At 67.8% G+C, this 53,704-nt stretch carries 59 protein-coding genes (1 of these 59 cut by a window edge); 24 read left to right on the top strand and 35 right to left on the bottom strand.

Features of this window, described 5'->3' with window-relative positions; translation table 11 throughout:
* From ppdK to CAP40_RS18530, 4 genes are all read right to left on the bottom strand, one after another.
* Window positions 1-2,461, bottom strand: the 5' portion of a protein-coding gene (ppdK, locus tag CAP40_RS18545) for a pyruvate, phosphate dikinase (protein ID WP_086131048.1). Its footprint begins 203 nt before the window's first position; the window shows 2,461 of its 2,664 coding nt (coding positions 1-2,461); the start codon lies at window positions 2,459-2,461; the stop codon falls past the left edge of the window.
* A gap of 140 nt (window positions 2,462-2,601) precedes the next feature.
* Window positions 2,602-3,081: a hypothetical protein gene (locus CAP40_RS18540; protein ID WP_086131047.1), complete on the bottom strand. Its 480-nt coding sequence runs from the start codon at window positions 3,079-3,081 to the stop codon at window positions 2,602-2,604.
* Window positions 3,078-5,117 (bottom strand): glycine--tRNA ligase subunit beta, encoded by a 2,040-nt coding sequence (gene glyS / locus CAP40_RS18535; protein ID WP_086131046.1) that lies wholly within the window; start codon window positions 5,115-5,117, stop codon window positions 3,078-3,080. Before glyS ends, CAP40_RS18540 begins: the two co-directional genes overlap by 4 nt.
* A complete protein-coding gene (locus CAP40_RS18530; RefSeq protein WP_086131182.1) occupies window positions 5,114-5,980 on the bottom strand; it encodes a glycine--tRNA ligase subunit alpha in 867 nt (288 codons plus the stop codon). Before CAP40_RS18530 ends, glyS begins: the two co-directional genes overlap by 4 nt.
* Before the next feature lie 38 nt (window positions 5,981-6,018).
* Here CAP40_RS18530 and CAP40_RS18525 point away from each other — a divergent pair, with 38 nt between their 5' ends.
* The 5 genes from CAP40_RS18525 to pth all read left to right on the top strand — a co-directional run bounded on the left by CAP40_RS18525 (window position 6,019) and on the right by pth (window position 9,330).
* Window positions 6,019-7,008 (top strand): TraB/GumN family protein, encoded by a 990-nt coding sequence (locus tag CAP40_RS18525; protein ID WP_256924366.1) that lies wholly within the window; start codon window positions 6,019-6,021, stop codon window positions 7,006-7,008.
* Between the two features lie 88 nt (window positions 7,009-7,096).
* Window positions 7,097-7,429 (top strand): helix-turn-helix transcriptional regulator, encoded by a 333-nt coding sequence (locus tag CAP40_RS18520; protein WP_086131045.1) that lies wholly within the window; start codon window positions 7,097-7,099, stop codon window positions 7,427-7,429.
* A complete protein-coding gene (locus tag CAP40_RS18515) occupies window positions 7,426-7,908 on the top strand; it encodes an SRPBCC domain-containing protein (RefSeq protein ID WP_086131044.1) in 483 nt (160 codons plus the stop codon). Before CAP40_RS18520 ends, CAP40_RS18515 begins: the two co-directional genes overlap by 4 nt.
* A gap of 153 nt (window positions 7,909-8,061) precedes the next feature.
* The gene (locus CAP40_RS18510; RefSeq protein WP_086131043.1) at window positions 8,062-8,679 is read left to right on the top strand and encodes a 50S ribosomal protein L25/general stress protein Ctc; all 618 of its coding nucleotides are present in this window, start codon (window positions 8,062-8,064) and stop codon (window positions 8,677-8,679) included.
* A gap of 81 nt (window positions 8,680-8,760) precedes the next feature.
* Complete coding sequence (pth, locus tag CAP40_RS18505; RefSeq protein WP_086131042.1) at window positions 8,761-9,330, top strand: aminoacyl-tRNA hydrolase; 570 nt, start codon at window positions 8,761-8,763, stop codon at window positions 9,328-9,330.
* Between the two features lie 54 nt (window positions 9,331-9,384).
* Here pth and CAP40_RS18500 read toward each other — a convergent pair whose 3' ends face one another.
* The 3 genes from CAP40_RS18500 to CAP40_RS18490 form a co-directional block, all read right to left on the bottom strand.
* A complete protein-coding gene (locus CAP40_RS18500; protein WP_086131041.1) occupies window positions 9,385-10,374 on the bottom strand; it encodes an AraC family transcriptional regulator in 990 nt (329 codons plus the stop codon).
* A 23-nt stretch (window positions 10,375-10,397) separates the two neighbouring features.
* A complete protein-coding gene (locus CAP40_RS18495; protein WP_086131040.1) occupies window positions 10,398-11,216 on the bottom strand; it encodes an SDR family oxidoreductase in 819 nt (272 codons plus the stop codon).
* Between the two features lie 129 nt (window positions 11,217-11,345).
* On the bottom strand, window positions 11,346-11,993 hold the full coding sequence (locus tag CAP40_RS18490; RefSeq protein ID WP_218822176.1) for a DUF2306 domain-containing protein: 648 nt from the start codon (window positions 11,991-11,993) through the stop codon (window positions 11,346-11,348).
* Window positions 11,994-12,098: 105 nt separating this feature from the next.
* On the opposite strand from CAP40_RS18490, the gene CAP40_RS18485 reads away from it, so the two are divergent.
* Window positions 12,099-12,872, top strand: a complete 774-nt coding sequence (locus tag CAP40_RS18485; protein WP_086131038.1) for a LytTR family DNA-binding domain-containing protein — start codon at window positions 12,099-12,101, stop codon at window positions 12,870-12,872.
* Between the two features lie 49 nt (window positions 12,873-12,921).
* Here CAP40_RS18485 and CAP40_RS18480 read toward each other — a convergent pair whose 3' ends face one another.
* From CAP40_RS18480 to CAP40_RS18470, 3 genes are all read right to left on the bottom strand, one after another.
* On the bottom strand, window positions 12,922-14,109 hold the full coding sequence (locus CAP40_RS18480) for a JmjC domain-containing protein (protein WP_086131037.1): 1,188 nt from the start codon (window positions 14,107-14,109) through the stop codon (window positions 12,922-12,924).
* A 110-nt stretch (window positions 14,110-14,219) separates the two neighbouring features.
* The gene (locus tag CAP40_RS18475) at window positions 14,220-15,224 is read right to left on the bottom strand and encodes a transferrin-binding protein-like solute binding protein (protein ID WP_086131036.1); all 1,005 of its coding nucleotides are present in this window, start codon (window positions 15,222-15,224) and stop codon (window positions 14,220-14,222) included.
* Between the two features lie 235 nt (window positions 15,225-15,459).
* On the bottom strand, window positions 15,460-16,032 hold the full coding sequence (locus CAP40_RS18470) for a hypothetical protein (RefSeq protein ID WP_086131035.1): 573 nt from the start codon (window positions 16,030-16,032) through the stop codon (window positions 15,460-15,462).
* Window positions 16,033-16,155: 123 nt separating this feature from the next.
* Between CAP40_RS18470 and ychF the strand changes: the two genes are divergently transcribed.
* The gene (gene ychF, locus CAP40_RS18465; RefSeq protein WP_086131034.1) at window positions 16,156-17,253 is read left to right on the top strand and encodes a redox-regulated ATPase YchF; all 1,098 of its coding nucleotides are present in this window, start codon (window positions 16,156-16,158) and stop codon (window positions 17,251-17,253) included.
* Window positions 17,254-17,266: 13 nt separating this feature from the next.
* On the opposite strand, the gene CAP40_RS18460 is transcribed toward ychF, so the two are convergent.
* The 3 genes from CAP40_RS18460 to CAP40_RS18450 form a co-directional block, all read right to left on the bottom strand.
* Complete coding sequence (locus tag CAP40_RS18460; RefSeq protein ID WP_086131033.1) at window positions 17,267-18,592, bottom strand: acetamidase/formamidase family protein; 1,326 nt, start codon at window positions 18,590-18,592, stop codon at window positions 17,267-17,269.
* Between the two features lie 124 nt (window positions 18,593-18,716).
* Window positions 18,717-20,174 (bottom strand): alpha/beta hydrolase, encoded by a 1,458-nt coding sequence (locus tag CAP40_RS18455; protein WP_086131032.1) that lies wholly within the window; start codon window positions 20,172-20,174, stop codon window positions 18,717-18,719.
* Window positions 20,175-20,227: 53 nt separating this feature from the next.
* Window positions 20,228-20,614, bottom strand: coding sequence for a MerR family transcriptional regulator (locus CAP40_RS18450; protein WP_086131031.1), 387 nt, complete (start codon window positions 20,612-20,614; stop codon window positions 20,228-20,230).
* Between the two features lie 44 nt (window positions 20,615-20,658).
* Between CAP40_RS18450 and CAP40_RS18445 the strand changes: the two genes are divergently transcribed.
* From CAP40_RS18445 to CAP40_RS18435, 3 genes are all read left to right on the top strand, one after another.
* Window positions 20,659-21,417: a glutaredoxin family protein gene (locus tag CAP40_RS18445; RefSeq protein WP_086131180.1), complete on the top strand. Its 759-nt coding sequence runs from the start codon at window positions 20,659-20,661 to the stop codon at window positions 21,415-21,417.
* A gap of 118 nt (window positions 21,418-21,535) precedes the next feature.
* Window positions 21,536-22,816 (top strand): ectonucleotide pyrophosphatase/phosphodiesterase, encoded by a 1,281-nt coding sequence (locus CAP40_RS18440; protein WP_086131030.1) that lies wholly within the window; start codon window positions 21,536-21,538, stop codon window positions 22,814-22,816.
* Between the two features lie 159 nt (window positions 22,817-22,975).
* Window positions 22,976-23,422 carry a MaoC family dehydratase gene (locus CAP40_RS18435; RefSeq protein ID WP_086131029.1) on the top strand — a complete coding sequence of 149 codons (447 nt, stop codon included), beginning with the start codon at window positions 22,976-22,978 and terminating at the stop codon, window positions 23,420-23,422.
* Between the two features lie 119 nt (window positions 23,423-23,541).
* On the opposite strand, the gene CAP40_RS18430 is transcribed toward CAP40_RS18435, so the two are convergent.
* The 5 genes from CAP40_RS18430 to petA form a co-directional block, all read right to left on the bottom strand.
* Window positions 23,542-23,871, bottom strand: a complete 330-nt coding sequence (locus CAP40_RS18430; protein WP_256924364.1) for a hypothetical protein — start codon at window positions 23,869-23,871, stop codon at window positions 23,542-23,544.
* Window positions 23,872-23,982: 111 nt separating this feature from the next.
* Complete coding sequence (locus tag CAP40_RS18425) at window positions 23,983-24,519, bottom strand: adenine phosphoribosyltransferase (RefSeq protein WP_086131028.1); 537 nt, start codon at window positions 24,517-24,519, stop codon at window positions 23,983-23,985.
* Window positions 24,520-24,598: 79 nt separating this feature from the next.
* Window positions 24,599-25,435 carry a cytochrome c1 gene (locus CAP40_RS18420; protein ID WP_086131027.1) on the bottom strand — a complete coding sequence of 279 codons (837 nt, stop codon included), beginning with the start codon at window positions 25,433-25,435 and terminating at the stop codon, window positions 24,599-24,601.
* A gap of 15 nt (window positions 25,436-25,450) precedes the next feature.
* Window positions 25,451-26,710 carry a cytochrome b N-terminal domain-containing protein gene (locus CAP40_RS18415; RefSeq protein ID WP_086131026.1) on the bottom strand — a complete coding sequence of 420 codons (1,260 nt, stop codon included), beginning with the start codon at window positions 26,708-26,710 and terminating at the stop codon, window positions 25,451-25,453.
* 12 nt (window positions 26,711-26,722) lie between these two features.
* The gene (petA, locus tag CAP40_RS18410; RefSeq protein WP_086131025.1) at window positions 26,723-27,274 is read right to left on the bottom strand and encodes a ubiquinol-cytochrome c reductase iron-sulfur subunit; all 552 of its coding nucleotides are present in this window, start codon (window positions 27,272-27,274) and stop codon (window positions 26,723-26,725) included.
* Between the two features lie 201 nt (window positions 27,275-27,475).
* On the opposite strand from petA, the gene CAP40_RS18405 reads away from it, so the two are divergent.
* From CAP40_RS18405 to CAP40_RS18395, 3 genes are read left to right on the top strand one after another with little or no spacing between them, the layout of a single operon-like run.
* A complete protein-coding gene (locus tag CAP40_RS18405; protein WP_086131024.1) occupies window positions 27,476-27,925 on the top strand; it encodes a tRNA (cytidine(34)-2'-O)-methyltransferase in 450 nt (149 codons plus the stop codon).
* A complete protein-coding gene (gene hemF, locus CAP40_RS18400) occupies window positions 27,922-28,764 on the top strand; it encodes an oxygen-dependent coproporphyrinogen oxidase (protein WP_086131023.1) in 843 nt (280 codons plus the stop codon). The genes CAP40_RS18405 and hemF overlap by 4 nt, the downstream gene beginning before the upstream one ends.
* Before the next feature lie 2 nt (window positions 28,765-28,766).
* Entirely contained in the window at window positions 28,767-29,366 is a 600-nt protein-coding gene (locus tag CAP40_RS18395) for a GNAT family N-acetyltransferase (RefSeq protein WP_086131022.1), read from the top strand.
* On the opposite strand, the gene CAP40_RS18390 is transcribed toward CAP40_RS18395, so the two are convergent.
* Both CAP40_RS18390 and CAP40_RS18385 read right to left on the bottom strand, forming a co-directional pair.
* Window positions 29,330-30,070, bottom strand: coding sequence for a hypothetical protein (locus tag CAP40_RS18390; protein WP_086131021.1), 741 nt, complete (start codon window positions 30,068-30,070; stop codon window positions 29,330-29,332). The two genes, CAP40_RS18395 and CAP40_RS18390, sit on opposite strands and share 37 nt — an antisense overlap.
* A complete protein-coding gene (locus tag CAP40_RS18385) occupies window positions 30,067-30,900 on the bottom strand; it encodes a glycerophosphoryl diester phosphodiesterase membrane domain-containing protein (protein WP_086131020.1) in 834 nt (277 codons plus the stop codon). The genes CAP40_RS18390 and CAP40_RS18385 overlap by 4 nt, the downstream gene beginning before the upstream one ends.
* 88 nt (window positions 30,901-30,988) lie before the next feature.
* Here CAP40_RS18385 and lipB point away from each other — a divergent pair, with 88 nt between their 5' ends.
* The 3 genes from lipB (at window position 30,989) to CAP40_RS18370 (ending at window position 32,850) form a co-directional block, all read left to right on the top strand.
* On the top strand, window positions 30,989-31,636 hold the full coding sequence (lipB, locus tag CAP40_RS18380) for a lipoyl(octanoyl) transferase LipB (RefSeq protein WP_373384956.1): 648 nt from the start codon (window positions 30,989-30,991) through the stop codon (window positions 31,634-31,636).
* 114 nt (window positions 31,637-31,750) lie between these two features.
* Window positions 31,751-31,987: a hypothetical protein gene (locus tag CAP40_RS18375; protein WP_086131019.1), complete on the top strand. Its 237-nt coding sequence runs from the start codon at window positions 31,751-31,753 to the stop codon at window positions 31,985-31,987.
* Window positions 31,988-32,169: 182 nt separating this feature from the next.
* Complete coding sequence (locus CAP40_RS18370; protein ID WP_086131018.1) at window positions 32,170-32,850, top strand: hypothetical protein; 681 nt, start codon at window positions 32,170-32,172, stop codon at window positions 32,848-32,850.
* Window positions 32,851-32,974: 124 nt separating this feature from the next.
* Here CAP40_RS18370 and queE read toward each other — a convergent pair whose 3' ends face one another.
* The 9 genes from queE to CAP40_RS18325 all read right to left on the bottom strand — a co-directional run bounded on the left by queE (window position 32,975) and on the right by CAP40_RS18325 (window position 39,754).
* Window positions 32,975-33,607 (bottom strand): 7-carboxy-7-deazaguanine synthase, encoded by a 633-nt coding sequence (gene queE, locus CAP40_RS18365; protein ID WP_086131017.1) that lies wholly within the window; start codon window positions 33,605-33,607, stop codon window positions 32,975-32,977.
* 13 nt (window positions 33,608-33,620) lie between these two features.
* Window positions 33,621-34,304, bottom strand: coding sequence for a 7-cyano-7-deazaguanine synthase QueC (queC, locus tag CAP40_RS18360; RefSeq protein WP_086131016.1), 684 nt, complete (start codon window positions 34,302-34,304; stop codon window positions 33,621-33,623).
* Window positions 34,305-34,486: 182 nt separating this feature from the next.
* On the bottom strand, window positions 34,487-34,894 hold the full coding sequence (locus tag CAP40_RS18355; protein WP_086131015.1) for a hypothetical protein: 408 nt from the start codon (window positions 34,892-34,894) through the stop codon (window positions 34,487-34,489).
* A 71-nt stretch (window positions 34,895-34,965) separates the two neighbouring features.
* Window positions 34,966-35,892 carry an Hsp33 family molecular chaperone HslO gene (locus CAP40_RS18350; RefSeq protein WP_256924361.1) on the bottom strand — a complete coding sequence of 309 codons (927 nt, stop codon included), beginning with the start codon at window positions 35,890-35,892 and terminating at the stop codon, window positions 34,966-34,968.
* 98 nt (window positions 35,893-35,990) lie between these two features.
* Window positions 35,991-36,413: a hypothetical protein gene (locus CAP40_RS18345; protein WP_144034430.1), complete on the bottom strand. Its 423-nt coding sequence runs from the start codon at window positions 36,411-36,413 to the stop codon at window positions 35,991-35,993.
* A 10-nt stretch (window positions 36,414-36,423) separates the two neighbouring features.
* Window positions 36,424-37,341: an ornithine carbamoyltransferase gene (gene argF / locus CAP40_RS18340; RefSeq protein WP_179188364.1), complete on the bottom strand. Its 918-nt coding sequence runs from the start codon at window positions 37,339-37,341 to the stop codon at window positions 36,424-36,426.
* Window positions 37,338-37,523: a hypothetical protein gene (locus tag CAP40_RS18335; RefSeq protein WP_179188363.1), complete on the bottom strand. Its 186-nt coding sequence runs from the start codon at window positions 37,521-37,523 to the stop codon at window positions 37,338-37,340. The genes argF and CAP40_RS18335 overlap by 4 nt, the downstream gene beginning before the upstream one ends.
* 31 nt (window positions 37,524-37,554) lie before the next feature.
* Window positions 37,555-38,751, bottom strand: a complete 1,197-nt coding sequence (locus CAP40_RS18330) for an aspartate aminotransferase family protein (RefSeq protein ID WP_086131010.1) — start codon at window positions 38,749-38,751, stop codon at window positions 37,555-37,557.
* Between the two features lie 163 nt (window positions 38,752-38,914).
* Entirely contained in the window at window positions 38,915-39,754 is an 840-nt protein-coding gene (locus CAP40_RS18325) for an ABC transporter permease (RefSeq protein WP_086131009.1), read from the bottom strand.
* A gap of 55 nt (window positions 39,755-39,809) precedes the next feature.
* Here CAP40_RS18325 and CAP40_RS18320 point away from each other — a divergent pair, with 55 nt between their 5' ends.
* From CAP40_RS18320 to CAP40_RS18295, 6 genes are all read left to right on the top strand, one after another.
* Window positions 39,810-40,460: a GcrA family cell cycle regulator gene (locus CAP40_RS18320; protein WP_086131008.1), complete on the top strand. Its 651-nt coding sequence runs from the start codon at window positions 39,810-39,812 to the stop codon at window positions 40,458-40,460.
* A gap of 6 nt (window positions 40,461-40,466) precedes the next feature.
* Window positions 40,467-41,048: a demethoxyubiquinone hydroxylase family protein gene (locus CAP40_RS18315; protein WP_086131007.1), complete on the top strand. Its 582-nt coding sequence runs from the start codon at window positions 40,467-40,469 to the stop codon at window positions 41,046-41,048.
* A gap of 57 nt (window positions 41,049-41,105) precedes the next feature.
* Window positions 41,106-41,420 (top strand): hypothetical protein, encoded by a 315-nt coding sequence (locus CAP40_RS18310; RefSeq protein WP_086131006.1) that lies wholly within the window; start codon window positions 41,106-41,108, stop codon window positions 41,418-41,420.
* The gene (locus CAP40_RS18305) at window positions 41,417-42,940 is read left to right on the top strand and encodes a methyl-accepting chemotaxis protein (RefSeq protein ID WP_086131005.1); all 1,524 of its coding nucleotides are present in this window, start codon (window positions 41,417-41,419) and stop codon (window positions 42,938-42,940) included. Before CAP40_RS18310 ends, CAP40_RS18305 begins: the two co-directional genes overlap by 4 nt.
* A gap of 182 nt (window positions 42,941-43,122) precedes the next feature.
* Window positions 43,123-45,120: a DNA topoisomerase IV subunit B gene (gene parE, locus CAP40_RS18300; protein ID WP_086131004.1), complete on the top strand. Its 1,998-nt coding sequence runs from the start codon at window positions 43,123-43,125 to the stop codon at window positions 45,118-45,120.
* 186 nt (window positions 45,121-45,306) lie between these two features.
* Window positions 45,307-46,614, top strand: a complete 1,308-nt coding sequence (locus CAP40_RS18295; RefSeq protein WP_086131003.1) for a serine hydrolase — start codon at window positions 45,307-45,309, stop codon at window positions 46,612-46,614.
* Here CAP40_RS18295 and CAP40_RS18290 read toward each other — a convergent pair.
* Window positions 46,611-46,874 (bottom strand): hypothetical protein, encoded by a 264-nt coding sequence (locus CAP40_RS18290; protein WP_086131002.1) that lies wholly within the window; start codon window positions 46,872-46,874, stop codon window positions 46,611-46,613. The two genes, CAP40_RS18295 and CAP40_RS18290, sit on opposite strands and share 4 nt — an antisense overlap.
* A complete protein-coding gene (locus CAP40_RS18285) occupies window positions 46,871-47,704 on the bottom strand; it encodes a TIGR00266 family protein (RefSeq protein ID WP_086131001.1) in 834 nt (277 codons plus the stop codon). The genes CAP40_RS18290 and CAP40_RS18285 overlap by 4 nt, the downstream gene beginning before the upstream one ends.
* Window positions 47,705-47,811: 107 nt before the next feature.
* On the opposite strand from CAP40_RS18285, the gene CAP40_RS18280 reads away from it, so the two are divergent.
* Complete coding sequence (locus CAP40_RS18280) at window positions 47,812-48,993, top strand: hypothetical protein (RefSeq protein ID WP_086131000.1); 1,182 nt, start codon at window positions 47,812-47,814, stop codon at window positions 48,991-48,993.
* Between the two features lie 45 nt (window positions 48,994-49,038).
* Here the strand turns inward: CAP40_RS18280 and CAP40_RS18275 are convergent, their stop codons facing one another.
* From CAP40_RS18275 to CAP40_RS18265, 3 genes are all read right to left on the bottom strand, one after another.
* Window positions 49,039-49,830, bottom strand: a complete 792-nt coding sequence (locus CAP40_RS18275) for a LysR family transcriptional regulator (RefSeq protein WP_086130999.1) — start codon at window positions 49,828-49,830, stop codon at window positions 49,039-49,041.
* Window positions 49,831-49,945: 115 nt separating this feature from the next.
* Complete coding sequence (gene apaG / locus CAP40_RS18270; protein ID WP_086130998.1) at window positions 49,946-50,344, bottom strand: Co2+/Mg2+ efflux protein ApaG; 399 nt, start codon at window positions 50,342-50,344, stop codon at window positions 49,946-49,948.
* On the bottom strand, window positions 50,344-51,552 hold the full coding sequence (locus CAP40_RS18265; protein ID WP_086130997.1) for a PLP-dependent aspartate aminotransferase family protein: 1,209 nt from the start codon (window positions 51,550-51,552) through the stop codon (window positions 50,344-50,346). Before CAP40_RS18265 ends, apaG begins: the two co-directional genes overlap by 1 nt.
* Before the next feature lie 144 nt (window positions 51,553-51,696).
* Here CAP40_RS18265 and CAP40_RS18260 point away from each other — a divergent pair, with 144 nt between their 5' ends.
* Complete coding sequence (locus CAP40_RS18260; protein WP_086130996.1) at window positions 51,697-52,998, top strand: glycosyltransferase family 39 protein; 1,302 nt, start codon at window positions 51,697-51,699, stop codon at window positions 52,996-52,998.
* A gap of 132 nt (window positions 52,999-53,130) precedes the next feature.
* On the opposite strand, the gene CAP40_RS18255 is transcribed toward CAP40_RS18260, so the two are convergent.
* The coding region (locus CAP40_RS18255; protein WP_179188362.1) for a GtrA family protein at window positions 53,131-53,704 on the bottom strand (574 nt) is incomplete at its 5' end.

Below are 53,704 nucleotides of genomic sequence, written 5' to 3'. Positions count from 1 at the left end.
CGCCCTCGACATCCAGGCTCACGAACGGGTCCTTGGCGTAGATGCCCTTCTCCACATAGGTGGTGAGGAACTTGGCCGCGTCATCGCGCGAGACGCCGAGCGTGGTCTGGGTCAGGTCGTTGGTGCCGAAGGAGAAGAAGGCGCCGACTTCGGCGATCTCGCCCGCGCGCAACGCCGCGCGCGGCAGCTCGATCATCGTGCCCACCAGATAGTCGATGGTGCGATCCTGCTCGGCGAACACGTCGCGCGCGGCACGGTCGACCACTGCCTTCATGAGTTCCAGCTCGCGCCTGGTGGCAACCAGCGGGATCATCACCTCCGGGATCGGCGCCTCGCCGCTATTCTCGGCGACGATGCACGCCGCCTCGAAGATCGCGCGCGCCTGCATCTCGTAGATCTCGGGGTAGGTCACCCCCAGGCGGCAGCCGCGATGGCCGAGCATCGGGTTGAATTCGTGCAGCTCGGCCGCGCGGCGCTTGAGCGTCTCGACGTCGAGGCCCGCCGCGGCTGCCACTTCGGCGAACTCCGCCTCCTCGTGCGGCAGGAATTCGTGGAGCGGCGGATCGAGCAGGCGGATCGTGCAGGGCAACCCCGCCATCACCTCGAAGATCTCGACGAAATCGCTGCGCTGTTCGGGCAGCAGCTTGTCGAGCGCGGCGCGGCGCCCGGCTTCGTCGGCCGCCAGGATCATCTCGCGCACCGCGGTGATGCGCGACTGCTCGAAGAACATGTGCTCGGTGCGGCACAGGCCGATGCCCTCGGCCCCGAAATCGCGCGCGGTGCGGCAATCGAGCGGCGTCTCGGCATTGGTGCGCACCTTCAGCCGGCGCTTGGCATCGGCCCAGACCATCAGCGTGCCGAAATCGCCGGCCAGCTCGGGCTGCACGGTGGGCACGGCGCCCAGCATCACTTCGCCGGTCGCGCCGTCGATCGTGACGAGATCGCCTTCGCGCACTTCGCGGGTGCCGACGCGGAACAGCTTCTCGCGCGCGTTGATCGCCAGCGTGCCCGCGCCCGAGACGCAGGGCCGGCCCATGCCGCGCGCGACCACCGCCGCATGGCTGGTCATGCCGCCGCGCGCCGTGAGGATGCCGCGCGCCGCGTGCATGCCGTGAATGTCCTCCGGGCTGGTTTCGACCCGGACCAGGATCACCGCTTCGTTCGCCGCGGCCCATTTCTCGGCGGTATCGGCGTCGAACACCACCTTGCCCGAAGCCGCGCCCGGCGAGGCGGGCAGGCCCTTGGTGAGCACGTCGCGCGACGCCGCGGGATCGAGCGTGGGGTGGAGCAGCTGGTCGAGCGCTGCCGGATCGACGCGCAGGATCGCCTCGTCCTGCGTGATCAGCCCCTCGCTCGCCATGTCGACCGCGATCTTGAGCGCCGCCTTGGCGGTGCGCTTGCCCGAACGGGTCTGCAGCATCCACAGCTTGCCGCGCTCGACGGTGAACTCGATGTCCTGCATGTCGCGGTAATGCTTCTCGAGCGTCTCGAAGACGGCCGCGAGCTGCGCATAGACCTCGGGCATCGCCTCTTCCATCGAGGCGGGCCTGGCGCCCGCCTTCTCGCGGGCGGCCCGGGTCAGATATTGCGGCGTGCGGATGCCGGCGACGACGTCCTCGCCCTGGGCGTTGATCAGGAACTCGCCATAGTACGCGTTTTCGCCGGTCGAGGGATCGCGGGTGAAGGCCACGCCGGTCGCCGAGGTGTCGCCCATGTTGCCGAACACCATCGCCTGGACGTTGACCGCCGTGCCCCAGTCGCCCGGAATGTCGTTGAGCCGGCGATAGACCTTGGCGCGTTCGGACTGCCACGAGCCGAACACCGCGCCGATCGCGCCCCAGAGCTGGTCGTGCACGTCCTGCGGGAAGGGCTTGCCCCACAGCTCCTGCACCAGCGCCTTGTACTCGGCGACCAGCGCCTGCCAGTCCCTGGCGCTCAGCTCGGTGTCGAGGCTGTAGCCGCGATCCTCCTTGGCGATCTCCAGCGCTTCCTCGAAGCGGCCATGATCGAGTTCGAGCACCACGTCCGAATACATCTGGATGAAGCGGCGATAGCTGTCCCAGGCGAAACGCTCGTCACCGCTGATCGCGGCGAGGCCGACGACCGTGGTGTCGTTGAGGCCAAGGTTGAGCACCGTGTCCATCATGCCGGGCATCGATGCGCGCGCGCCCGAGCGGACCGAGACCAGCAGCGGATCGCCGGCGTCCCCGAACTTCTTGCCGGTGATCGCCTCGATGTGGGCGATGCCGTTCGCGACTTCGGCCTTCACGCCATCGGGGAAGATGCCGCCCTGATCGTAATAGACCGCGCACATCGGCGTGCTGATCGTGAAGCCGGGAGGCACCGGCAGGCCGATCGAAGCCATGCCGTCGAGATTGGCGCCCTTGCCGCCGAGCAGGTTCTTGTCGCCCTCGCCCCCGTCCGACACACCCCCGCCGAAGCGGTACACATATTGCGTCATGCAAAGCCCTTCGTTCGTTGGGGCCGCCTACCGCAGGTGCGAACAGGGGGAAACCCGCTGACTACGTTGTCATACCGCAAGATTTGCTTGGGTTGGGGACAAGTTTCGAAGACACCGGTTACCAAGGGTAAATCCTGGGGTCATTGGCCTTTTGCCGATCCCGTCTTGTCCCGCTGGCGCTCGAGGAGCGCATGGCCGAGCGCGCCGACGAACAACAGGTCCGGCACTTCGCCCGCAAGCTTCACGCGCACCCGTTCGCCCACCAGCCTGCGTTCGCGCTCGACCGACTCCACGCCTGTCCAGGGCACGTGGATCGTCGGATGAAAGGGGCGGAAAAGCAGGAAGGGGCGCAGCCAGAAGCCCGATTCCGACGTCCAGCCTTGGACCGAGGAGGCATAGTTGGGCGAGCGCAGCGATCCGCCGATGTTGAGCGACACGAAGCGCCAGCGCCGCGCGGAATAGGGCGGATCGGACGTCGCGGGATAGGCGCGGGCGACCTTGCGCCATCCCTGGTTCGCGACCAGGGCGATGATCGCGAGCCAGAAGAAGGGGAAGACCAGCAGGAACAGCGCGGCGAAGAGTTCCGGCGAAACCGGAAGCCCCTGCCCCGCTGCGCTCATCCCTCGATCCTGGAGAAATCGGCGACATTGTTCACCGCGTCGCGGATGCGGGCGAGCAGGGCGAGGCGGGCGTTGCGCTTCTGCGCGTCGGGATCGTTGACGGTGACGTCGTCGAAGAAGCTGTCGATCGGCGCGCGGAGCGAGGCGAGGGCAGCCATCGCGCCTTCGAAATCCTCGGCCGCGATCGCCGCCTCGGCCTTGGGCTCGGCTGCGTCGAGCGCCGCGATCAGCGCGGATTCGGCGGGCTCTGCCTCGTAGATGCCGGTATCCGCGACTTCGCCGGGGACCCAATTCTCCTTCTTGAGGATATTGGCGGCGCGCTTGTAGCCGGCGAGCAGATTCCGGCCCTCTTCCGACGTGACGAACGCCTGGAGCGCCTTCACCCGGGCGAGCAGCCGGACGAGATCGTCCTCGCCGCCAAGCGCGAACACCGCGTCGATCAGGTCGTGGCGGACGCCGGCTTCCTTCTGCTGGACCTTGAGCCGGTCGGCGAAGAAGTCGAGCACATCCTGGTTGACCGACGTGGCAAGCGGGAAGCGCAGGCCGTTGTCGAGGATCAACGCGATCACGCCCAGCGCCGAGCGGCGGAGCGCGAAGGGGTCCTTGGAGCCGCTGGGCTTCAAATCGACGCCGAAGAATGCCGTGATGCTGTCGAGCTTGTCCGCCAGCGACACCGCCACCGTAACCGGCGCGGTCGGCACGTCATCGCCCTGCCCGACCGGCTTGTAGTGATCGCGGATCGCCTCGGCGACCGCTGCCGGCTCGCCCTGGGCGGCGGCGTAATAGCCGCCCATCAGGCCCTGGAGCTCGGGGAACTCGCCGACCATGCCGGTGACGAGATCGGCCTTGGCGAGGCGCGCGGCGCGCTCGGCCTGGTCGGGATCCGCCTTGACGATCCCCTGCTCCGCCAGCCACCGCGCCAGCTTGGCCACGCGGTCGACCTTGTCGGCCACCGTGCCCAGCTTGTCGTGGAAGACGATCTTGCCGAGCTTGGGCGTCAGCGCCTCGAGCCGGGTCTTCAGATCGGTCTCGTAGAAGAAGCGCGCATCGCTCAGCCGCGCCGCGAGCACCTTCTGGTTGCCCTCGACGATCTTCTCGCCGCCGTCGGTCGCGTCGATGTTCGCCACGCAGACGAACGCGTTGGCAAGCGCACCCGCCGCGTCGCGGCAGACGAAATATTTCTGGTTCACCCGCGCGGTGAGCTGGATCACTTCGGGCGGCACGTCGAGGAACGCCGGATCGAAGCGGCCGAGCAGCGGCATCGGCCATTCGGTGAGGCCGGCATTCTCGTAGAGCAGCCCCTCGTCCTCGATCAGCGCCAGGCCGGCCTTCTGCGCCGCCATCTTGGCGCCCAGCGCGATGATGTTGCGGCGCTCGGCGCCGTCGACGATCACATGGCAGGCGCGCAGCTTCTCGATATAATCCGCGGCCGAGCCGATCGTGATCCCGCCCGGATGGTGGAAGCGATGGCCGACGGTTACCGAGGCGCTCTGCACCCCGGCGATCTCCACCGGCACCAGCCTGTCGCCGAGCAGCGCGATGATGCCCTGGAGCGGACGCACCCAGCGCAGGCTCTCGGTCGATTCCGAAGCGGCGCCCCAGCGCATCGACTTGGGCCAGGGAAAGGCAGTGACGACATGAGTGATCGCGCTGGCGAGCACCGAGCCGGCGGCAATGCCGGGCCGGTCGATCACCGCGAACAGCAGCTTGCCGCCCTTGCCGTCGTCGCGCTCCACCAGCTGCTCGCGGCTGAGCCCGGTCGAGCGCAGGAAGCCCTCGATCGCCTGGGCCGGCGCATCGGCGCGGGGGCCCTTGCGCTCCTCGCTGGCGGCCGCGGTCATCGCGGCCACGCCGCGCACGATCAGCGCGAGGCGGCGGGGCGTGGCATAGCTCTCGATGCTCTCGAACGGCAGGTTGAGCGCCTTCAGCCGCGCCTCGAACAGCGCGGCCAGATCGGTGCGCGCCTTTTCCTGCATGCGGGCGGGAATTTCCTCCGAGCGGAGTTCGAGCAGGAAGTCTTCGGTCACGGCGCTCATACCGTCCACTCCGGATACTTGGCGTTCCAGGCGGGCGTCATGTGCTGGATCCAGGCTTCGCAGCTGCCCTTGGCCAGGTCGCGGACGCGGCCGATATAGGCCTGGCGCTCGGCGACCGAGATCACGCCGCGGGCCTGCAGCAGGTTGAACAGGTGGCTGGCCTCGATCGCTTGCTCATAGGCGGCGATGGGGATGTTGTTGGCCAGGCAGTTCTCGCACTCGGCCACGGCCTTGCGGAAGCCGTCGAACAGCATCTCGGTGTCGGCGACCTCGAAATTATACTTCGACATCTGGCGCTCGTTCTCCAGGAACACGTCGCCATAGGTCACGCCCGTATCGTTGAAGGCGAGATCGAACATCGAATCCTTGTTCTGCAGATACATCGCCAGGCGCTCGAGCCCGTAGGTGAGCTCGCCGGCGACGGGCTTGCAGTCGAAGCCGCCCATCTGCTGGAAATAGGTGAACTGCGTGACTTCCATCCCGTCGCACCAGACTTCCCAGCCCAGGCCCCAGGCGCCGAGCGTGGGGCTCTCCCAGTCATCCTCGACGAAGCGGATGTCGTGCCGAGTGAAGTCGATGCCGATCGCCGCCAGCGAGCCCAGATACAGGTTCTGCAGGTCGGGCGGGCTCGGCTTCAGGATCACCTGATACTGGTAATAGTGCTGCCCGCGGTTCGGATTCTCGCCATAGCGGCCGTCGGTCGGGCGGCGACAGGGCTGGACGAAGGCGGCGTTCCACGGCTCCGGGCCGAGGGCGCGCAGCGTCGTTGCCGGGTGGAAGGTGCCCGCGCCCATGCGCATGTCATAGGGCTGGAGGATCACGCAGCCCTTCTCCGCCCAATAGTCATGGAGCGTGAGGATCATGCGCTGGAAGCTGAGAGGCTCTGCCATAGCCTCGCGCTTTGGCGTCTCCCCTTCTGCCGGTCAATGCCGGTCAATCCCGCACCGCCGCGGCGCTGGATCGGGACGCGGTTCGCGGCTACCGGTTGGCGATGATCGGAAGCCCCATGATCCGCCGCCTGCTCCCCGCATTGCTGGCACTGGCCCTTTGGGGCTGCGGGCAGCAGCCGCCCGCCCCGGCCGAGCAGGCCGATCCGGCGCTTTGGGTGGTCAAGGACGACGATACCACCCTCTATCTGTTCGGCACCGTCCACGTGCTCAAGCCCGGCATCGCCTGGTTCCGGGGCGGGGTGAAGCAGGCGTTCGACAAGTCCGACACGCTGGTACTCGAGCTGGTGATGCCACCCGATGCCGAGATGCAGAAGATCGTCGCCGAGCTCGGCACCGCGCAGGGCGGCCCGCCCCTGCCCGAACAGCTGCCCCCGGCAGAGGCGGCCCGGATGCGCGCGGCGCTGCCCGAATATGGCATGGCCCCCGATTCGCTCGACCGCGCCGAGCCTTGGCTGGCCGCAACCCTGCTCTCGGTGATGCCGCTCCGCCGGCTCGGCTATGACGACAAGCAGGGCGCCGAGCGGGTGCTCACCGATGCCGCCAAGGCCGGGGGCAAGCGGATCGAGGGACTGGAGACCGCGCGCCAGCAACTCGGCTATTTCGATGCCCTGCCCCTGCCCGCCCAGCGCAAGCTGTTGATCGAGACGATCGACGACCTGCCCCGGGCCGGCAGCAAGATCGACCGGGCGGTCGCCGCCTGGCGCAAGGGCGATGCCGACGGGCTGGCGAAGCTGGTCAACGAGGACATGGCAAGCGCGCCCGAAGTGACCGAGGCGCTGCTGGTCCGCCGCAACCGCAACTGGGCCGACTGGATCCAGCGGCGGATGGCGCGGCCCGGCACTGTGTTCATGGCGGTGGGCGCCGGGCACCTGGCGGGCGAGGCCAGCGTGCAGGCCGAGCTGGCCAAGCGCGGCCTCAAGGTGGAGCGCGTCCGCCCCTGACGGACACCAAAGCCTGCTGGGTCACCGCCGGATTGACATCGCCCGCGGCTTAATATAACTGATCGGTTAGATAACCGATGAGTTAGATATGGACCGACTGAGCAACACCTTCGCCGCCCTGGCCGACCCCACCCGCCGCGCGATCCTGGCGCGGCTGGCCCTGGGCGAGGCTTCGGTGGGCGAACTCGCCCAGCCCTTCGCGATGAGCGGGCCGGCGGTGACCAAGCATCTGAAGGTGCTCGAGCATGCGGGCCTGATCTCGCGCAGCCGGGTCGCGCAGCAGCGCCCGGCCCGGCTCGAGCCCGCCGCGCTCAAGGCGGCGAGCGAGTGGCTCGCCGAATATCGCCGCTTCTGGGACGCCAAGTTCGACGACCTCGACGCGTATCTCGCTGAACTGCAACGCAATGGAGAGAGCAAATGACCACGACCGAAATCGGTGTCGGCTATGAAGTGACGATCGACCGCATCTTCGCGGCCCCGCGCGACCTGGTGTTCGACTGCATGACCAAGGCCGAGCATCTCGCCCGCTGGTGGGGGCCGCATCAGTTCGACGTGCCCTTCGCCGAGAGCGACGCGCGGCCGGGCGGCAGGATCCGCCTCGATATGCGCGGGCCCGAGCCCTATGGCACCAACCCGGTGCACGGCGAATATGAAGTGGTGGACCGTCCGGATCGCCTGGTCATGGTCCTGCGCGCCTTCCAGGGCGCGGACGGCAGCTGGGGCATCGAGCACCGCACCAGCATGGCCTTCACCGACGCGCCCGAAGGCGGCACGCGCATGCACATGACCACGGTGGTGCTGCAGGCGAGCGCGGAAATGCTGCCGGCGCTGGCGGGCATGAAGGAAGGCTGGAGCCAGAGCTTCGAGAAGCTCGAAGCGGTGCTGCCGGCGCTTCTGTAGGCGTTCATTCCTCCCCGAGCTCGTCTCGGGGAGGAATTAGAGTCGCCTTGCTTTTCCCCCAGCCCCCCGCTATGCGCGCGCCTTCCGTGCCAGGGTCATCCCTGGAGGCCTGGCCGGTTGCATTGATACAACACTAGCGAATTGGAACGACACATGAGCGATACGCTTACGCTGTCGGCCGAGGCGCGCGAGCAGGTTGGCAAGGGAGCCTCCCGTTCGCTTCGTCGTGAAGGCCGCGTCCCCGCCGTGATCTACGGCAACAAGCAGGATCCCAAGAGCATCCACGTCTCCGAGCGTGAACTGACGAAGCTGCTCATGACCGGGCACTTCTTCAACTCGGTCGTGATGATCGGCGGCGAGCGCACCCTGCCCAAGGACGTGGCGTTCGACCCCGTCTCCGATCGTCCGGTCCATGCCGACTTCCTGCGCATCAGCGAGCACGCCACCGTGCACGTGAACGTGCCGATCGTCTTCACCGACGAGGAAGCGGCCCCCGGCATCAAGCGCGGCGGCGTGCTGAACGTCGTCCGCCACGAGCTGGAACTGGTGGTCGACGCGGCCGAGATTCCCGACGAGATCAAGATCTCGCTCAAGGGCCTCGAAGTCGGCGACTCGCTGCACATCTCGGCGGTGACCCTGCCCAAGGGCGCGACCCCGGCGATCACCGATCGCGACTTCACCATCGCGACCGTGGTTGCCCCGTCGGCGCTCAAGTCGAGCGAAGGCGACACCACCCAGACCGAGGCTGCCGCCGAGGGCGAAGGCGAGTAATCCCGCCTCCGAACTTACCGGTTCAAAAAATCGCCTCCGCATCCTAGGTGCGGGGGCGATTTTCGTTTTCAGGAACATGCGATGCAGCTCTGGGTCGGCCTGGGCAATCCGGGCCCGCAATATGCGATGCACCGGCACAATGTGGGCTTCATGGCGGTCGACGCCATTGCCGAGACCCATGGCTTCTCGCCCGAGAAGAAGCAGTTCCAGGGCTGGGTGCGCGAAGGCCGGGTGGGCAACCAGAAGATCCTGCTGCTCAAGCCCGGCACGTTCATGAACGAGAGCGGGCGCGCCGTGCGCGCGGCGATGGACTTCTACAAGCTCGCCCCCGAGGACGTGACCCTGTTCCACGACGAGCTCGATCTGGTACCGATGAAGGTGAAGGTGAAGCGTGGCGGCGGCACCGCGGGGCATAACGGCCTGCGCTCGGCCGACAAGCATATCGGCCCCGATTTCCGCCGCGTGCGGATCGGCATCGGCCATCCCGGCCACAAGGACCGGGTACACGGCTATGTGCTGGGCAATTATGCCAAGAGCGAGATCGAGCCGCTTGCCGATATGCTCGGCGCCATCGCCGCGGAAGCACCCTGGCTGGCGGCGGGCGACGATGCGCGCTTCATGAGCGACGTGGCGCTGCGGCTGCAGGACTAGCTTGGGGACCCATATTCCCTCAGCCGCCTTCCCCGCCTTCCCCACCGGCAGGCTTCAACCCGAACGGCGCACATCCTCGGGGGTTCTTCCGGTCCATGCCCGGAAGGCCCGAAAGAAGGAATTCGGCTCGTCGAAGCCGAGCAGGAACGCGATTTCCGCCAGGGGCAGGGCCGTCTTCATCAGGTAATGATGCGCCAGCGCCTCCCGCGTCCCCGCCAGGAGTTGCTGGTAGCTGGCACCTTCGGACTCGATGCGCCGTTGCAAGGTCCGCTTGCTCATCGCGAGTTTCCCGGCGATCGCCTCGATGGAGATACGCCCGCTCGGGATCCCTTCGAGAAGCGCCGCACGAACGCGTTGCGACATCGTGACCGCGCCATCGAGTTCGGCGAGCTGCTGGCGCAGATGCGGCTCGAACGTTTCCCACATCCGCGCATTCGAGGTCAGGAAAGGCCGGCTCGCATCGGCCGCGTCGAAGACGAGCCGGTGGCGCGCGCCGCGTTTCAGGCTCGCGCCCAGAAACGCTTCATAGGGGGCGATCGGCGAGGGCAAGATGGTCGTCGTTACTGCGGCCGGCCTCACCGCCTCGCGCGTGCCCATGCGGGCAAGCGACACGAAGAAGAGCAGTTCCATCAGGACCAGGGAATCCGGCGGCCGGGACGCACAGGTCCACAGGAGTTCCAGCGTCATCCCGTCATGCCCCTCCGACACCTGGAGGCGCATCGGCGCGATCAGCCGCTTATATTGCGCGATGCGGCGGACAGCCGTTGCGAGGTTCGGGCTGCACAGTGCGGCGAAGAGCGCCGGCGAGAAAGCTTCGCTGCGGATCGCTTCGCAGACCCGCAGCGGAAGAAGTTCATCGCCCGATTCCGCCTCCATCCCGTTCCAGAAGCGGTGATATTCATCGGGCAGGAGGCGAACCGAGGGAAGTCGCGGAAGATCCTCCGGCAGGCCGGCGCGTCGCAGCACGTCGGCCGCGACGATGCCGAGGTCTCTGAGGACCATCCACCAGGTCGTGTCGAGTGCGTAGGTGTCCGATGGGGCCATTCCGGTTTCTCGCGCGCGACGACTTAGACCATCCCGACTTGCGCTTTCAACGCAGCGAAGAACTCCGCGTCGCTCGATGCGTAGCGCGCGGCGAGGAGATGCTCCGCATCCGCGCCGGCAGCATAACGGAGCCGGTCGCTCTCGTCCGTGGTCGCTTCGTAAACAACTTCCGCAATCACCTCTGGCGACGACGCGTGCTCATACAACGAACTCACAAGAAGCCCCATGCTCTGAATAAGGGGCTGATACTCAGCAAGTTCCGGCTCGTTGTTGTATTCGACAGACCGACTGGTGAAATCCGTGGCGATCATGCCGGGCTCGACGATCTTCACGCGGATGCCGAGGGGCGCGAGCTCATATTGCAGCGCTTCGGAAAGCCCTTCCACCGCGAACTTGGTGCCGTGATAGAGCGTGCCGCTCGGAAAGGCGATCCGCCCGCCCATCGACGAGATGTTGACGATAGCGCCGCTGCGATTTGCCCGAAAATGCGGCAAAAGGGCCTTGGTCGTTGCCATGAGGCCGAGGACATTCACGTCATACTGGCGACGCATATTCTCCAGGGGTGTTGCCTCGAGGGGACCGAAAGCGCCGTAGCCCGCATTGTTGATGAGAGCATCGATACGCCCGAACCTTGCCAAACCGGCGTTCACCGCGACGGCGATCGACGCGACGTCCTGAACGTCGAGGCGGGTGACGAGGACATTGGCAAGCTGCGTCAACTCCGTTTCGGACGCGGGGTCGCGCATCGTCGCGATGACGTTCCATCCCTTCGCCTGAAAGAGCCTGGCCGTGGCACGGCCAAGGCCGCTCGAGGTTCCGGTGATGAGGATCGTTCCAGTCATCTTGCGCTTCCCAATTTCGTGATGAGCGCCAATTTATGGGACGAACGCCGGGAGATCAGTATCGGATCGCGCCATTATGCTATCCGATCACGCCGGACATTCCGGGCGCCCTGCCGGTGGGCGGCGACGTCATGAACCGGCCTGGCCCCGCGCGCCCGTGCGCCGCAGCCAAAGCTCCGCCACGACCAGGTTCGGAACCCAGGCCAGGAACGAGATGGCGCGGTACCAGGGCAGGAACGGCAGATCCAAGACCATGACCAGCGGCAGGTAGAGCCGCAGGGTGACCGCCGCGAGCGTGAGCGCCCAGGAGCGGATCATCCAGCGGCGATGCACGGCGAAGCGGCCCTGCACAGCCGCGCGCCAGCCCAGGAGAGTCACGGCGATCCAGACGATGGCGAGGCTGCCGAAGCCCGTCGAGGCGATCGGGCCCGCCGAGGATCCGGGCGCCAGGACCAGCCCCGCCGCGCCCCCGACCAGGCATCCCATCACATAGAGCCGGCCGATCCAGCGGTGCGGCGGAATCGCGCCCCGGCGCAGGGCGGGCAGGAATTGAAACGAACCCAGCACAAGCGCAACGACCGCGCCGGCGACATGCACGAAAAGCCAGGGAACCCCTAGCGGGTTGTGCAGTGCCTCGGCCGGCTTGCGGGGCGGATGCAGCAGATAATGCGCGGAATAGAAGGCGATCCCCAGGCAGAGGATGGCCAGGATCATCCAGGCGATGCGGACGGACCAGGGCGTGGCCCTGGACGGCAAGGTTGCGGCGGTGGTGGTCAAGCGGGGGCCTCCATTGGCGGTCTCGCCGAAGCTCGTTGCCGGTAAGCCGGCGGCTCGCTAGGCCATGCTTCGCGAATGGTGCCAGGATTGCGCGAACGGAGCCGCATGGACGGTTGGGCGACGGGGTGGGAAGAGCGAGCGGCGCGGCGATGGTCGATCGACATCGCCCTGCTGGTGGCGTTCGGCCTGCTGATGGGGTTCCTGGGCCCGTTCGCCTCGGAGCGCCTGCCCGTCATGGGGCGCTATGTCTATTGGATGATCTGCATGGTCGGCGGCGGGCTGATCGGCGTGGTGGCGGACGATCTGCTGCGCCGGCGCATGGCGCGGACCTGGCGAAGGATAGCGGTGGTCTCGGTGCTGATGACGCCGTTCGTGTCGCTGCTGGTGCTGACGACCGAACACCTCCTCATCGGCGGGCCCTTCGATTGGCGGAGCTACCAGCGGCTGCTCTGGCAGGTATGGCCGATCCTGCTGGCGGTGCTGGTGGTCCGCACCCTGGTCTGGCGGCGTTTGCCCGGCCGGATCGAGACGCGGACCATCGTCGCCCCGCCACTGCCCGAGGCCGAGGCGACCTTCAGGCGGCGGCTCTCGGCGAAACGGCGTGCGGCCCGGCTGATCGCGATCGAGGCGCATGATCACTATCTGAAAGTCCATACCGACGCCGGCGAGGAGCTGATCACCCTGCGCTTCGCCGATGCGCTGAACGAACTGGCGCGGGCCCATGGCTGGCGTGTCCATCGCTCCTGGTGGGTGGCCGCCGATGCGGTGGAGGATGTGCGCTGGCGGCGCGGCGCGGGCGAGATCCGCCTCGCCGGCGGCCTCGTGACGCCGGTGAGCCGGACCTATGCGCCGACGCTGAAGGAAGCGGGCTGGTTCTAGGCCGTCTCGATATCCGGGCCGAACGCCGGTGCGGCCGGCCTTCCCCGGGCTAGAGCGCCGGCCGATAGGGCTGCACCAGCCCCAGCCGGAGGAGCAGCGCAAGCAGCGCGTCCACCTCGTCCGCCGGATGATGCGCGAAACGGGCCCGCACCTCCTGCGCGCTCACCGCCGGGCGATCGAGCACATATTCCGCCGCATCGGCGACGGGGCCCAGCGCGTGCTCGCCGCCACCGGCCCGCAGCACCGCGCCCGTCTCGAGCCAGGCAACCGTGCCGGCGCGATCGGTGCGCGCATAGAAATCGAGCAGCGGCCGCTCGGGCAGCGCCAGCGTCCGGCCAGGCGCGGCGAGCCGCCGCTGGCGCACCGCCACCGCCTCCAGCATCGCCCGGCTGCGCGCCAGCTCGGCCAGGCGTTCGCCCAGCGCCGCGAGCTGGCCGGCAAGCGCGGCCCCTCCCCCCTCGCGCGCGTCGGCGAGATAGGTGCGGAAGAGCGGCTCGCGGATCGCCATCTCCTCCAGCAGCTCGAACAGCAGCGTGCTCGAATGCGGGGTGATGCCGATGGTCAGGTGGAGTGATTCGGCGGAGCTCGCCAGCGCGTCGTGAAAATAGCCGCGCGGAATATAGAGCACGTCGCCGGGCCGCAGCGTGACGTCCATCAGCACCGGGCCCTTGGCGGCGTCGATCCGGGCCTGGGCATCGTCGCCTTTCAGCGGCGCGATGGGATTCTCGGCGCGGTTCGCGTAGATTCGCCAGCGCTTCTCGCCGACACAGTGGATCGCGAACACTTCGTGCAGGTCGCAATGCGAGGCGAAGGCCTGGATGCCCTGGAACGAGCAATAGAGGTTCGCTTCCGCGCGTGCGGCGAACTGCCGCGCCAGCGCATCGGTGAGGCGACGGATCTCGGGCGCGACTTCCTCCACCGCATCGGCGACCAGGCTGGCGCCCATGGCGAGGAACATCTCGACCTTGGCGGGATTGGCGAGCTGGCGGACGCCGCCGCGGCCCGGCACCGGGTCCATGTAGAAATCGGGCGAGACCGGCGCGCTGTTGAGCAGCAGCTTGATGTGCTCCGCCCCCCAATGGGTCCGCACGCCGAGCAGCGCATTGAGCCGCGCCCAGCCGATCACCGCCTGGCGGTTCGCCCCCGCCGGCGCGGGAATATGGACCGGCTTGCGGCCCCAATATTCGCCAAGGAATTGCTCGGGCGCCAGCGGCGCGATCAGCTCGGAGAGATCCACCCGGTCAAGCTAGCGGCTGGAGACGATGCTTGTCGATCCCGCAAGCAAACGGCGCCGCCTCCCCCCAAGGGAAAGCGGCGCCGCGAAAGCATCGATCTTGGGCGAAGCGCTTACTTCTTGCCGATGACCACGCCGATCAGGCGCTGCTGGGCGCCACCGAGCGTGCCCGAGGCCGAGAAGACCACGCCGATCTGCTCGCCCTGCGAACCGAAGAAGCCACCGGCCAGCGTGCCCGAGAGCGGGCTCGCATTGGTGAAGCTGCCGGTCCACTGGTTCTGGCCGACCGGGATGGCGCCCTGCGCGGTGAAGTTGGCATAGGCCACCGGCGTGCCGCCGCCCGCCGGGATCGTGCTGAGCGTGAAGGTCATGTCCACCACGCCGGTGGCGAAGTTCACGTTCGTCGTCACCGTGCCGGTGACCTGGTTGATCGCGGTGGTGGTGCCGCTGGTGCTGACCAGGCGGCCGGTGATCCGGTTGGTATAGGCGACCGTGCCGGTGGTCGGCATGTCGGACAGCGCAGTCGAATAGCCCCAGGCAGTATAGGCCAGGCGCTTCTGGCCCGCAGTCGAATCGCCGCGCCACCAATTGGCGTAGCTCACCCGGGTGAGCGCCAGCGCGGGGTCGTTGGTGATCGTCGTCGGGATCACGTTGTTCAGATACTCGACCTGGGCGAACTTGCCGGCGGTGGTCGCATCGTTGGTGCGGAAGACGAACTCGGGGTTGGCCGCCGCCGAGGGCGTGACCAGGGTCGAGGTGCAGGTCTGGCCGGTCGGCACGCAGAAGCGCGATTCCTCGGTGTTCTCGCGCATCACATAGGTGCCGGTGTTGATCGCCGAATCGGTGGCGAGGCGCACGCGGGTCGACAGCGTCTCGGTGCTGGCGGCGCCGAGCGTCACCGCGCTGGTCGCCGGATCGCCGGTATAGCTGATCGCGGCGCTATAGGTGTTGAATTCGGCCGCCGCGGCGAGCGGGAAGGTCGCATAGGTGGGCGACGGCGTCGGCGTCGGCGTGGGGCTCGCAGTCGGAGTCGGCGTGGCGCCACCCTTGCCGCCACCGCAGCCCGACAGCGCAACCGTCGCGGCGAGCGCGCTCATGAACATGTGACGGCGAATCATTCCCTGCTCCTCAAAAACACGCGGGCACCGAAAGGGCTCACCCCTGTACCCCAGATGAACGGCCCCCAGTCAAGCCGGACGGACCGGCTAATCCGGCTCCAATGCGGCGTTTTGAGGGCCTGGAAAGGCGAAACCGCGGATCGCAGCCCCACTTGCCTCCCCCGCGGGGACGGAGCCGCGCACGCCAACCCGCAACCGCTCGTCGCCCACGCGCCACGAGCGGCCGCGGCGCCGATCAGGCCTCCTTGTCCTTCAACGACTTGCGAAGCGCCTCGATCTTGAACATGCGCGCCACCTTGTCCTTCCCCGCCAGCGGGCCCTTGCCCATCTCGGCGGCGAACTGGACGCACTGGCCGACCATGTTGAACCCGCGGCCGCTGCGCTCCTGGTCGGAGACCTTGCCGTCGCCATTGGCATCCTTGCCCGCGCGGAACTTGGCCTCGACCGTCTTCGGATAGGCCCAGTCGGCATATTGCTGGATCGTCGCGCGCGAGAGCGCCGGCGCACCGTCCTCGCCCGCGGGCAAGGTCTGGTCGCCGAGCGACGCCTCCAGCTTCTCGCGGTAGAAATCCTCGTACAGCTTGGCGTCGCCAGCGGCGGCGGTGATCGCGGCCTTCTGCCAGCGCAACGCGGCGAGACAGTCGAAATTATGCTCGACGCTGTCCTTGAGCTTCTGCGCCTTCTCGGCATCGGCGGCGCGGGCTGCGGCTTCCTCGTTCGCCTTCTTGTTGGCGGCGCTGTCGTCGCAGGCGGAAAGGCCCAGCGCGAGCGCGACGCCGGCCATGGCGAGATTCCCGATACGGATCATTGCTTCTCTCCCCTCTTTCGTCGCGGCACTCTGCCATGCGGCCTTCCCAAGTCAACGCGCTGGCAAAAGCGGCGCATTGCCTCTATCGGGGCGCCTTTCCCAATACATTGGAACAGGCTTCACATGGGTTTCCGCTGCGGCATCGTCGGGCTTCCGAACGTCGGCAAGTCCACGCTCTTCAACGCGCTGACCGAGACGGCGGCGGCGCAGGCGGCGAACTATCCGTTCTGCACGATCGAGCCGAACGTCGGCAACGTCGCCGTGCCCGACCCGCGGCTGGACAAGCTCGCCGCCATCGCGGGCTCGGCCAAGATCATCGAGACGCAGCTCGGCTTCGTCGACATCGCCGGGCTGGTGCGCGGCGCGAGCAAGGGCGAGGGGCTGGGCAACCAGTTCCTGGGTAACATCCGCGAAGTGGACGCGATCGTCCATGTGCTGCGCTGCTTCGAGAATGACGACATCCAGCATGTCGACAACAAGGTCGACCCGATCGCCGACGCGGAGACGGTGGAGACCGAGTTGATGCTCTCGGACCTCGAAAGCCTCGAGAAGCGCGTGCCCAATTTCCAGAAGAAGGCGGCGCAGGGCGACAAGGAAGCCAAGGCGGCGGCGAGCGTGCTCGGCCAGGCGCTCGACCTGCTGCGCGACGGCAAGCCCGCACGGCTGACCCAGCCCAAGGACGTGGACGAGGAGCGCATCTTCGGCCAGGCGCAGCTGCTCACGTCCAAGCCCGTCCTCTATGTGTGCAACGTCAACGAGGAGCATGCCGCCAACGGCAATGCCTTCTCGGCCCGCGTGTTCGAGAAGGCCAGGGCGGAGGGTGCCGAGGCGGTGGTCGTCTCGGCGGCGATCGAGGCCGAGATCGCGACCATGCCGGTGGAGGATCGCGGCGAGTTCCTGGCCGAGCTGGGGCTGGAGGAGACCGGCCTCGCCCGGGTGATCCGCGCCGGCTACAAGCTGCTCCACCTGCTCACCTTCTTCACCGTCGGCCCCAAGGAAGCGCGTGCCTGGACCGTGCATGCCGGCGCCAGCGCCCCCGAGGCGGCCGGCGTGATCCACAGCGACTTCGAGAAGGGCTTCATCCGCGCCGAGACGATCGCGTACGAGGATTATGTCGCGCTGGGCGGCGAGGCGCGGGCGCGCGAGGCGGGCAAGCTGCGCGCCGAGGGCAAGGCCTATGTCGTCAAGGACGGCGACGTGATGCACTTCCTGCACAGCTGAGGCCGGCCGGCCCTCACGGCTTCGGCGCCCCCGGCAGCGTGGCAAGGCGCGCCTTGGGGATCTTGAGCACGATCCCCGCGGCGCGGCCCGGCACCGCGCTGACTCGATATTCGGCGGCGGTGCCGAACACCTGCGCGATGTCGGCCGGGGCGAGGCCATAGTCCCCGGCGAGCCAGGCGAACATGCTCGAGCTGGCGCTGCGGAACGACGCGTCGAGCGAGCCGTCCAGGCCGATCGCGACGATGTGGGTCGGCGTCTCGATGCGGACCTGGCCGGCGCGCTTGCCGCGCACCAGATCGACTTCGACTTCGACGTCCATCGACGTCTCCAGCGCGTCGCCGGTGGTCTCGCCATCGCCCTGCAGCGCATGGCCGTCGCCGAAATAGAGCAAGGCGCCGGGCACCGCGACGGGGAAATAGACGGTCGTCCCCTCGCCCATCTCGTTGAAGTCCATGTTGCCGCCGAACCGGCCGACATCGCCCGATCCCGGCGCGGCCGAGCCGGGATCGGCCGCCACGCCGATGCCGCCGAGCATCGGCCTGACCGGCACCCAATAGCCCTTGAGCGCATCGCCCGGCGCCGCGGGCGTGGCGATGCCCTTGTCGCGGTCGAGCCGCCAGGTGACCGTCTTGCCGAGCCCGGCCATCTGCACCGCGGTGCGCGCATCCTGCCCGCGCTCCGTCATCCCGTTGGTGCTGATCGCCGTGTCGCGGTTGAGCCGGAGCCTGCGGATGCGCACGACCAGCGTGTCGCCGGGCATGGCGCCGTCGATATAGAAGGGGCCGGTCTGCGGATTGCCGGGCGCGGCGCGGCGCACGCCCTGGGCATCGATGCCCGCCGCGTCGATCGTCGTGGTGTGGATCGTGTCGCCCGGATTGACGTGCAGCACCGGCGGGTTGAGCGCCGAGAACTGGCGATAGAAGCGCTCGGGGACGAATTCGTGCCGGCGCGGCGCCGCTCCGCTCGGCTGCGGTGCGCGCTCGGCGGTGAAGCCGAGGCGATGCGGCGTGCGCGCCTGCTCCGCGCCGTCGATCAGGATCATCTCGCCGGCGATCCGCCCGTTCGCGAGCCGGGCAGTCACGTCCTCCGATCCGCCCACCGTGTCCTTGGCGAGGAAGCGGATCTCGCTGCCTTTCACCGTGCCGGTGAATATGTCGCCGGTCAGGTCGCCGCTGATCCGGTCGCCGTCCTGCTTGATGTCGAGCGTCCAGATGGTCGGCGTACCGAAATAATCGACGGTGACGATCCAGCGCCCGGCGACCTGCGCCGTCTGCGCCTGTGCCGTCATCGGCGCCGTGCATGCCAGCGCCGCCGCCATACCCCAGATTCCGCCCCGCATATCGCCTCCCCCGCGACTTCGTTTCACCCGAGAAACGGAGCGAAGACTGAACTCCGAATGAACCGTCCGCCGGTTAGCGGCCGAACGCGGCGCGGATCGGACGAAGTACCGCGCATCCGCCGGTTCAGCCGCCGGTCGATGGCAGCGCGAACTTGACCGGTGCCGCCTCGACGCGGCTCGGCAGCCCCGCCATCCCCCCTTCGCGCAGGAAGCGCAGCGCCGCGGCGGCGAGATCGGGATGGTCGCGCAGCAGCGGCATCGGGCCGTTATGCTGGCCGCGATGGACGATCAGCGCGCGGGCATTGGGGAACCAGGGCAGCAGATCGAGCAGATTCTCCATCGGCGTGTTCGCGTCCCAATCGCCCTGGACGAACAGGATCGGCGTCTCGTCGCGCACCGGCAGGCGAAAGCCGTCGCCCAGGTCCGCGGTGGGCCACAGCCCGGCCGAGGCCGTGTAGGTCGCGAAGTTCCAGCGGCCGAGCATGTCGAGCGCCGGATCGCTTTCGAGCTGGGCCAGCCGCGCGGCGGTGACGCCGGTGGCGGTGTCGATCAGCGGGCCGATCAGCGACTGGGTGGCGGCCTTGCGCCCATCGGCCACTTCGCGCGCCCAGGCCTGGTACCGACCGTGATGGAGATCGATGACAAAGGCCGGCCACTGCGCGGCGTTGATCACCTTGGCGAACAGCGATTGCTGATAGTCGCCCAGTCCGATCACCACCTTGCCCTCGGGCAGATCGACGGTGATCGGTCTCCTGGCAAAGCGATCGCGCAGCGCGCGCGCCGCCGCGATCAGGCCGCCCTGGGGGATGAAGGGCCGCAGCGCCGGGTCCTGCTCCGCTTCGAACGCGACGCGCTGGAGGACGGCGAAGACATGGCCGGGCATGTCATAGCCGTTGTTCAGCGGCTCGGCCGAGGAGATCAGCGCGCGCGCCACCGTGCCGGGATGGCGCTTCAACACCGCGAAGCTCCATTGCGAGCCGAAGCTGGCGCCCATCAGCCCGATCTTCGGATAGCCCAGCGCCCGGCGGACCGCGTCGACATCGTCCGCGCATTCGGCGATCGTATAGCCGGCCAGGTCGCGCCCCGGATTGGCGGCGGCGGCATCGCTGGCGAGCGCGCGCATCACCGCGACATCGTCCTCGATCGTCGCGGGCCGGTCGAGCGGCATCGCCGGATAGCGGAGCTCCAGCATGTCGCCGCGCAGAGTGTAGCCGCGCTGCTCGACGATCACGAGGTCGTTGGTCGCGCTATAGTCGAGCCAGGTCCCCAGGCGGCGCCTGGCCGCCGGGCTCTGGTCCCCGATCGTGTCGAGCATGGTGACGCCGGGGCCGCCGACGAGCAGGAAAATCGGCGGCTGGCCACCCGGCTTCGCGGCCTTGATCCGCAGCACGCCCACCGTGATTCGCCGGCTGTCGGGCTTCGCGCGGTTTTCGGGAACTTCGATCGCGCCGATCTCGTAACGGACCGGGCGGCCGTCCGCCGCGGTCTCGGTGCCCGGCGTGAGGGCCAGCGCGTCCCTCGCCGATGCGGGCATGGCCCCCGCCAGCCCCAGCGCCATGATCAGCCCGAACAGAATCCGCATCCCGCCCCTCCCCGTTTCGCGGCATCGTGGCGCGCGCGAAATGAACGGCAGGTTTATCCTTCGAACGCCGTGAGGATGGGGCATGGCCCGGCGCCGCCGCCGCCGCATTCGCGCGCCAGCCTGGCAAGCGCGTCGCGCGCGGCACCGAGTTCGGCGATCTTGCGGTCGAGCACGGCGATCTGCTCGCGGGCCAGGGCCCGGGCGCGCGGGCGATCGTCACGCGCATCGAGCGCGAGCAGCTCGCCGATCTGCTCGAGCGTGAAGCCCGCCGCCTGGGCCGAGCGGATGAAGCGCAGCCGGCGCACGTCCTGCTCGCCATAGCGCCGCACCCCGCCATGATAGCCGCGTTCCGGCTCGGGCAGCAGTCCGCGGCGCTGATAATAGCGGATGGTCTCCACCCCCACGCCGCCTGCCTCCGCCAATTTTCCGATCGTCAGCATATCGCCTTGACTCCGTACTATGGTACGGACCCTATATGGCGCGCATGACTGAAAACGCAAAGCGCGCGACGCTCTATCGCATGGTGATGCCCGATCATGTCTGCCCCTATGGCATCAAGTCCAAATGGCAGCTCGAGCGGCACGGCTACACGGTGGACGATCATTGGCTGACGACGCGGGAGGCAACCGACGCGTTCAAGTGGGAGCACAGCGTGCAGACCACGCCGCAGACGTTCATCGACGGCAAGCGGATCGGCGGCAATGACGACCTGACCCGCTTCCTCGGCGGCAGGGTCGCCGAGCCGGGCGCGACCAGCTATCGCCCGGTGATCGCGCTGTTCGGCATGACCGCGGCGCTGGCGATGGCGGCGAGCTTCGCGGTGACCGGCTCGCCCTTCACGGTGCGCGCGGCCGAATGGTTCGTGAGCTTCAGCATGTGCGTGCTCGCGATGCTCAAGCTGCAGGACGTCGAGAAATTCTCGTCGATGTTCCTCAACTATGATCTGCTCGCGCGGCGCTGGGTGCCCTATGCCTACGCCTATCCGTTCCTCGAAGGGCTGGCGGGCGTGCTGATGGCCGCAGGCGCCCTCCCCTGGTTCGCCGCGCCGCTGGGCCTGACCATCGGCACGATCGGCGCGGTCTCGGTGTTCAAGGCGGTCTATGTCGACCGGCGCACGCTCAAATGCGCCTGTGTGGGCGGCAGCAGCAACGTGCCGCTCGGCTTCGTCTCGCTGACCGAGAATCTGTTCATGATCGGCATGGCGCTGTGGATGATCGCCGGGCCCGGCGGCATGGCGATGTAGGTACGGGAGACCCGCCGCCCCCAGGGCGGGACGGCGCCCGGCCGGGCAGGGTTTGCCCGGCCGGGCGCCGGCATGTAACGACATGTCCCCGCAACATTTCGCTGTCACGGGGCCGCGCATGCGCTGGTATTCGAAGATCGCCGCCGCGGCGCTTGCCGCCATTCTCCAGGCCTGTGCCACGGCGCCCGTCGCCGCGCCGCCACCCGCCGCGGCACCGGTGGGGGCCGTCGAGCAGCGTGCGCCGGTGACGATCCTCGTCTCGATCGACGGCTTCCGCGCGGATTATCTGGCGCGCGGCGTGACGCCCAATCTCTCGCGCCTTGCCACGGGCGGCGTCACCGCGCCGATGCATCCCAGCTTCCCGTCCAAGACCTTCCCCAATCACTGGACGCTGGTGACCGGCCTCTATCCCGACCATCACGGCATCACCGCCAACAAGATGGAGGATGCGGCCCGGCCGAAGGAAGTCTTCACCATGATGAGCGACGACCCGTTCTGGTGGAACGCGGCGACGCCGATCTGGGTGGACGCGGAGAAGGCGGGCGTCCGCACCGCAACCGAATTCTGGCCCGGCTCGAACGTGGCGATCGGCGGTGTGAAGGCCAGTAATTGGCCCCATGCGATCGCGGGCGGCACGCGGCCGAGCGATTGGGCACAGTTCAACCAGGTGATCACCGGCGCGCAGCGCGTCAATGCGGTGATCGACTGGCTGCGCCGGCCCGCGACGATCCGGCCGAAGCTGCTGACGCTCTATTTCGACACGATCGATACCGCCGGCCATAGCTATGGCCCGGGCGACCAGCGCACCACCGATGCCGTTGCCGATATCGACGCGGTGATCGGCATGCTCACCGACGGGCTCGCCGCGCTGGGCCAGCCCGCCAACCTCGTCATCGTCGCCGATCACGGCATGGCCGCAACCAGCGGCGAGCGGACGCTGGCGATCCTGGGCGGGCTCGATCCCGACGATTATCACCTGGTCGAGACCGGCCCCTATCTCAGCCTCACGCCCGCCCCGGGCAAGGAGGCCAAGGTGGAGAAGGCGCTGCTCGGCAAGCACGACCATTACGAATGCTGGCGCAAGGCAGAGATTCCGGCGCGTTTCCATTACGGCACCAATCCGCGCATCCCGGCGATCTTCTGCCTGGCCGAGACCGGCTGGATGATCAGCGACAAGGCCGGCAAGCCGGGCGATACCGGCGGCAATCACGGGTTCGACAACCAGTCGCCGGACATGACCGCGCTGTTCATCGCCAACGGGCCCGCCTTCCGCCCGGCGACGCTGCCGGCCTTCACCAATGTCGACGTCTATCCGCTGCTGCGCGACCTGATCGGGCTGCCGCCCAAGGCCGGGGTCGACGGCACCGACGCGCCCTTCCGGGACGTGCTGGTGCGATAGCGCTGGGTCGAGAATCCGGGCAAGGCTTTGAAACTGGCTTCGTCATCCCCGTCTGCGCGGGGATGACGGGGAGTATGGCCCCCGTCCGGACGCCGCGCGGCCCATGCGAATGCGCGTACGGGGCTTGCCAAAGTTCCGTTTTCATCCGAAACTGATCTCATGCTCTACCTTGATGACATGCAAGTCGGCGCGACGCGGAGCTTCGGCCGTTACGAAGTCACGCGCGAGGAAGTGCTCGACTTCGCGCGGAAATATGATCCGCAGCCCTTCCATCTCTCCGACGAAGCCGCCGCCGAGACGCATTTCGGCCGGCTGGCGGCGAGCGGCTGGCACACCTGCGCGATGACCATGTCGATGTTCGTCGCCGAGATGGCGGTGCATCCCCAGGCCAGCCTGGGCGCCGCCGGAGTGGACGAGCTGCGCTGGCTCAAGCCGGTCCATCCGGGCGACGTGCTGCGCTGCGAGAGCGAGATCCTCGAAGTGAATCCCTCGCGCAGCCGGCCCGACATGGGCAGCATGCGGACGCAGACGACCACCTACAACCAGCATGGCGAGCCGGTGCTCCGCTTCGTCGCATTGGCGCTGATGCGGCGGCGCCCGGCCTAGAGCACGACTCAGGCAGCAAACCCGTCATCCCCACCTGAGCGGGGATGACGAAATGAGAGTCCAGTCTCCAGGCGAATCAACGATCTGCCTGGACCACGCCGTGAAGCCAGGCCCTCCGATCAGCGCCGCCTGCCGCCGCCGGGCCCGCGGAAGTCGTGCCAGTTGTTCCGCCAATGCGGGTTGCCGCGCCAATTGGTGCGGCGGCCCTCCCAATAGCCGCGCTGCGCATCGGTCCAGGGGTGGCGGACCCGGGCGCGATCATAGACGTAATAGCCGGTGCCGGGATAATAATAGTCGCCGTACCAGCCCCAATAGGGATCGCCCCAGGCGGCATCATAGCCGACCGCGACGCGGCCGCCATAACCGTAACCGTCATCGACACAGCCGCCGAGCGTGGCGGCTCCGACGATGCCGGCGGCGAAAACCATGGATTTGAAGACGAAGCGCATGTCCGGTCTCCTGGCGGGAGACGCGGACGGAAGCGGGATCGCATCTGCGCGCCCCCGTATCGACCTAAATGAGCGAGGAGGGCGGAGAGTTCCCTGCCCCTCGGGCACCGGTCAATGCCCGTCGAACGCCACCAGCGCATGGACCGCGATTCCGTCGCCGCGCAGCGCATCCGCGCCGCCCAGCTCGGGCAGGTCGACCACGAACGAGGCCTGGGTGACTTCCGCCCCGGCCTTGCGCAACAGGCGCACCGCGGCACGGGCGGTGCCGCCGGTAGCGATCAGGTCGTCCACCAGCAGCACGCGGGCGCCGGGTGCCAGCGCGTCGGCATGGATGGCGATCCGGTCGGTGCCATATTCCAGGGCATAATCCTCGGCGATCGTCGCGCCCGGCAGCTTGCCGTCCTTGCGGACCAGCAGCATGCCCGCGCCGAGCTTCACCGCCAGCGCCGCGCCGAACAGGAAACCGCGCGCCTCGATCCCGGCGACGAGATCGATCGGGCCGTCCACCGCCGCCGCCATCCGCTCCACGGTGAGCCGCAGCCCCTCGGCATCGAGCAGCAGCGTGGTGATGTCGCGGAACATGATGCCCGGCTTGGGGAAATCGGGAATCGTCCGGATGCGCTGCCGGATGTCGTCATTCTCAGCCATCGAAGCCCTCGAAACAGGAATCCCGCCCTGGCGGTGCCGGGGCGGGATTCGATACGGCCAATACTGCCGCCGAAGCGGATCAGTGCTTAACGCCTGCCCATACCGAGCGATAGGCGCCATAGGTCAGGAACGCCGCGAAGATCAGGAAGCCCAGCACGGCGAGGCCCGCCGCATGGCGCGTCTCGAGCGTGGGTTCAGCCGTCCAGACCAGGAACGCCGCCACGTCTTCCGACATCTGCGGGATCGTCGCGCGGGTGCCGTCCGAATAATTGACCTGGCCGTCCTGGGTGAGCGGCGGCGGCATCGCGATGTTGAGGTTCGCGAAATAGGGGTTGAAGTGCATCCCGTCGGGCGTCTTGGCGAATTCCGGGAAGTGCTTCAGCGCCTCCGCCGACGGCTTCTCGTTATAGCCGGTCAGCAGCGAGTGGACATAGGCCGCGCCGTTATGCCGCGCCTTGGTGATCAGGCTGAGGTCGGGCGGCGTGCCGGTGCCGGGATAATAGACCTTGGGGAAGCGATCCGACGGCACATTGTCGCGCTCGCCCCAGGTGCCGCCCTTCTCGTCGAACACCGGCTGCTTGGTGCCCCAGTCCTTGGCGATCTTCTTCACCTCGGCATCGGTATAGCCGAGGTCCTTCAGATTGCGGAACGAGACCAGGTTGAGCGAGTGGCAGGTCGAGCAGACGTCCTTGTAGACGAGGAAGCCGCGCTGCAGCTGCCGCCGGTCGAACTTGCCGAGCAGCCCGTCCGAGGCGAGCTTCAGCGGCTCCGGATGCTTGTGCATCATGTGCTCGGCGGTTTCCGCCGGCGGCTCGTAGATCACGCCCTTGACCGAGCCGAAGAGCGCGATCGCCAGCACGAGGATGAAAGCACCGCCGACCAGGAACTTGATCGATTTGATGAACAGCGAAGTCATTGTTCCCAGTCCCCCTTACGCGCCGGTCTTGGCCAGCACGGCCTCGGTGATCGAGCCCGGCAGCGGCTTCGGCGTTTCCAGGTGCGAGATGATCGGCACGACGATCAGGAAGTGCGCGAAATAATAGGCTGCCGCGATCTGGCTGACGATCACATAGAGCGGCTCGGCCGGCGAGCCGCCGCAATAGCCGAGCACCAGCACGTCCGCCACCAGCACCCAGAAGGCGATCCGGTACATCGGGCGATAGCTGCCCGAGCGCACCGGCGACTTGTCCAGCCAGGGCAGGAAGAACAGGAGCAGGATCGAGCCGAACATCGCCAGCACGCCCCACAGCTTCGCCGGCAGGATGAAGTCCGCGGTGAAGGCGCGCAGGATCGCGTAGAACGGCCAGAAATACCATTCGGGGACGATGTGCGCCGGGGTGGAGAGCGGGTTGGCCGGGATATAGTTGTCCGGATGGCCCAGCAGGTCCGGCGCGAAGAAGATCAGCGCCGAGAAGGCGATCAGGAAGACCACCACGCCCAGCCCGTCCTTCGCCGTGTAATAGGGATGGAACGGCACGGTGTCCTGCTCGCCCTTCACTTCCACGCCGGTCGGGTTCGACGAGCCCGGGATGTGCAGCGCCCAGATGTGAAGGATCACGGCGCCCGCGATCACGAAGGGCAGGAGATAGTGGAGCGAGAAGAAGCGGTTCAGCGCCGCATCGTCCGGCGCATAGCCGCCGAGCAGCCAGATGCGCACCCAGTCGCCGACCACGGGGATCGCCGAGAAGAAGCCGGTGATCACCTGCGCGCCCCAGAAGCTCATCTGCCCCCAGGGAAGCACATAGCCCATGAAGGCGGTGGCCATCAGCAGCAGGAAGATCACCACGCCGAGCAGCCACACCATCTCGCGCGGCGCCTTGTACGACCCGTAATAGAGGCCGCGGAACATGTGGATGTAGATCACCACGAAGAACATCGAGGCGCCGTTGGCGTGGGCGAAGCGCAGGAACCAGCCCGCGTTCACGTCGCGCATGATGCCGACATTCACCGATTCGAAGGCGCCCGCGGCCGACGAATGGAAGTGCATCGCCAGCACGATGCCGGTGATCAGCTGGCAGACCAGCGCCACCCCGGCGAGCACGCCGAAGTTCCACCAGTAATTGAGGTTGCGCGGCACCGGATAACCGGCGCCGACGGCGTTGTAGACGAAGCGCGGCAGCGGCAGACGCGAGTCCACCCACTGCATCAGCGGATGCTTCGGCTCATAATGCTTGGCCCAGGGAAAGCTCATCGCGCTCTATCCTCACCCAACCACGACGACAGAGTCGGACGTGAAATTATATTTCGGAACCTCGAGGTTCTTCGGCGCGGGGCCCTGGCGGATGCGGCCGGCCGTATCATAGGCCGAACCGTGGCAGGGGCAGAAATAGCCGCCGAACGGCCCGCGATTCTCGCCCTCGCCCGCGCCCAGCGGCACGCAGCCGAGATGGGTGCAGACGCCCAGCGTGATCAGCCAGTTCGTATGGCCCTTGGCCGTGCGCTGCTCGAGCGTCTGCGGATCGCGCAGGCTGGAGAGCGGCACCGCGTCCGCCTCGGCGATCTCCTTCGGCGTGAGGTTGCGCACGAACAGCGGCTGCTTGCGGAAGCTCGTCTTGATCGCCTGGCCCGGCTCGATCTTCGACACGTCCACCTCGGTGGTGGACTGTGCGAGCACATCGGCCGACGGGTTCATCGAATTGACGAGCGGCAGCACCACGACGCCCGCACCCACAGCCGCCACCGAAACGGCGGCATATTGCAGATAATCGCGGCGGCGGGGATTTTCGAGACCGGCGAGATCGCCTTCAATTGCCATGTTTACCCCTTGCACTTCGAACTTGCCGCGGCGGACGCGCGGGTAGGACGTGACGCAGACACGGGCGCTAAGGCCCCCCTCGCGGCCCACCGGTGTCTCCCGGTTAAGCCAGCTGGCCTGATAGACGGCGCCCAAGCGCTTCGGCAACAGGGATTTTGAACGACTTGCTGCGCCGGGCGGGTGGACGCTAGGAGCGGCACCATGCGACTAGCCCTGTTCGAGCCCGATATCGCCGGCAATGTGGGTGCCGTGCTGCGCCTCGGCGCCTGTTTCGGCGCGCCCGTGGATTTGATCGAACCGATGGGATTCGCCTGGAACGACGCCGCCCGCCGCCGCGCCGCGATGGACTATGGTGAGATCGCCGAAGTCGCGCGTCACGCGGATTTCGATGCGTTCGCCGAAAGGCTTGCCGGCCGCGTGGTGCTGTTCAGCACCAAGGGGGCGATCCGGCTCGACGAGGCGGCGTTCCGGCCCGGCGACACGCTGTTGTTCGGCTCGGAGAGCCGCGGCGCCCCGGATTTCGTGCATGCGCGCGCGGATTTGATCGTGCGCATACCGCTGCGCGCCGGACTGCGCTCCCTGAATCTCGCGGTATCGGCGGGCATCGGGCTCGCCGAGGCGCTCCGCCAGACCAAAGGATTTCCGGAATGATCGAGCTCGACGAACAGCAACAGGCCGCCCGCACCTGGTTCGAGAGCCTGCGCGACGCGATCTGCGCCGCGTTCGAGGCGATCGAGGCCGAGGCCGGATCGGACGCACGCTTCGAATATATCCCCTGGGATCGCGCCGATCCCTCGGGCGAGCCTGGCGGCGGCGGCGTGCGCGGCGTGATGAAGGGCAAGGTGTTCGAGAAGGTGGGCGTCAACGTCTCCACCGTCGGCGGCACGTTCGAGGGGGAATTCGCCAAGTCGATCCACGGCGCCGGCGAGGATCCCAAATTCTTCGCCACCGGCATCAGCCTGGTCGCCCACATGGCCAATCCGCACGTGCCCGCGGTGCACATGAACACGCGCTTCCTCGCCACCACCCGGCGCTGGTTCGGCGGCGGGGCGGACCTGAACCCGCCCCTTCCCTATGCCGAGGATACCGAGGAATTCCATGCGGTGCTCAAGGCCGCCTGCGACGCGCACGACCCGGAACATTATCCGCGCTTCAGGAAATGGGCGGACGAATATTTCTACATCCCGCACCGCAAGGTCCATCGCGGCGTGGGCGGAATCTTCTACGACCACCTCGAGAAGGACTGGGCGGCGGACTTCGCCTTCACCCAGGATGTCGGCCGCGCGTTCCTGGACATCTATCCCCGCATCGTGCGGCGGCGGATGGGCCTGCCCTTTGGCGAGGCCGAACGCCGGCAGCAGCTCGAATGGCGCGGCCGCTATGCCGAGTTCAACCTGATCTACGACCGGGGCACCCTGTTCGGGCTGAAGACCGGCGGCAATATCGATGCGATCCTGATGAGCCTGCCGCCGATGGCGGCGTGGAGCTGAGCATGGGCCTGATTCCGGTCGCCGACGACCAGGTCGCCACCATCGTCACCGCGCTCGAGATGCTGGCGCGCCCGCGGCCCCGGCCCTTGCCCGATTCGCCGCTGCGGCTGGTGCGCTGGCCCACGCCCGATCCGGCCAAGTATCGCGCGCTGTTCCGGCGCGTCGGCGAGCCCTGGCTCTGGTTCTCGCGGCTGGTGATGGACGCGGAGCGCCTAGCCGCGATCCTCCACGACCCCGCGGTCCATGTCTTCGCGGTGGTCGATCGCGCGGGAATCGAAGTCGGCATGCTCGAGCTCGATTTCCGCGTCGAGGCGACCTGTGAGCTGGGTTTCGTCGGGCTGGTGCCCGAGCTGGCGGGCAAGGGGCATGGCGGCTGGCTGATGGCGCAGGCGCTCATGCTCGCCTGGACGCCGGCAGTGACGCGCGTCTGGGTGCACACCTGCACGCTCGACCATCCGGGCGCGCTCGGCTTCTACCGCAAGCACGGCTTCGTGCCCTACAAGCGCACGGTGGAGACGTTCGCGGATCCGCGGCTGGCGGGCGTGCTGGCGCCCGGCGCCGCGCCTCAGATCCCCCGCCTGGGCGCCCCGGCCAGCCGATAGGCGGCGATGCGGATCAGCGCGAGCGCGACCCAGGCGCCGCCGCCGAACAGCGCGGTGACGAGATAGGAGACGGGCGCAACCGCCTGCGCACCGCCGATCAGCGCGGCGATGGTCCCCAATATCCCGCCGGTGAGGATCACCAGCCCGAACGCCAGGAACATCGTCATCGATGCCAGGCCCAGCAGCGCGAAGCCGGTAAGGCCGGCGCTGCGCCGCCATCCCTCGCGAAAGGCGCCCAGCACACCCATAGCCGGATCGGCGGCCAGGGCAGGTCCCGCCAGCCAGGTTCGCGCCAGCACGAACAGGCCGGGAATCACCAGCAGCGAAAAGCCGATGGAAAAGAGCAGCCCGGCAATCACGGTGAGCACGAAAAAGGCGGCGAAGCGCTTCAGCGTGATCAGCAGCACTTCGCCCAGCGTGCGCCCGCCGCCCTGGAGATAGAGGTTGAATATCGCGAAGGTGCCGAATTCCATGGCGATGTTGATCGCCAGGATCGCCGGCAGATTGGCGGTGTAGAAGGCCGTCAGCGCCGCGCGGAGCTTTTCCGGATCCCCGGTCGCCATCGGTTCGAGCCCGGCGAGCAGCAGCGCCGCGCCCAGCATGGGCACCACGAAGAACATGCCCGCCAGCGCCAGGAGGAGTTCGCGCTCGGCGCGCCACAGGGTGACGGCATCGGCAAGGATGCCGCGGCTGGTAAGGCTCATGCCCGGAACGCGCCTTCGCGCAGCCCGGCGTCGGCCGCCAGGGCGAGATAGAGCTTGGCGGTGAAGGCGGGCACCAGCACGGTGAAGCCGGTCTGCACCGCGGCGACGACGATCGAAGTGAGCACGCCGGCCAGCGTAACTCCTTCCGCCGGGGCACCGGTGACCAGCGCGAAGATGCTGCCGAACACCATGTTGGCGGCGAGCATGGAAACCCAGGAGACGAGCGCGAAGAGCAGGATCACGCCGATGATTCGCCAGGTCATGCCGCGGGTGAGCTTCCACGACTGGCGAAGCGCGGAGAACATCCGCTTCTCGCGCACGATCACCGGATTGGTGACGAACAGCCGCGCGCCGATCCACAGGAGCAGCACGACCAGCACCAGCCCGTAGAGCGCGATGCCGCCGGCGATCTGCGGGCCGAGCCCGGCATTGGCGCCCCGCGCGATCTCCATCAGGTCGTAGCCGTTCAGCTGCAGCGCCACCGGAATCGGCAGCACCAGCACGAACATCACTGCGAACAGCAGCACCGAGACCGCGAGCGCCGGCAGCAGCCGGTCCCGCCCGATCACGCCGGCGCCGCGCACGCTCGTCGCGTCGAGCGCCATCGCGGAGATGGTGAGCGAACCCCAGAGCGAGAGGATGCCGAAGGCGAGCTGGACAAGATAGAGCGACAGCACCAGCCCGGGGCTCCCCCCGGTCTTGGCCGCCTGGAAGCTGCCTTCGATCGAGGCCGGCACGAAGAAGGCGAGCAGCGCCACGGGCAGGATCGCGCCCAGATTGTCGCTCAGAAACTCCGCCGTCCGATCCCAGACGGTGCCCATCTTCGCCATGCGCCCGATGTCCTCCCTCCGGACGGTGTTAGCGGGCGCGCATTATGTTGCCAATGCTTGCGCAATCGCTTTCGGATGCGCAATTCGCATGCCGATGAACCAGGATATCGAATGGCGGGTCGCGCCGGAGCCGATCGAATATGGCGCCGCGCTGGCCGAAATGGAGGCGCATGTCGCCGCGCTGACCGCCGGCACCGCGCCCGAACGCATCTGGCTGCTCGAGCATCCGAGCGTCTACACCGCCGGCACCAGCGCCACCGATGCGGGCGAGCTGATCGACCCGCGCTTCCCCGTGTTCCGCACCGGGCGCGGCGGGCGCTACACCTATCACGGGCCCGGCCAGCGCATCGGCTATCCGATGCTCGACCTGCGCCGGCGGAAGCGCGACGTGCGCGGCTATGTCCATGCCGTGGAAGGCTGGGTGATCGCCGCGCTGGGCGAGCTGGGGATCGAGGCGTTCCGCGCCGAGGGCCGCATCGGCATCTGGACGCTCGACCAGACCGGCCGGGAAGCGAAGATCGGCGCGATCGGCGTGCGCATCCGGCAATGGGTGACCATGCACGGCTTCGCAGTGAATCTCTCGCCGAACCTGAGCGATTTCAACGGAATCGTCCCCTGCGGCATCGCCGAGTTCCCCGTCACCAGCGCAGCCGCGCTCGGCAAGCCGGTAACATCCCGGCAATTCGATTCGGCGCTCCGGGCCACATTTTTGCCATTTTTGGACGCTCTCTCCTGAGCGCAGGTCAAATCGAGTCTTGAGGGGTTTGCCCGAACCGTCTAATGTCCACTCCGGTTTGGGTATTAAACGGCGTAACCGTAATCCAGATCCATTATCTAGGGAGCTTTCTACATGCGTGCAGTCATTTCGAAGATCGTTGCAGGTTCGATGATCGCCGGCGCGGCCCTCCTGGCCTCGGCGTGCACCAGCAACGAGTCGACCAACGTGACCAACACCACCGAAGTCGTTCCGACCGAGAACGTGACCACCGACACCATGGTGACCAACATCGACGCCGCCGCCACCGAGAACGGCGCCGTGGTCGAGAACACCACCACCGTCGAGACCAACACCACCAACGCGCACTGATCGCGCGCCCGGTAGGGTGTTTGAAGAAAGGGCCGTCCGGGCGACCGGGCGGCCCTTTTCGCTTGCCGATTTGCGATGAAATGCCGGCATGGCACGGCCCGGATGGTAAAAAAGGGCTTCAACCCGGACTCGGAACGCCGTAACCCGTGCGCACGGGGTCAACTGGTAGTTTTCGAGGCAGCATGTTCGCATCGCGTATCGCACTTGTGCTGGCCGGGGGGATCGGCCTGTTCGGATCCGCGCCGGCTTCGGCGCAATTCTTCCTCAAGCCCGCCAATCTCGAGAGCGGGCGAGTCACCGGTGCCGAGCCGGGCATGACCGGCCCGGCGCTGCCGGGCGCCACCGCCGACGAGCTGCGCGCCGCGCTCGCCTGGAACCTGCGCGCCGCGCTCAACGTCGCGGCGCTCCAGTGCCAGTTCGAGCCGACCCTGTTGTCGGTCGACAACTACAATTCGCTGATCAAGGATCACGCGATCGAACTGCGTGATTCCTACGCTACGCTCGAGAAATATTTTCTAAGAGCGTACAAGAACAAGAAGCAGGGCCAGCTAGAGCTCGACAAGTACGGTACCCGCATCTACTCGGGATTCTCGACTGTTCAGGGACAGCTTTCTTTCTGCCAGACGGCGGCCTCAATCGGCCATGATGCCGTCTTCGTGAAGCCGGGCAAGTTCGGCGACCTGGCGCAGGACCGGATCAAGGAACTCCGCGCCAGCCTGGGCCCTTGGGGTGAGCAATATCGTCCGTCGGGCTATATCGTCACCGGCATGTACGGTGTGAAGATGCCGCCCTTCGGCAACGACAAGTGCTGGAAGAAGGGCCAGTATCAGGTCAAGAAGTGCGGCCCGCTGCTGCTCGATTGATCGGCTAGCCCGCTTCCGCCATCCCGGCGAAAGCCGGGATCCCAGGCGAAGGCGCGGGCAAGAGCCGCACGAAATCCCGGCTTTCGCCGGAAGACTGCGTGAGGCCGGAAGACGGGAACCGCGCCTAGCGCAATCCCAGCATCTTGTGCGCCTGCAGGGTCAGCCGCCAGCGGGGCCGCGCCATCGCGAAGGCGATCGCGGCCTCGATATTCTCCTGTGCTTCCGCGCTGTCCATCGGCTGGATGAGGAAGTTGGCGAAATCCCAGCCCTCGAGCATCGCGACATCGGTGCCGGGCTGCGGCCAGACCAGCTTGAGCTCGTCGCCGGCGCGCTGGACGACTTCGCTGCCTGCCTTGGGGCTGATGCATATCCAGTCGATCCCCGGATGCACCGGCAAGGTGCCGTTGCTCTCGATCGCGATGCGGAAGCCGCGGCCATGGAGCGCGTCGACCAGCGCATCGTCCACCTGGAGCATCGGCTCGCCGCCGGTGAGCACCACGAAGCGCGCCTCGGCGCCCTCGCCCCAATGTCGGGCCACCGCATCGACCAGCGCATCGGCATCGGCGAACTTGCCGCCGCCCAGTCCGTCGGTGCCAACGAAATCGGTGTCGCAGAACCGGCAGATCGCACCGGCCCGGTCCTGCTCGCGGCCGGTCCAAAGATTGCACCCGGCGAAGCGCACGAACACCGCGCGCGCGCCGGCATTCACGCCCTCACCCTGGAGCGTGAGGAACATTTCCTTGACGCTGTAGGTCATCGCCCAGAACCCCCTATGGATGGGCCGCGTACTGGGTCGGATCGGGGATGCCGGCTTCCTCGAAGCCCTTCGCGCGTAGCCGGCAGCTGTCGCACAAGCCGCAATGCAGCCCGCCCGGCGCCGGATCATAGCACGACCAGCTCAGGCCCATGTCGAGCCCGAGCCGCGTGCCTTCGCGCACGATATCCGCCTTGGTCATGTGCTGGAGCGGCGCGCGGATGCGGAAGGGCGCGCCTTCCACCCCGGCCTTGGTCGCCAGCTCGGCCAGCTTCTCGAACCCTTCGATGAATTCCGGGCGGCAATCCGGATAGCCCGAATAATCGAGCGCATTGACACCGATATAGATGTCGCGCGCACCCGAAGCCTCGGCCCAGCCGAGCGCGAGGCTGAGGAAGATGGTGTTGCGCGCCGGCACATAGGTGACGGGGATATCGTCCCCCACACCGTCCTTGGGCACGTCGATATCCGCGGTGAGCGCCGATCCGCCGAACGCGCGCAGGTCCATCGGCATCACGATATGGCGTTCCGCGCCCAGCGCGGCGGCGACGCGGCGGGCGGCGGCGAGTTCGATATGGTGGCGCTGGTTATAGTCGAAGGAGAGCGCGTACAGCCGATACCCCGCCTCGCGCGCAAGCGCGGCCGAGATCATCGAATCGAGTCCGCCGGAAACCAGTACAATTGCAACGCTGTCTGTCATCGGCGCGCCCTACTCCGGATTTCGCCACGAGGCAAAACGCGTCGCCACGCGCGTCCGGGCGCAAAATGGGCCGCCCGGAGGCGGCCCAGTTTCTTGGGATAACCCATGCCAGAGAGGAAAGTGCTCACTAGGAGCGAGGAACACTATAGTCCGCCAGCAGTGAAATAAGGGTTAAATCCCGTTCAGCCGCAGGCACCGGCACGGCGCGCCTCATATTCCTGCTCGAACGGCGAGCCGTCGAGCACGCCCTGCGTTTCGATCCGCACCAGCCGCGGCGTCTCCACGGTGATCGTGGTGCGGCCCTGGCCGTGCCCGGTGCAGGTGTAGCGCACCGTCGCCGCGTGCTGGTCCTGCGCGACCACGAACTGCTCGCAGGGCGTGGCGCCATGGGCAAGCTGGATGAAGCTGTTCGGCCCGGCGAAGCAGATCTTGCGCTCGCCGCCCCGCCGCTCCTTGAGCAGCCATTGGCCACGCTCGATCTGCGAAAGCACTGCCTGGGTGGAGGAACGATGGGCCACGGCCGGCCCATCGCCCGCGATCAACAGCGATGCGCCGGCAAATGCCACGCACACCAGACGCTTGAACAACATACGCAACGTCCTCCCGCCGCAGGCCCAGGAGCCCGCGCCCTTTGCAGCCGATATGGCGCGAGTCCGCCCGATTACAACGGTGGCGGAACGAAATCGGCGAGCTTCACCGGGAATTTTTTCGAGCAAAAGACGCAATCGACGGCGATCACCCCGGCCTCGTCCGCCATTGCCGCCCGCTCCTCTTCCGGGAACTTGGCGAGCACCTCGGTGATGTATGCGGGGTCGCACCGGCAGCCGCGCGCGAGATCCGCGCCGCTGAGGACACGCACCTCTTCCTCCTCGTTGAACAGCCGCCAGACGAGCGATTCGAGCGGGATCGCCGCGTCGGCCAGCTCGTCGACGCCCATGGTCGAACCCAGCGCCTCGACATGCTGCCATTCGGGATGGTCGAGCCGCACATGCAGCCGCTCGCGCCCCGCCTCGCCCTCCGGCAGGTGCTGGAGGAACAGGCCGCCGCCGATCCACTTGCCGGTTTCCCTGTCGCGCCGCGCGCCCAGCCGTACCAGGCTGGGGATCTGCTCGGACTGGAGGAAATAGCTCTGCGCCGCCTCGGCCAGCGAGCCGGCGTCGAGCGGCACGATGCCCTGATAGCGCTCCTTGGTGGTCGCCTGGTCGAAGGTGATCGCCAGATGGCCCTTGTGGAACAGCGCGAACAGCGACGGGTTCTTGCCGAGCTGCGACAGGCGCAGGGCGTCGAACTGCACATAGCCGCGCAGCTCGCCATTCTTATAGTCGCACACCAGCAGGCTGACGATGCCGCCCTGGGTCTGCGCCTGGAGCGTCATCTGCCCTTCGGCCTGCTTGAGCGTGGAGCCGAGCAGGGCAGTGAGCGTCAGCGCCTCGGCCAGCAGCCGCTCGATCTGCTCGGGATAGGCATGGGCCGACAGGATCTCGTCGAGCACCGGCCCCAGCCGCGCAACGCGGCCACGGGTGTGGCGACCGGGGATGGTGAAGCCGATCACGCGATCGAGATCGGTGGTGGGGGCGGTGTTGGTCACGTCGAAATCCTCGCTGCCCGGCCGGAGCCGGGATGCCGCTTGTGGCACAATTTGTCGGAAGTTGCCCGCTATGTAGGGCCTTGCGGGCCCGAGACAACTCAGGCCGCCCGAGCGCGCCCGGCGAGCCGCGCCATGAACCAGAGCCCCCATCCCGCGGCCAGCGCAGACGGGCCGGCCAGGAAGAGCGCCACGGCGATCCAACCCGCCACCGCGACGGACGCAAGGACGCCGGTGAAACTGCCATCATCGGGAACCAGAATCTGGGCCCAGTCTTCGAAGCTGCCGAACGCGATCGCCATGGCGACCCCGATCATCACCAGCCGGAGCGCCCAACCTGACAGCCCTGCACGGCGGATGCGCCCGAGATGGGCGACCATCGCCGCGTTCGCAGCGGCAACGAGCAGCGCGGCCAGGCAGATCAGCCGCTCAGCATAGTCGGTTTCGCGCGGCACGAACCAGAGCAACGAGAGCAGCACCGCGAGGCCCGTGGCAACCAATGCCGCGATGCGGACCCACGGCAAGACACGCCTCCTAGATCTGCCCGAAGCACCACCGTAGCACCGCCTTTTGCGCGTGGAGGCGGTTTTCCGCCTCCTGCCAGATCAGCGATTGCGGCCCGTCGATCACGGCATCGACCACTTCCTCGCCGCGATGCGCGGGCAGGCAGTGGAGGAACTTCGCGCCTGGCCTGGCCTCGGCCATCAGCGCCTCGGTCACCTGGAAGGGCATCATCGCGGCAAGCTTGGTCTCGGCATGGGCCTGGCCCATCGAGATCCAGGTATCGGTGACGATGATGTCGGCGCCCTCCACCGCTTCGTGCGGCGTGCCGACGACCCTGGCCCGGCCCTTGCCGCGGGCGACGTCCGCGTCGCTCGGCTGATAGCCCTGGGGGCAGGCCGCGACGACGTCGAAGCCCATCAGCCCGCCGGCCTCCATGATCGAGGCGAGGACATTGTTGCCGTCGCCGAGCCAGGCGACCTTCAGCCCCGGCAGCGCGAAGCCCGCCTCGAGGATCGTCTCCAGGTCCGCCATGATCTGGCAGGGGTGCGAAGCGTCGGTGAGGCCGTTGATCACCGGCACGCTGGCATAGCGCGCCATGTCGACCACCTTCTGATGATCGTCGGTACGGATCATGATCGCGTCGACATAGCCCGAGAGGATGCGCGCGGTATCGGCGATGCTCTCGCCGCGGCCGAGCTGCATGCTGCCCGCATCCATCACGATCGAAGTGCCGCCGAGCTGGCGGATCGCCATGTCGAACGAGACGCGGGTGCGCGTGGAGTTCTTCTCGAACACCATCGCCAGCACGCGACCGGCGAGCGGAGCGTCGGCGTCCACCTTCCCCTTGGACCAGCCGACACGGGCCTGCTTGCGGGCAATGGCATCGTCGAGCATCGCCTGGATGCCGACAGGGCCGGCGTCGGACAGATCGAGGAAGTGGCGCATCAAAGCTTCGCCTTGAGAGAAGAGGTGTACATCCAGGCAGACCCAACCAGCAGCGCTCCACCAGCTGCGGCGCTGGCGAAGAGCAACAAGAAGAGCATGCCTTCATGGGGATCGATGCCCGATACGATCGTCGTGCCGAGCAGGAGGAGGAACGGAGTCAGCGCGGCCAGACCGACGAGCAGCATCAGGCTCGCGGCAAGGTCGCGCAGACCCGGCCTAGTCATCGCTGGGCGTCCCAAAGGTCCGCGCACCCTCGCTCAGGCGCTCGATGCATTCGGCGATGTGATCCTCGTTGATCACCAGCGGCGGCAGCACGCGGAACACGTTCTCGCCGGCGGCGACGGTCAGCAGCCCGTGATTGTCGCGCAGATGCGCCACGAAGTCGCGGCTCACCGCCGGCTCCTTCATCTTGATGCCGAGCATCAGCCCCTTGCCGCGGATCTCCTCGAACAAATGATCATGGTTGGGGATCATCTGCTCGAAGGCCTGGCGCAGCCGCTCGCCCATCTTGGTGACGTGATCGAGGAAGCCCGGCTCGAGCATCACGTCGAGCACGGCCTGGCCCGCGGCCATGGCGAGCGGATTGCCGCCATAGGTGGAGCCGTGCGTGCCGATCACCATGCCCTTCGCCGCTTCCTCGGTCGCCAGGCAGGCGCCGAGCGGGAAGCCGCCGCCGATGCCCTTGGCGGCGGTCATGATGTCCGGGGTGATGCCATAATGCTCATAGGCCCACATCTTGCCGGTGCGGCCATAGCCGCACTGGATCTCGTCGAGGATGAGCAGCAGGCCATGCGCGTCGCACGCCTTGCGCAGGCCCTGGATGAACTCGGGCGTGCCGGCGGTCATGCCGCCCTCGCCCTGCACCGTCTCGACCAGGAAGCCGGCGGTCTCGCCGTCGATCTTGGCGAGCGCCCCCTCCAGGTCGTTGAACTTCACATAGTCGAAGCCGGGCAGCAGGGGCTCGAAGCCGTCGCGCATCTTGGGCTGGTCGGTCGCCGAGATCGCGCCGATCGAACGGCCGTGAAAGGCGTTCTTGAAGGTGATCAGCTTGTGGCGCTGCGGGTTGCCGTTGACATAGTGATAGCGGCGCGCGGTCTTGATCGCGCACTCGATCGCCTCGACCCCCGAATTGGTGAAGAACACCGTGTCGGCGAAGCTGTTGTCGACGATCCGCTGGGCCAGCGCCTCGCCCTGGGGGCTGCCATAGAGGTTCGACACGTGCATCAGCGTGGCGACCTGGTCCTGCAGCACCTTGGTCAGGTGCGGATGGCCATGGCCGAGCGCGTTGACCGCGATGCCCGCAGCGAAGTCGAGATACTGCTCGCCGCGCTCGCCATAGAGATACACGCCCTCGCCTCGCACCGGCCGCACAGCGCACCGCGGATAGACGGGCATGAGCGGGGTGATGGTCATGGGAACGTACCTCCTTCGTGAAAAGCTCGAAACGAGACTCCAGAAACGCAAAAGGGCGGCCTGTCGGGACCGCCCGAGGCGGGTGTTTACGTGCGGCGGCCGGGAGAGGTCAATAATCGTTTCGGCAAGGGGCATGCGCCCACGCTATCGACTTGGAATCGGCCTAGTTCTTGATCTTCCATCCGCGCCGCAGCAGCGCGTAGCAGACAAAGCCCAGCAGCACGTCCAGCCCCAGGATCACCAGGCTGCCGACCAGGATCGGCGAATCGGCGACTCCGAGGAAGCCGTAGCGGAAGCCCGAGATGATGTAGAAGAAGGGATTGGCGTGGCTGATCGCCTGGAAGGTCGGGGCCAGCCGCTCGACCGAGTAGAAGGTGCCCGAGAGCAGGGCGAGCGGCGCCACGACGAAGTTGGTCACCGCCGCGGCATGATCGAACTTCTCCGCCCAGATCGACGTGAGCACACCCATCAGCGACAGGAACAGCGAACCGAGAAAGCCGAACCACAGCACCGCCCAGAGATGCTGCGGCCACACGTTCACGCCCCAGATCGCCATCGCCAGCCACACCGTGCCGCCGACGCAGAAGGCGCGCGTCACCGCCCCGCCGCACAGGGCAGCGAGCACCTCGGTGGTCGAGAGCGGGGGCATGAGGTAATCGACGATCGTGCCCTGGATCTTGCCGACGAGCAGCGAGAAGCTGGCGTTGGCGAAGGCGTTCTGCAGCATGCCCATCACGATCAGGCCGGGCGCGATGAATTCGGCGAAGTGAATCTCGCGGTGCTGGAGCGTCACCATCCGCCCGCCGCCGCCCAGCGCGACGGTGAAGATCACCAGGAACAGCAGCGTCGTGACCGCCGGTGCCCATACCGTCTGGAGCTGCACCTTGAAGAAACGGCGCACCTCCTTGATATAGAGGGTGCGCAAACCTCCCCAGTTGACGTTGCGGATCACCGGAACGCCGGGCTCGGGGAGCTGTTGACCGAATTCAGGCTGGCTGCTCATCGCGCGTTCGCGTAACCGCTGCGCGGGCCGCCTGCAAGGTGAAGGAAGAGAAGTTTTGAGCTGGACCGAAGAGCGGATCGATACGCTGAAGAAGATGTGGGACAGCGGCCTGACCGCAACCCAGATCGCCGAGGAGCTGGGCGGCGTGAGCCGCAATGCCGTGATCGGCAAGGCGCACCGCCTGGGCCTGCCCGCGCGTCCGTCGCCCGTGAAGCCCAACGAACCCAAGGTCGCGGCCGAGCCCAAGCCGGCGCCCGCGCCGCGCCCGACGCCAGCCGCCGCCGCGCCTGTCGAGTCGCCGGCCCCGCGCGCCGCCGCGCCGGCCGCCACGCCTTCCGCTCCCGCCGAGCCCAAGCCCGCTTCCGACGGACCGGTGCTCCGTTCGGTCGGCCCGGGCGGCTTCGTCCGCCAGAATCCCGGCGAGCAGACCCCGCCGATCTCGCCCGCCCCGCCCCGCCGGCTCGTCCCCGCCAAGCCGTCCGAGGCGATCGCGGACAAGACCAGCCTGCTCGATCTCAACGACAAGATCTGCAAATGGCCGATCGGCCATCCGGGCGAGCCGGACTTCCACTTCTGCGGCGACAAGGTGAACCCGGGCTTCCCTTATTGCGTCGAGCATTGCGGCCATGCCTATCAGGCGCAGCTGCCCCGCCGCGATCGCCGCCCGCCGCCGCCCCTGCCCTTTGGCGGCCCGCGCGTCCGCTGAACCTTGATGCCGATCGCGGCACGCCTGGCACCTGGCGAGACGCTGGGTGACCGCGTGCTGCGCGTCGACCATGCCGGCGAGCATGGCGCAGTGTGCGTCTATCGGGCGCAGCTGCGGCTCGCCCGCTGGACCGCGCCGGGCTTGCTGACCGAGATCGAGGCGTTCATCGCGCACGAGATGCGTCACCGCGCGCTGTTCGCCGCCGAACTCGCGCGCCGCGACCAGGCGCATTGCCCTAGCCATGCCCTGTGCGCGGCGCTCGGCACCGTGCTCGGCACCATCACCGGCCTGCTCGGCCGCCACGCGATCGCCGCCACCACGGTTGCGATCGAGCGAGTCGTGCTGCGCCACATGACCGCGCAGATCGCGGCGCTCGAAACCAGCGATCCGGCCGCGGTCGCCATCCTCCTGGACATCGTCGAGGAGGAGCAGGAGCATCACGATCGATCGGTGGCACATCTGCGGGGCGGCCCCCTCCAGCACATCCTCGACGCCGGCGTCGGCATCGCAACCGAGGCGGTGATCTGGATCGGCATGCACCGCCGATCCGGGCCAAGGGCCATCGGACACGCACGGCGAATATCGTAATCTACGCAAATACCGTGGTTTACGTGTTTCTAACCTAATTCCCGCTAGACGCGCGGAATGAACCGTTTCGGATCAATCCTCGCCCATCACGCCCTGGCCGCGCAGCTCGCGCTCGCCGGGCTGGTAGTGGCCTGCGCGGCCTTCTGGCCTCCCAGCCAGGGGCGGATGCTGCTCGTGCCGATGCTGCCCGGCGCAGCGGACCGCATGCTCGCCCAGGCAATCGACGGCGGCGCGCAACTGCTCGGCGACGGGCCGCTGCCAGGCAGCTTCGTCGTCACGGGCACGCATTTCGCCATCGCCTCGGCGCTCCGGGGCCGGGCGATCCTCATCCTCGCGGCACCACCGGCCCTGTGCGGAGGAGCAGCCGCATGAACGAGATCGATCGTCTTCGCCGCCGCGGCGTCCGGACGCTGGTCATGGCGAGCTGGGCGACCGTCGGCGTGGTCTTCCTGCTCGGGCTGCTGCTGGGCAGCCAGCGCGAGTGGATGACCTTCCTGCTGGGCGCCGCGGCGAACATCGTCCCGACGATCGTCGCGCTGCGCCGCCGCTACGATGCCGCCGCGCGGCTGATCGTCGGCACGCTCGCCGCGATCCAGCCCGCGCTCGCCGTCTATGCGCTGACCGGCCATCCCTGGCAGATGGACTCGCACATGTATTTCTTCGTCGCGCTCTCGGGCCTGACGCTGCTCTACGACTGGCGTCCGATCGCGCTCGCCTGCGCGATGATCGCGGCCCATCACATCGTCTTCCAGCTCGCGGTGCCGGCCTGGGTGTTCGAGGGCGGCGGCAATTTCGGGCGCGTCGTCTTCCATGCCGTGGCGGTGCTGCTCGAATTCGCGGTGCTCGCCTATCTCACCACCCAGCTCGTCCGCCTGATCGAGGCGCAGGCCGATGCCCGCGCCCAGAGCGACCGCTTCGCAGCCGACGCCACCGCGCGGCGCGACGATGCCGAGGCGGCGCTCACCGCGATGCGCGCCGCCGAATCGCGCGAGCGCGCCGAGCGGGCGCGCCGCGAGACGAGCGAGCGCGACGCGACTGCCGAGCGCCGCCGCGAGATGCTGGCGCTCGCCACCGCCTTTCAGGATTCGGTCGCCGAGACGGTGCGCGACGTGACCCGTGCCGCGAGCGACCTCGATCGCTCGGCCCATGCGCTCAATTCGCTGGCCCACACGGCAAGCGTCGAGCTCGCCGCGACCGCGCACATCGCCAGCCAGGCTTCGGACACTGCGGGCGGGCTCGCCAGCGGCGTGCGCCAGCTCACCGCCTCGATCGTGGCGATCGCCACCAGCGTCGACCAGCAGGCGAATCTGAGCGGCGCGGCGCGCGGCGTCTCGCGTTCGGGCGAGAATGCGGTGCGCGCCCTGGCGGAGCGCGCGAACACCATCACCCGCTTCGCCGAATCGATCCAGGAGATCGCCGCCCGGACCAACCTGCTGGCACTCAATGCCACGATCGAAGCGGCGCGCGCCGGCGATATCGGCCGCGGCTTCGCGGTGGTCGCGCACGAAGTGAAGGCGCTCGCCAACCAGACCGGCTCCGCCACCGAGGAGATTCGCACCCTTGCCGGCACCGTCCAGGGTGGCGCCACCCTGGCGCACGGCGCGCTCGACGAGATCGCCGCCACCGTCGCCGAGGTCGCGGCGGCCGCGGAGGCGATCCGCGGCGAAGTCGACGGGCAGCGCCAGGCCGCGAGCATGATCGAAGCGACCGCCCACGACACGGCGATGGGGGCCACCCGCATGGCCGAGCGGATCGGCGCCGTCGCCACCGTGGCAAGCGACACCGAGGCGCTGTCCGACCAGGTCTCCAGCGCCGCGACCGGGCTTTCCGAGGCGGCGGTGGCGCTGGAAGCGGCGACCGACAAGTTCATCGCCCAGCTCAAGGCGGCGTGATTCCAAAAATTCCTCCCCGAGCTCGCCTCGGGGAGGGGGACCGCGACGCGGAGCGTCGTGGTGGAGGGGACCGCAGGTCACCGGCACGTGCCGCGGCGGTCCCCCTCCCCCAACAAGCCGGGGGACGAATTGGAAAGCCCCATCTCTTGCGCCCCTCACCTCGCACCCCCTATACGTTCTCCATGGCCGCTGAAGACCTGTTTGCCGCGCCGGGCGTGCCCTCCGGCACCTATGACGCCTCCTCGATCGAAGTCCTCGAAGGGCTGGAGCCGGTCCGGCGCCGCCCGGGCATGTATATCGGCGGCACCGACGAGCGCGCGCTGCACCATCTCGCCGCCGAGATCCTCGACAATGCGATGGACGAGGCGGTGGCCGGCCATGCCAACCGCATCGAAGTCACGCTCGAGGCCGGCAACCGCATCACCATCGTCGACAATGGCCGCGGTATGCCGATCGATCCGCATCCGAAATTCCCCGACAAGTCGGCGCTCGAGGTGATTCTCTCGATGCTCCACTCGGGCGGCAAATTCTCCGGCAAGGCCTATGCCACCTCGGGCGGCCTGCACGGCGTCGGCATCTCGGTGGTCAACGCGCTGTCGATCGACACCACCGTGGAGGTCGCGCGCGACAAGCAGCTCTATCGCCAGCGCTTCAGCCAGGGGAAGACGCTGGGGCCGCTCGAGCATGTCGGCGGCACGCCCAACCGGCGCGGCACCTCGGTCAGCTTCGTGCCCGATACCGAGATCTTCGGCGAGATGCTGTTCAAGCCGGGCCGGCTCTACAAGCTGGTCCGCTCCAAGGCCTATCTGTTCGCCGGCGTCGAGATCCGCTGGAAGTGCGACGCCGAGCTGATCTCCGACGGAGACCGCGAGGGCGGCCTCCCGACCGAAGCGGTGTTCCAGTTCCCCGGCGGCCTGGCCGACCATCTGAAGGAGCAGCTCGGCGCCCGCGAATGCGCCACCGCCGATTTCTTCGCCGGACGCCAGGATTTCCCGGGCGAGAACAACGGCCGCGTCGAATGGGCGGTCGCCTGGCCGCTATGGTCCGACGGGTCGTACAGCTGGTATTGCAACACCATCCCGACGCCCGATGGCGGCACCCATGAGGCGGGCCTGCGCGCCGCGCTGACCAAGGGCATCCGTGCCTTTGGCGAGCTGATCGGCAACAAGAAGGCCAAGGACATCACCGCGGACGACGTGATGACCGGCTCCGAGCTCATGCTGTCGGTCTTCATCCGCGATCCGCAGTTCCAGTCGCAGACCAAGGACCGGCTGACTTCGCCCGAGGCCGCCGGCCTGGTCGAGAAGGCGGTGCGCGACCATTTCGACCATTTCCTCGCCGACAATATGGATCGCGGCAAGGCGCTGCTCGGCTATGTGATCGAGCGGATGGACGACCGCCTGCGCCGCAAGCAGGAACGCGAGGTCAAGCGCAAGACCGCGACCAGCGCGCGCAAGCTCCGCCTGCCCGGCAAGCTCACCGATTGCTCGGCCGACGATCCGGCGGGCACCGAGCTGTTCATCGTCGAGGGCGATTCGGCGGGCGGCTCCGCCAAGCAGGCGCGCGACCGCAAGACCCAGGCGATCCTGCCGATCCGCGGCAAGATCCTCAACGTCGCCTCCGCCACCTCGGCGAAGATCCTGGCCAACCAGGAGATCGCCGACCTGATCCTCGCCATGGGCTGCGGCACCCGCAAGGATTGCGACCCCAGCAACCTGCGCTACGAGCGCATCATCATCATGACCGACGCGGACGTGGACGGCGCGCATATCGCCACGCTGCTGATGACCTTCTTCTTCCAGGAAATGCCCGACCTGGTCCGCCAGGGGCATCTCTACCTCGCCCAGCCGCCGCTCTATCGCCTGACGGTCGGCTCCAAGTCGCTCTACGCGCGCGACGACGCGCACCGGCTCGAGATCGAGACCACGGCGTTCAAGGGCAAGAAGGTGGAGGTCAGCCGCTTCAAGGGCCTGGGCGAGATGAACCCGAACCAGCTCAAGGAAACCACCATGGACCCGGCGACCCGGGGCCTGCTGCGCATCACCCTGCCCCAGGAATATGAGGAGCGCGCCGGTGTGAAGGATCTGGTGGATCGCCTCATGGGCAACAATCCCGCCCATCGTTTCGCCTTCATCCAGGAGAATGCGGCACGGCTGGACGAGGAAGTGATCGACGCCTGAGGGGGCTCGCCCTAGGCTGTCATCCCGGCCCAGCGCCGTCATCCCGGCGAAAGCCGGGATCGCGTGCGGCTCCTTTCCCGCCATCGCCTGAGGTCCCAGCCTTCGCCGTGGCGACGATGAGGGCAATAAATGTTGATATCATGATTTATCTCGCGTAGAAGTGGCGCATCCACAGCCGCCGAGGCAATGATGCGCCTGCTCCCGCTTCTCGCCGCTTTCCTGCTCGCCGCTCCCGCTTCCGCGCAGACCGCGCCGCCCCAGCCGGTTCGGGCGGACCCCGCCTTCACCCTGCGGCTCGGCGAGCTCATCGCGATCCTGAACGGTGGCGGCGACTATGCCGGCTATTTCACGCCGGCCTTCCAGGAGAAAGTGCCGCAGGCGATGCTCCAGGGCGTCACCGCGCAGCTGATCGCCGCCAATGGCAAGCCGCTTGCGATCCTGGGCGTGACGCAGGAGACGCCGTGGCGGGCCAATATACGGGTCCAGTATGAAAAGGCGGTGGCGAACGTCCTCCTCGTGGCCGATCCGGCGCCGCCGCACCGGGTGGGCGGGCTGCTCATCCGCGGATTCGAAAGTGCCGAGAAGACGCTGCCGCAAGTCGAAACCGCCCTTGCCGCCCTGCCCGGCGATGTCGGCTATGCGATCGCGAAACTGGGCAGCGGCGCGCCGCGGCCGCTCGCCGGCCGCAATGCCGACAAGCCCTATGCGATCGGATCGGCGTTCAAGCTGGTGATCCTCGCCGAGATGGTCCGCGCCACCAATGCCGGCGAGCGCAAATGGGACGATCTCGTCACGCTCGACGGCGGCATGCTGCCCGGCGGCGGCTACACCATGAAGCCCAAGGGCACCCAGGTGACCCTGCGCGAGCTCGCCACCCAGATGATCTCGATCAGCGACAACAGCGCGACCGACATCCTGCTCCACACCCTCGGCCGCGCGAAGGTGGAGGCGATGATGCCGGTGCTCGGCATTGCCGATCCGGCGCGCAATCGGCCCTTTCTGGGCACGCTCGACGTCTTCCGGCTGAAGGGCGTCGCCGGACTGGGCGACCGCTATCTGGCGCTGGACGAGGCCGGGCGGCGCAAGCTGCTCGAGGGGGAAGTGGCCGGCATCCCGCCGATCCTGATCGACGCGACCAGCTTCACCAGGAAGATCCCCAACCGCATCGACACGCTCGAATGGTTCGAGAGCCCGAACGATCTCGTCCGGGTGATGGACTGGCTGCGGCGGAACACCGAGGGCATGGCCGGCACCGAGGCGCGCCGGATCCTGTCCGCCAATCCGGGAGTCAGCCCCGATGTGCGCGGCAAGTGGCAATGGATCGGCTACAAGGGCGGATCGGAGCCCGGCGTGATGAACATGACCCTGCTGCTCCAGGCGCAGAATGGCGACTGGTACGTCGTCACCGGCAGCTGGAACGATGTGCAGAAGGCCGTCGACGAGGGCCGCTTCGCCGCGCTGATCGGCAAGGCGGCGGAGCTGAGCGCGCCCTAGATCTCCCCGCGCATCCGGCGCCTGTGGTATTTGGTCCGTGCGCCGATGCCGAAGAGCATCAGCGCGAAGCCGGCGACGATCGCCGCCAGCGTGACGATGTTCGGGATCGGCATCCAATAGGCGTTGACCAGGATCAGCGCCGAGCCGAGCACCGCGAGGGCGACGCCGGTGCGGCGAAAGCCCTTGGCCACCTGCATCAGCTCGCGGCGATAGGCGCTGCGCTGCGCCGGATCGCGCAGATCCGGGATCGGCCGGCTCAACGATTGCCTCCGATCAGGTCGCCAAGCCCGCCCAGCACCGAGCCTTCGCCGCGATTCTGCCCGCCATGGCTGCTCGCCGCCGCCATCATGCGCCCGGCGAGGCGGGAGAAGGGCAGCGACTGGATCCAGACCTTGCCCGGCCCGCGCAGCCGCGCGAAGAACAGGCCCTCGCCGCCGAAGATCGCGCTGCGCACTCCGCCGGCGCCGACCAGGTCGAACTCCACCGAAGGCGTGAAGGCGGCGACGCAGCCGGTGTCGACATGGAGCTCCTCGCCCGCCGCCAGCTCGCGCTCGACGACCATGCCGCCGAACTGGACGAACACCCAGCCATCGCCGTCGAGTTTCTGCATGATGAAGCCCTCGCCGCCGAACAGGCCGGTCATGATCCGCCGCTGAAAGGCGATGCCCATCGACACGCCCTTGGCGGCGCAGAGGAATGCGTCCTTCTGGCAGATCAGCGTGCCGCCCACCGAATCGAGCTTCAGCGGCACGATCGCGCCCGGCACCGGCGCCGCAAAGGCCACGCGCGCCTTGCCTGAGCCGTTATGGGTGAAGACGGTGGTGAACAGGCTCTCGCCGGTGACCAGCCGCTTGCCGGCGCCGAGCAGCGCGCCCATGAAGCCGCCGCCCTGCGCGCCGCTGCCGTCGCCGAACACGGTGGTCATCCCCACCGCCGCGTCCTTCCACACCAGTGCGCCCGCCTCCGCCACCGCGCTCTCGCCCGGATCGAGCTCGATCTCGACGAACTGGAGCTCCTGCCCCTTGATCTCGAAATCGATATCGTCGGCGACACCGGCGCTGCGGCTATGGCTCCACGGGCTTTGCGGCATGATAAGGCTCTCCAATCGGTTCGGTGCCGCCTTAGCCGCTCCGGCCGGCGCCAGCCACTGGACATCGCAGGAAGGATGCGGTCCTTTCGATATGGGGGACACGAGACATGCGCATCGCGTTGGCTTTACTGGTCGCAGCGCCCATCCAGGCGCAGGAAAAGCCCGAACGGGAAACCTCCGCGCCGATCCTCGTCACGGGAAGCCCGCTCGCCGATTCGGCCCGGCGGCTCGCCGAGTGCATCGCGCATGGCTGCCCGCCTCCCGAAGATATCGCAGCGAGCATCGCGCATGCCGAGAACCAGCTGCTCGCCGGCGACTATCGCCAGGCCCGTGCCACGCTCGCGGCTGCGCGCACCCGCAACGGGCGCAACCGCAAGGCATATCCGGTGGAGATCGCGGATCTCGAACGCAATTATGGCCGGATGACCGACCTGGACGGCTTTCCGGCCCGAGCCCGTATCGCCCAGGTCGACGCCATAGATACGCTCAGGAGCGCGCTGGACCGCAAGGACACGCGCATCCTGCTCCAGCAGCTGGTTGCCGGGGACGACTTTCTGCTGACCGGCCGCACCGATGCCGCCGACCAAGTCTATCGTCAGATCGAGAAGCAGGCACGCGACGCCGGCCAGCGTCAGGTCGCAGGCGTTGCCATGCTCCGTTCCGCCACCTTGTACACTTTGCTTTCCGCACAGGACCCGATGTATCGCGGCACCGCGCGCGAACGGATCGCCCGGATCGAACGGACCGCCGCGCCCGAGCTCGACCGGATTCGCATCGGCGCCCGCGTGCTGCGCGCGCGCATTGCCGCGATCGCGGGCGACGACGGGGCAAGGAATCGCGCCATCGCCAGCCTGGCCGACGCCGGTTTCACCGAGCCCGTGCTGGTCTATGAAGACCTCCCCCTTCGAAACGGGGCGCGGGCGGCAATACGCAAGGCGATCGACTCGAATCCCGAATGGGCCGACTTCCGCTTCCGGATCGGCGCCGATGGCCGCGTGCACGACCTTGAGGAGATTCGCCGCTCGCCAGAGATATCGGCCGATTGGTCGGCGCGCGTGCGCAAGGCGATCGCCACGCGGCGCTATGCTCCGCTGCGCCTTCCGCCTGACTCGGACGGCATGGTCCGCGTCGAGCGGTTCACGCTGGTATTCGATGCGGGCGACTCCACCGGCTCGAACATGGGCATGCGTTCGAACACCGGAAGGCTGGTCTGGCTCGACCTCACCCCTGACCGGCCGACCTCGAGCATTCCGCCCTCGCTCTATGTGGCGCCCCGCCCCGCCTTCTGACAGGCCAGCGGTGCCGCGCCCGTCGCGGCGCGGGCGCGGAACGGCTCAAGCCGCGAGCGCGTCGACCAGGGACTTCACCTTCTTCTGCCGCCACTGGGGCAGGGGCGCGACCAGCCAATAGCCGAGCTTCGAGCTCTTGGGCTCGCCGACGACGACGACCCGGCCCGATTCGATGTCGCTGCGGGCCAGCAGCTCGGGCACGGTGGCACGGCCCAGCCCCTCGGCCGCAGCGTCGAGCGCGAGCCCGGCATCGGCGACGCGCACCAGCGAGCCGGCATCCTCGGCCATGCAGCCGGGCCAGGAGATGCGCACGTCGATGCTGCCGCCCGGCCGCTCGACCGTGACCATCCCGTCGCTCTCCAGCGCCTCGCCCTCATGCTCCCCGGGCCCCTCGCCCCAGCGGATGGCGAGATCGAGATTGGCCTCGGTGAAGTCGATCGCCTCGTCAGCGGGGACGAGCATGAAGCGCAGGTCGCTGTCCTCGCGCGCGATCTCGGCCAGGCGCGGCATCAGCCACTTCGCGGTCAAGTCGCGCGGCGCGGCGATGGTCAGCGACTTGGACGACTGGCCCGCCTGCATCGCGCGCACGCTTTCCTCGAACTGGAGGAAGCCTGCCCGCAGCGCCGCCAGCCCGGCCTCGGCCTCGGGGGTGAGCTCCAGCCCCTTGGTAGTGCGGCGGAACAGGACGACGCCCAGCGTATCCTCCAGCGCGCGGATCTGCTGGCCGACGGCCGCCGGCGTCACCGCCAGCTCGTCCGCCGCGCGCGTGAAACTCAGGTGCCGCGCCGCCGCGTCGAGCACGCGCAGGCCGTTCAAGGGAAGATGCGTCCGCTTCATAGCTCCCCTCCCGCTTGCGGGAGGGGTCGGGGGAGGGCCCGACGTGGGTTGGAGCGGGACAGGCCCTCCCCTAACCCCTCCCGCAAGCGGAAGGGGGACTTGTTGTGCGTCCGCTTCATTCCGCCACCGCCGGCGCCGTGAGCGCGAACTTGGGGATGGCGACGTCGAACGCCGAGCCATCCTCCCCGATCATGTGATAGCTGCCCTGCATATTCCCCATCGGCGTGCTCAGCGGGCAGCCCGAGACATAGTCGAAGCTCGCCCCCGGCGCGATCATCGGCTGCTCGCCGACCACGCCCTCGCCCTCCACGGTGTGGCGGGCGCCGCGGCCGTCGGTGATGATCCAGTGGCGCGTCAGGAGCTGCACCGTCATCGGCCCGCTATTCTCGATGCGGATGTGATAGGCCCAGAACCAGCGGCCACGATCGGGCTCGCTCTGCTCGGGAAGATAGCTCACCGACACGCGCACGGTGATCCCGCGCGTTTCCGCCGCATCGGTGAACAATGCGTCCATCACAATCCGGCGGCCCTCAGCGCCTGGTCCAAGTCGGCGATCACGTCCTCGGAATCCTCCAGCCCGACATTCAGGCGCAGCATGCCCTCGGTCACGCCCATCTCCAAGCGCTTCTCCTCGGCCACGCTCGAATGGGTGGTGGAGGCCGGATGCGTCATCAGCGAGCGCGAATCGCCGATATTGTTCGAGATGTCGACCAGTTCGAGCGCATCGAGCAGCGCGTGCGCCTGCTTGCGGCCGCCATCGACCTCGAACGAGAAGATCGGGCCCGCCGCGTCCATCTGGCGGTTGAAGAGGTTGTGCTGCGGGTGGCTGGGCAGCGCCGGGAAATTGATCCGCGGCACGCGCGCCTCGAGGAAGCTGCCTACCTTCAGCGCATTCTCGCTCTGGCGGCGGATGCGCAGATCGAGCGTCTCCAGTCCCTTGAGCACCACCCAGGCGTTGAACGGCGACAGCGTCGGCCCGGTGTTGCGGGTGAAGGGCAGCAGCACGTCGTTGATGAAGGCGGAGGAGCCGGCGACCGCGCCGGCGAGCACGCGGCCCTGCCCGTCCATCATCTTGGTCGCCGAATAGGCCACCACGTCCGCGCCGAACTCCAGCGGGCGCTGCAGCGCGGGCGTGGCGAAGGCATTGTCGACCACGCTGGTGATGCCGTGCCTGCGGGCGATGGCGCACACCGCTTCCAGATCGACCACGTCCATCGTCGGGTTGGCGGGCGTCTCGAAGAAGAACACCTTGGTGTTCGGGCGCACCGCGTCCGCGAACTGCTGCGGGTCGCGCGCGTCGATCACCGTGGTCTCCACGCCGAAGCGCGGAAGCAGGCTGTCGGTCAGCCAGCGGCAGGAGCCGAAGGCGGCGCGGCCCTGGACGATATGGTCGCCCGCGCTCACCTGGCAGAGGATCGCGGCCGTCATCGCCGCCATGCCCGAGGACATGGTGCGGCACGCCTCGGCGCCCTCGAGCAGCGCAATCCGCTCCTCGAGCATCTCCACCGTCGGGTTCTGCAGGCGCGAATAGGTCATGCCCTGCTGCTCGCCCGCGAAGCGCGCGGCAGCATCGCCGGCGCAATCATAGGCGTAGCCGGACGTGAGGAACATCGCCTCGCTCGTCTCGCCCCATTCCGAACGCGCGGTGCCCCCGCGCACGGCCTGGGTGGCGGGTTTCCAGTTGCGGGTTACGCTGCGGTCTTGGCCGGTACGACGCTTCATAGTGCGAGATGCTTTGCGGCTGAGGGGACGGGGCGTCAACACCGCTCGTCACTTGGGCGCCGACAAGTCCTGCTTCGTCGCTCCGCGGATCCGGAAACCAAGTTCAGCATGACGGCCACGAAACGCTCGGCTAATCAACGCGCCATGCTCGATCGCCTCAAGGCCCTGCAGGACCGTCCCTGGCTCGTCGCCCTGCTCCTCGCCATCGCCGTGCAGACGCTGTTCCTGGTCCATCTCGACCAGCCGAGCGTGATCATGTTCGACGAGGTGCATTACCTGCCCGCCGCCCAGGCCCTGCTCGACCTGTCGGGCCCGCGCAACGTCGAGCATCCGATGCTCGGCAAGGAGCTGATCGCGGCGGGCATGGCGCTGCTCGGCGACAATCCCTTTGGCTGGCGCATCGCCTCGACGCTGGCGGGCACCGCCACGGTGCTCGGCGTCTTCGCGTTCCTCTGGCTGCTGGCCGGCACCATGCGCACCGCGCTGGTCGGCGCGGTGCTCACCACGCTCAACCAGACCGTCTATGTCCAGGCACGCACCGGCATGCTCGACATCTTCCTCGGCGCCTTCCTGGTCTGGGCGCTGGTGATGCTGCTCTGGTCGATGCAGGGCAGCGGCAGGGCGGTGTGGTGGCGCTGGATCGCCGGCAGCGCGCTGCTCGGCTGCGTCACCGCGGTCAAATGGGCGGGTGTGCCCTATATCGTGCTCGCCGCGCTCGCCTTCCTCGTGATCCGCGCGCGCGACGTGCGCCTGGCGAAGCAGCCGATCCTTTCGGCGTTTTCGGGCAAGGGGCAACGCCATTGGGCCGGCCTGCCCGCCGTCCCGGCGATCCTGGCGATGGGCGTGGTGAGCGTGCTCACCTATTTCGTCACCTTCGCCCCGGCCTTCTTCTACACCACCGATCCGCTGACCTCGCTTTCCGGCCTGTTCAGCCAGCAGATCCACATGTGGCAGATGCAGACGCAGATCCTGCCGCACCACACCTATCAGTCGAGCTGGTGGAGCTGGCCGCTGATGCTGCGGCCGATCTGGTATTTCTACGAATGGGACCGGGGTGCCCAGCGCGGCGTGCTGCTGATCGGGAATCCGCTGATCATGTGGGGCGGCCTGGTCGCGGTGGCGGCCTGTTACTGGGCCTGGTTCAGGGACAGGGCGATCCGGCCGCTGGCAATGGCGCTGCTATGGACCGCGTCGCTGGCGATCTATGTCGTCATCCCCAAGTCGATCGGCTTCTATTATTACTATCACCCCAGCAGCATCTTCCTGTGCATGGTGCTGGCGATCGCGTTCCAGCATTTCGATCGCGGCCGGAACCGCGGCTGGGAGGAATGGTTCGCCGCGCTCTCGCTGCTGGTGTTCGGCTATTTCTATCCGATCCTCTCGGCCGCCCCGCTGGCGGACAGCCAGGGCTTCACCCATTGGATGTGGATCGGCAGCTGGCGGTAGCCAACTCCCCGCCCTGGAAGGGAGGGGTCGGGGGTGGGTGGATTGCTCGCTATACGGCGCCGCGAGCGCCAGCCCATCCATACCGCCAGGACGCCACCTACCCCTAACCCCTCCCTTCCAGGGCGGGGAACTTCAGTACCGTCCCCAGACGAAGCGCGAGGACAGGGCAAAGTTCCACACCGCGGCAACGGCGATGCCGGCCAGCGCCGCGAAGCGCCAGTCGCCATGCTGGACATTGTGCAGGAACGCCGCCACGCCGACATTCGCCGCAGCCCCCACGCTGCACACCAGGCAGAAGGAGAACCAGCCGGCCAGCATCGGGCCCGCGCCCTTCAACCGCTGCTCGCGATAGGTGAGCGCATTGTTCAGGAAGAAATTGAAGGTCATCGCCGCCGCGGTGGCGAGGATGGTCGCACCGACAAAGGGCCAGTTGAGACCGCGGAACAGCGCACCGAGCACGAGGAAATGCACGCCCGCGCCGAGCGCGCCGATGCCCGAGAACATCACGAAGCGCACCGGCACCACCCGGCCGAACATCCGGTCGTAGAGCGCGATGAGATATTCCATCGCCACCACATAATCGAGCTTGCTCTCCCCCAGCGCCCGCGTCCGAAACACATAGGGCAGCTCCAGGAACTTCAGCGGCCGCGGCGACGCGGTCATGATGTCCAGCAGGATCTTGAACCCGATCGCCGACAGCGTCGGC

It is taken from the genome of Sphingomonas sp. IBVSS2 (assembly GCF_002127225.1).
GTDB lineage: Bacteria > Pseudomonadota > Alphaproteobacteria > Sphingomonadales > Sphingomonadaceae > Sphingomonas.
The sequence above is the reverse complement of the archived record's forward strand: the minus strand, read 5'-3'. Positions and strand labels throughout refer to the sequence as shown.

Bases quoted from the DNA above. Each gene is read 5' to 3' on its own strand.
- CAP40_RS18515 (WP_086131044.1), top strand. From the start codon at position 7,426: ATGACCACGACCGAAATCGGTGTCGGCTATGAAGTGACGATCGACCGC.
- glyS (WP_086131046.1), bottom strand. From the start codon at position 5,117: ATGAGCGCCGTGACCGAAGACTTCCTGCTCGAACTCCGCTCGGAGGAA.
- parE (WP_086131004.1), top strand. From the start codon at position 43,123: ATGGCCGCTGAAGACCTGTTTGCCGCGCCGGGCGTGCCCTCCGGCACC.
- pth (WP_086131042.1), top strand. From the start codon at position 8,761: ATGCAGCTCTGGGTCGGCCTGGGCAATCCGGGCCCGCAATATGCGATG.
- CAP40_RS18450 (WP_086131031.1), bottom strand. From the start codon at position 20,614: ATGCTGACGATCGGAAAATTGGCGGAGGCAGGCGGCGTGGGGGTGGAG.
- CAP40_RS18295 (WP_086131003.1), top strand. From the start codon at position 45,307: ATGATGCGCCTGCTCCCGCTTCTCGCCGCTTTCCTGCTCGCCGCTCCC.
- CAP40_RS18390 (WP_086131021.1), bottom strand. From the start codon at position 30,070: ATGAGCCTTACCAGCCGCGGCATCCTTGCCGATGCCGTCACCCTGTGG.
- CAP40_RS18440 (WP_086131030.1), top strand. From the start codon at position 21,536: ATGCGCTGGTATTCGAAGATCGCCGCCGCGGCGCTTGCCGCCATTCTC.
- CAP40_RS18435 (WP_086131029.1), top strand. From the start codon at position 22,976: ATGCTCTACCTTGATGACATGCAAGTCGGCGCGACGCGGAGCTTCGGC.
- CAP40_RS18315 (WP_086131007.1), top strand. From the start codon at position 40,467: ATGCCGATCGCGGCACGCCTGGCACCTGGCGAGACGCTGGGTGACCGC.
- CAP40_RS18430 (WP_256924364.1), bottom strand. From the start codon at position 23,871: ATGCGCTTCGTCTTCAAATCCATGGTTTTCGCCGCCGGCATCGTCGGA.
- queC (WP_086131016.1), bottom strand. From the start codon at position 34,304: ATGACAGACAGCGTTGCAATTGTACTGGTTTCCGGCGGACTCGATTCG.
- CAP40_RS18540 (WP_086131047.1), bottom strand. From the start codon at position 3,081: ATGAGCGCAGCGGGGCAGGGGCTTCCGGTTTCGCCGGAACTCTTCGCC.
- petA (WP_086131025.1), bottom strand. From the start codon at position 27,274: ATGGCAATTGAAGGCGATCTCGCCGGTCTCGAAAATCCCCGCCGCCGC.
- CAP40_RS18265 (WP_086130997.1), bottom strand. From the start codon at position 51,552: ATGAAGCGTCGTACCGGCCAAGACCGCAGCGTAACCCGCAACTGGAAA.
- ychF (WP_086131034.1), top strand. From the start codon at position 16,156: ATGGGTTTCCGCTGCGGCATCGTCGGGCTTCCGAACGTCGGCAAGTCC.
- CAP40_RS18495 (WP_086131040.1), bottom strand. From the start codon at position 11,216: ATGACTGGAACGATCCTCATCACCGGAACCTCGAGCGGCCTTGGCCGT.
- CAP40_RS18445 (WP_086131180.1), top strand. From the start codon at position 20,659: ATGACTGAAAACGCAAAGCGCGCGACGCTCTATCGCATGGTGATGCCC.
- CAP40_RS18325 (WP_086131009.1), bottom strand. From the start codon at position 39,754: ATGAGCAGCCAGCCTGAATTCGGTCAACAGCTCCCCGAGCCCGGCGTT.
- CAP40_RS18405 (WP_086131024.1), top strand. From the start codon at position 27,476: ATGCGACTAGCCCTGTTCGAGCCCGATATCGCCGGCAATGTGGGTGCC.
- CAP40_RS18305 (WP_086131005.1), top strand. From the start codon at position 41,417: ATGAACGAGATCGATCGTCTTCGCCGCCGCGGCGTCCGGACGCTGGTC.
- CAP40_RS18375 (WP_086131019.1), top strand. From the start codon at position 31,751: ATGCGTGCAGTCATTTCGAAGATCGTTGCAGGTTCGATGATCGCCGGC.
- CAP40_RS18475 (WP_086131036.1), bottom strand. From the start codon at position 15,224: ATGATTCGCCGTCACATGTTCATGAGCGCGCTCGCCGCGACGGTTGCG.
- apaG (WP_086130998.1), bottom strand. From the start codon at position 50,344: ATGGACGCATTGTTCACCGATGCGGCGGAAACGCGCGGGATCACCGTG.
- CAP40_RS18455 (WP_086131032.1), bottom strand. From the start codon at position 20,174: ATGCGGATTCTGTTCGGGCTGATCATGGCGCTGGGGCTGGCGGGGGCC.
- hemF (WP_086131023.1), top strand. From the start codon at position 27,922: ATGATCGAGCTCGACGAACAGCAACAGGCCGCCCGCACCTGGTTCGAG.
- CAP40_RS18280 (WP_086131000.1), top strand. From the start codon at position 47,812: ATGCGCATCGCGTTGGCTTTACTGGTCGCAGCGCCCATCCAGGCGCAG.
- CAP40_RS18470 (WP_086131035.1), bottom strand. From the start codon at position 16,032: ATGATCCGTATCGGGAATCTCGCCATGGCCGGCGTCGCGCTCGCGCTG.
- CAP40_RS18260 (WP_086130996.1), top strand. From the start codon at position 51,697: ATGCTCGATCGCCTCAAGGCCCTGCAGGACCGTCCCTGGCTCGTCGCC.
- CAP40_RS18355 (WP_086131015.1), bottom strand. From the start codon at position 34,894: ATGTTGTTCAAGCGTCTGGTGTGCGTGGCATTTGCCGGCGCATCGCTG.
- CAP40_RS18370 (WP_086131018.1), top strand. From the start codon at position 32,170: ATGTTCGCATCGCGTATCGCACTTGTGCTGGCCGGGGGGATCGGCCTG.
- CAP40_RS18420 (WP_086131027.1), bottom strand. From the start codon at position 25,435: ATGACTTCGCTGTTCATCAAATCGATCAAGTTCCTGGTCGGCGGTGCT.
- CAP40_RS18385 (WP_086131020.1), bottom strand. From the start codon at position 30,900: ATGGCGAAGATGGGCACCGTCTGGGATCGGACGGCGGAGTTTCTGAGC.
- lipB (WP_373384956.1), top strand. From the start codon at position 30,989: ATGCCGATGAACCAGGATATCGAATGGCGGGTCGCGCCGGAGCCGATC.
- CAP40_RS18285 (WP_086131001.1), bottom strand. From the start codon at position 47,704: ATGCCGCAAAGCCCGTGGAGCCATAGCCGCAGCGCCGGTGTCGCCGAC.
- CAP40_RS18415 (WP_086131026.1), bottom strand. From the start codon at position 26,710: ATGAGCTTTCCCTGGGCCAAGCATTATGAGCCGAAGCATCCGCTGATG.
- CAP40_RS18460 (WP_086131033.1), bottom strand. From the start codon at position 18,592: ATGCGGGGCGGAATCTGGGGTATGGCGGCGGCGCTGGCATGCACGGCG.
- CAP40_RS18425 (WP_086131028.1), bottom strand. From the start codon at position 24,519: ATGGCTGAGAATGACGACATCCGGCAGCGCATCCGGACGATTCCCGAT.
- CAP40_RS18310 (WP_086131006.1), top strand. From the start codon at position 41,106: ATGAACCGTTTCGGATCAATCCTCGCCCATCACGCCCTGGCCGCGCAG.
- CAP40_RS18395 (WP_086131022.1), top strand. From the start codon at position 28,767: ATGGGCCTGATTCCGGTCGCCGACGACCAGGTCGCCACCATCGTCACC.
- queE (WP_086131017.1), bottom strand. From the start codon at position 33,607: ATGACCTACAGCGTCAAGGAAATGTTCCTCACGCTCCAGGGTGAGGGC.
- CAP40_RS18275 (WP_086130999.1), bottom strand. From the start codon at position 49,830: ATGAAGCGGACGCATCTTCCCTTGAACGGCCTGCGCGTGCTCGACGCG.
- CAP40_RS18335 (WP_179188363.1), bottom strand. From the start codon at position 37,523: ATGCTGCTCGTCGGTCTGGCCGCGCTGACTCCGTTCCTCCTCCTGCTC.
- CAP40_RS18330 (WP_086131010.1), bottom strand. From the start codon at position 38,751: ATGACCATCACCCCGCTCATGCCCGTCTATCCGCGGTGCGCTGTGCGG.
- CAP40_RS18520 (WP_086131045.1), top strand. From the start codon at position 7,097: ATGGACCGACTGAGCAACACCTTCGCCGCCCTGGCCGACCCCACCCGC.
- CAP40_RS18500 (WP_086131041.1), bottom strand. From the start codon at position 10,374: ATGGCCCCATCGGACACCTACGCACTCGACACGACCTGGTGGATGGTC.
- CAP40_RS18510 (WP_086131043.1), top strand. From the start codon at position 8,062: ATGAGCGATACGCTTACGCTGTCGGCCGAGGCGCGCGAGCAGGTTGGC.
- CAP40_RS18530 (WP_086131182.1), bottom strand. From the start codon at position 5,980: ATGATCCTCACGCTCCATGACTATTGGGCGGAGAAGGGCTGCGTGATC.
- CAP40_RS18485 (WP_086131038.1), top strand. From the start codon at position 12,099: ATGGACGGTTGGGCGACGGGGTGGGAAGAGCGAGCGGCGCGGCGATGG.